The sequence below is a fragment of the Amycolatopsis sp. cg9 genome (assembly GCF_041346945.1).
In the GTDB taxonomy this organism is placed as follows: Bacteria; Actinomycetota; Actinomycetes; order Mycobacteriales; family Pseudonocardiaceae; genus Amycolatopsis.
Window position 1 is genome coordinate 6637740 of the sequence record NZ_CP166850.1, and the last position, 56521, is coordinate 6694260.

General features: G+C 72.1%; 51 protein-coding genes (2 of these 51 only partly in view). 28 read left to right on the forward strand and 23 right to left on the reverse strand.

All coding sequences use genetic code 11. From position 1 onward, the window contains the following. A protein-coding gene (locus tag AB5J73_RS30835; protein WP_370962177.1) for an RICIN domain-containing protein crosses the window boundary here: on the forward strand, positions 1-1499 show its 3' portion. 370 nt of this gene lie to the left of the window's left edge; 1499 of the gene's 1869 nt are visible here — the last part of the coding sequence; its start codon lies beyond the left edge, outside the window; it ends in the stop codon at positions 1497-1499. A 1-nt stretch (position 1500) separates the two neighbouring features. Here the strand turns inward: AB5J73_RS30835 and AB5J73_RS30840 are convergent, their stop codons facing one another. After that, entirely contained in the window at positions 1501-2532 is a 1032-nt protein-coding gene (locus tag AB5J73_RS30840; RefSeq protein ID WP_370962178.1) for a LacI family DNA-binding transcriptional regulator, read from the reverse strand. A 178-nt stretch (positions 2533-2710) separates the two neighbouring features. On the opposite strand from AB5J73_RS30840, the gene AB5J73_RS30845 reads away from it, so the two are divergent. Genes AB5J73_RS30845 through AB5J73_RS30865 form a run of 5 tightly spaced genes read left to right on the forward strand, consistent with a single transcriptional unit; the run spans position 2711 to position 9326 of the window. Beyond that, a complete protein-coding gene (locus AB5J73_RS30845; RefSeq protein ID WP_370962179.1) occupies positions 2711-4003 on the forward strand; it encodes a sugar ABC transporter substrate-binding protein in 1293 nt (430 codons plus the stop codon). Between the two features lie 2 nt (positions 4004-4005). Further along, complete coding sequence (locus AB5J73_RS30850; RefSeq protein ID WP_370962180.1) at positions 4006-4932, forward strand: carbohydrate ABC transporter permease; 927 nt, start codon at positions 4006-4008, stop codon at positions 4930-4932. Then, on the forward strand, positions 4929-5726 hold the full coding sequence (locus tag AB5J73_RS30855; RefSeq protein WP_370962181.1) for a carbohydrate ABC transporter permease: 798 nt from the start codon (positions 4929-4931) through the stop codon (positions 5724-5726). The genes AB5J73_RS30850 and AB5J73_RS30855 overlap by 4 nt, the downstream gene beginning before the upstream one ends. A gap of 14 nt (positions 5727-5740) precedes the next feature. Beyond that, a complete protein-coding gene (locus AB5J73_RS30860; protein WP_370962182.1) occupies positions 5741-7621 on the forward strand; it encodes a glycoside hydrolase family 127 protein in 1881 nt (626 codons plus the stop codon). 25 nt (positions 7622-7646) lie between these two features. Further along, positions 7647-9326 (forward strand): carbohydrate-binding protein, encoded by a 1680-nt coding sequence (locus AB5J73_RS30865; RefSeq protein ID WP_370962183.1) that lies wholly within the window; start codon positions 7647-7649, stop codon positions 9324-9326. Between the two features lie 137 nt (positions 9327-9463). On the opposite strand, the gene AB5J73_RS30870 is transcribed toward AB5J73_RS30865, so the two are convergent. Together AB5J73_RS30870 and AB5J73_RS30875 are read right to left on the reverse strand one after the other, a co-directional pair. After that, on the reverse strand, positions 9464-10531 hold the full coding sequence (locus tag AB5J73_RS30870) for a P1 family peptidase (protein ID WP_370962184.1): 1068 nt from the start codon (positions 10529-10531) through the stop codon (positions 9464-9466). Further along, positions 10528-11136 carry a TetR/AcrR family transcriptional regulator gene (locus tag AB5J73_RS30875; protein WP_370962185.1) on the reverse strand — a complete coding sequence of 203 codons (609 nt, stop codon included), beginning with the start codon at positions 11134-11136 and terminating at the stop codon, positions 10528-10530. Before AB5J73_RS30875 ends, AB5J73_RS30870 begins: the two co-directional genes overlap by 4 nt. 120 nt (positions 11137-11256) lie before the next feature. On the opposite strand from AB5J73_RS30875, the gene AB5J73_RS30880 reads away from it, so the two are divergent. Then, a complete protein-coding gene (locus AB5J73_RS30880; RefSeq protein ID WP_370962186.1) occupies positions 11257-12639 on the forward strand; it encodes an APC family permease in 1383 nt (460 codons plus the stop codon). Positions 12640-12739: 100 nt separating this feature from the next. Next, on the forward strand, positions 12740-14422 hold the full coding sequence (locus tag AB5J73_RS30885; protein ID WP_370962187.1) for an SIR2 family protein: 1683 nt from the start codon (positions 12740-12742) through the stop codon (positions 14420-14422). Positions 14423-14428: 6 nt separating this feature from the next. Here AB5J73_RS30885 and AB5J73_RS30890 read toward each other — a convergent pair whose 3' ends face one another. Both AB5J73_RS30890 and mftR read right to left on the reverse strand, forming a co-directional pair. Further along, positions 14429-14587 (reverse strand): hypothetical protein, encoded by a 159-nt coding sequence (locus tag AB5J73_RS30890; protein WP_370962188.1) that lies wholly within the window; start codon positions 14585-14587, stop codon positions 14429-14431. A gap of 345 nt (positions 14588-14932) precedes the next feature. Then, complete coding sequence (gene mftR / locus AB5J73_RS30895) at positions 14933-15553, reverse strand: mycofactocin system transcriptional regulator (protein WP_370962189.1); 621 nt, start codon at positions 15551-15553, stop codon at positions 14933-14935. Positions 15554-15663: 110 nt separating this feature from the next. On the opposite strand from mftR, the gene mftA reads away from it, so the two are divergent. From mftA to mftD, 7 genes are all read left to right on the forward strand, one after another. Beyond that, complete coding sequence (gene mftA / locus AB5J73_RS30900) at positions 15664-15765, forward strand: mycofactocin precursor MftA (protein WP_370962190.1); 102 nt, start codon at positions 15664-15666, stop codon at positions 15763-15765. Next, positions 15755-16036 (forward strand): mycofactocin biosynthesis chaperone MftB, encoded by a 282-nt coding sequence (mftB, locus tag AB5J73_RS30905; RefSeq protein ID WP_370962191.1) that lies wholly within the window; start codon positions 15755-15757, stop codon positions 16034-16036. Before mftA ends, mftB begins: the two co-directional genes overlap by 11 nt. Beyond that, positions 16036-17178, forward strand: coding sequence for a mycofactocin radical SAM maturase (gene mftC / locus AB5J73_RS30910; RefSeq protein ID WP_370962192.1), 1143 nt, complete (start codon positions 16036-16038; stop codon positions 17176-17178). Before mftB ends, mftC begins: the two co-directional genes overlap by 1 nt. Beyond that, the gene (gene mftE / locus AB5J73_RS30915; protein ID WP_370962193.1) at positions 17178-17861 is read left to right on the forward strand and encodes a mycofactocin biosynthesis peptidyl-dipeptidase MftE; all 684 of its coding nucleotides are present in this window, start codon (positions 17178-17180) and stop codon (positions 17859-17861) included. Before mftC ends, mftE begins: the two co-directional genes overlap by 1 nt. 361 nt (positions 17862-18222) lie before the next feature. Next, the gene (locus AB5J73_RS30920; protein ID WP_370962194.1) at positions 18223-19008 is read left to right on the forward strand and encodes a mycofactocin-coupled SDR family oxidoreductase; all 786 of its coding nucleotides are present in this window, start codon (positions 18223-18225) and stop codon (positions 19006-19008) included. After that, complete coding sequence (gene mftF, locus AB5J73_RS30925; RefSeq protein WP_370962195.1) at positions 19005-20414, forward strand: mycofactocin biosynthesis glycosyltransferase MftF; 1410 nt, start codon at positions 19005-19007, stop codon at positions 20412-20414. The genes AB5J73_RS30920 and mftF overlap by 4 nt, the downstream gene beginning before the upstream one ends. Then, positions 20411-21631, forward strand: a complete 1221-nt coding sequence (gene mftD / locus AB5J73_RS30930; protein ID WP_370962196.1) for a pre-mycofactocin synthase MftD — start codon at positions 20411-20413, stop codon at positions 21629-21631. The genes mftF and mftD overlap by 4 nt, the downstream gene beginning before the upstream one ends. Here mftD and AB5J73_RS30935 read toward each other — a convergent pair. From AB5J73_RS30935 to AB5J73_RS30945, 3 genes are all read right to left on the reverse strand, one after another. Continuing rightward, positions 21625-22179 (reverse strand): snapalysin family zinc-dependent metalloprotease, encoded by a 555-nt coding sequence (locus AB5J73_RS30935; RefSeq protein ID WP_370962197.1) that lies wholly within the window; start codon positions 22177-22179, stop codon positions 21625-21627. The genes mftD and AB5J73_RS30935 overlap by 7 nt on opposite strands. A 179-nt stretch (positions 22180-22358) precedes the next feature. Then, the gene (locus AB5J73_RS30940) at positions 22359-22916 is read right to left on the reverse strand and encodes a TetR/AcrR family transcriptional regulator (protein WP_370962198.1); all 558 of its coding nucleotides are present in this window, start codon (positions 22914-22916) and stop codon (positions 22359-22361) included. Positions 22917-22918: 2 nt separating this feature from the next. After that, positions 22919-24403, reverse strand: coding sequence for an MFS transporter (locus AB5J73_RS30945; RefSeq protein ID WP_370962199.1), 1485 nt, complete (start codon positions 24401-24403; stop codon positions 22919-22921). Between the two features lie 92 nt (positions 24404-24495). Here AB5J73_RS30945 and AB5J73_RS30950 point away from each other — a divergent pair, with 92 nt between their 5' ends. Next, entirely contained in the window at positions 24496-24726 is a 231-nt protein-coding gene (locus AB5J73_RS30950) for a hypothetical protein (protein ID WP_370962200.1), read from the forward strand. A 370-nt stretch (positions 24727-25096) separates the two neighbouring features. On the opposite strand, the gene AB5J73_RS30955 is transcribed toward AB5J73_RS30950, so the two are convergent. After that, positions 25097-26266 carry an ROK family protein gene (locus AB5J73_RS30955; RefSeq protein WP_370973397.1) on the reverse strand — a complete coding sequence of 390 codons (1170 nt, stop codon included), beginning with the start codon at positions 26264-26266 and terminating at the stop codon, positions 25097-25099. A gap of 138 nt (positions 26267-26404) precedes the next feature. Here AB5J73_RS30955 and AB5J73_RS30960 point away from each other — a divergent pair, with 138 nt between their 5' ends. From AB5J73_RS30960 to AB5J73_RS30975, 4 genes are all read left to right on the forward strand, one after another. Continuing rightward, a complete protein-coding gene (locus tag AB5J73_RS30960; RefSeq protein WP_370962201.1) occupies positions 26405-27832 on the forward strand; it encodes an APC family permease in 1428 nt (475 codons plus the stop codon). After that, positions 27829-30639 carry a beta-mannosidase gene (locus AB5J73_RS30965; protein WP_370962202.1) on the forward strand — a complete coding sequence of 937 codons (2811 nt, stop codon included), beginning with the start codon at positions 27829-27831 and terminating at the stop codon, positions 30637-30639. Before AB5J73_RS30960 ends, AB5J73_RS30965 begins: the two co-directional genes overlap by 4 nt. After that, positions 30636-31526: an ROK family protein gene (locus tag AB5J73_RS30970; RefSeq protein ID WP_370962203.1), complete on the forward strand. Its 891-nt coding sequence runs from the start codon at positions 30636-30638 to the stop codon at positions 31524-31526. Before AB5J73_RS30965 ends, AB5J73_RS30970 begins: the two co-directional genes overlap by 4 nt. Before the next feature lie 107 nt (positions 31527-31633). Continuing rightward, entirely contained in the window at positions 31634-32371 is a 738-nt protein-coding gene (locus tag AB5J73_RS30975) for a hypothetical protein (protein ID WP_370962204.1), read from the forward strand. Here the strand turns inward: AB5J73_RS30975 and AB5J73_RS30980 are convergent. Next, on the reverse strand, positions 32338-33576 hold the full coding sequence (locus AB5J73_RS30980; RefSeq protein WP_370962205.1) for an MFS transporter: 1239 nt from the start codon (positions 33574-33576) through the stop codon (positions 32338-32340). The two genes, AB5J73_RS30975 and AB5J73_RS30980, sit on opposite strands and share 34 nt — an antisense overlap. Before the next feature lie 116 nt (positions 33577-33692). Between AB5J73_RS30980 and AB5J73_RS30985 the strand changes: the two genes are divergently transcribed. Together AB5J73_RS30985 and AB5J73_RS30990 are read left to right on the forward strand one after the other, a co-directional pair. Then, positions 33693-34031 carry a hypothetical protein gene (locus AB5J73_RS30985; RefSeq protein ID WP_370962206.1) on the forward strand — a complete coding sequence of 113 codons (339 nt, stop codon included), beginning with the start codon at positions 33693-33695 and terminating at the stop codon, positions 34029-34031. Beyond that, positions 34024-36642, forward strand: coding sequence for a caspase family protein (locus AB5J73_RS30990; protein WP_370962207.1), 2619 nt, complete (start codon positions 34024-34026; stop codon positions 36640-36642). The genes AB5J73_RS30985 and AB5J73_RS30990 overlap by 8 nt, the downstream gene beginning before the upstream one ends. 1 nt (position 36643) lies before the next feature. On the opposite strand, the gene AB5J73_RS30995 is transcribed toward AB5J73_RS30990, so the two are convergent. From AB5J73_RS30995 to AB5J73_RS31005, 3 genes are all read right to left on the reverse strand, one after another. After that, positions 36644-37909 carry a cation:proton antiporter gene (locus AB5J73_RS30995; RefSeq protein ID WP_370962208.1) on the reverse strand — a complete coding sequence of 422 codons (1266 nt, stop codon included), beginning with the start codon at positions 37907-37909 and terminating at the stop codon, positions 36644-36646. A gap of 70 nt (positions 37910-37979) precedes the next feature. Next, the gene (locus tag AB5J73_RS31000; RefSeq protein ID WP_370962209.1) at positions 37980-38453 is read right to left on the reverse strand and encodes a universal stress protein; all 474 of its coding nucleotides are present in this window, start codon (positions 38451-38453) and stop codon (positions 37980-37982) included. An 8-nt stretch (positions 38454-38461) separates the two neighbouring features. After that, positions 38462-40030 (reverse strand): MDR family MFS transporter, encoded by a 1569-nt coding sequence (locus AB5J73_RS31005; RefSeq protein ID WP_370962210.1) that lies wholly within the window; start codon positions 40028-40030, stop codon positions 38462-38464. Between the two features lie 87 nt (positions 40031-40117). Between AB5J73_RS31005 and AB5J73_RS31010 the strand changes: the two genes are divergently transcribed. Then, positions 40118-40699, forward strand: a complete 582-nt coding sequence (locus AB5J73_RS31010; RefSeq protein ID WP_370962211.1) for a TetR/AcrR family transcriptional regulator — start codon at positions 40118-40120, stop codon at positions 40697-40699. Positions 40700-40741: 42 nt separating this feature from the next. Here AB5J73_RS31010 and AB5J73_RS31015 read toward each other — a convergent pair whose 3' ends face one another. Then, a complete protein-coding gene (locus AB5J73_RS31015) occupies positions 40742-41806 on the reverse strand; it encodes a hypothetical protein (protein ID WP_370962212.1) in 1065 nt (354 codons plus the stop codon). Between the two features lie 250 nt (positions 41807-42056). Here AB5J73_RS31015 and AB5J73_RS31020 point away from each other — a divergent pair, with 250 nt between their 5' ends. Together AB5J73_RS31020 and AB5J73_RS31025 are read left to right on the forward strand one after the other, a co-directional pair. Beyond that, positions 42057-43121, forward strand: coding sequence for a serine hydrolase domain-containing protein (locus AB5J73_RS31020; RefSeq protein ID WP_370962213.1), 1065 nt, complete (start codon positions 42057-42059; stop codon positions 43119-43121). 108 nt (positions 43122-43229) lie between these two features. Further along, positions 43230-43475 carry an ATP F0F1 synthase subunit C gene (locus AB5J73_RS31025; protein ID WP_370962214.1) on the forward strand — a complete coding sequence of 82 codons (246 nt, stop codon included), beginning with the start codon at positions 43230-43232 and terminating at the stop codon, positions 43473-43475. Here AB5J73_RS31025 and AB5J73_RS31030 read toward each other — a convergent pair. After that, entirely contained in the window at positions 43456-46452 is a 2997-nt protein-coding gene (locus AB5J73_RS31030; protein ID WP_370962215.1) for a LuxR C-terminal-related transcriptional regulator, read from the reverse strand. The two genes, AB5J73_RS31025 and AB5J73_RS31030, sit on opposite strands and share 20 nt — an antisense overlap. Positions 46453-46566: 114 nt before the next feature. On the opposite strand from AB5J73_RS31030, the gene AB5J73_RS31035 reads away from it, so the two are divergent. Then, positions 46567-46938 (forward strand): cupin domain-containing protein, encoded by a 372-nt coding sequence (locus AB5J73_RS31035; protein ID WP_370962216.1) that lies wholly within the window; start codon positions 46567-46569, stop codon positions 46936-46938. Here AB5J73_RS31035 and AB5J73_RS31040 read toward each other — a convergent pair. Genes AB5J73_RS31040 through AB5J73_RS31070 form a run of 7 tightly spaced genes read right to left on the reverse strand, consistent with a single transcriptional unit; the run spans position 46928 to position 54663 of the window. Continuing rightward, positions 46928-47359: an SRPBCC family protein gene (locus tag AB5J73_RS31040; protein ID WP_370962217.1), complete on the reverse strand. Its 432-nt coding sequence runs from the start codon at positions 47357-47359 to the stop codon at positions 46928-46930. The two genes, AB5J73_RS31035 and AB5J73_RS31040, sit on opposite strands and share 11 nt — an antisense overlap. A gap of 59 nt (positions 47360-47418) precedes the next feature. Then, positions 47419-48288 carry a helix-turn-helix domain-containing protein gene (locus AB5J73_RS31045; protein ID WP_370962218.1) on the reverse strand — a complete coding sequence of 290 codons (870 nt, stop codon included), beginning with the start codon at positions 48286-48288 and terminating at the stop codon, positions 47419-47421. Between the two features lie 39 nt (positions 48289-48327). Then, positions 48328-49323 carry a LacI family DNA-binding transcriptional regulator gene (locus tag AB5J73_RS31050; protein ID WP_370962219.1) on the reverse strand — a complete coding sequence of 332 codons (996 nt, stop codon included), beginning with the start codon at positions 49321-49323 and terminating at the stop codon, positions 48328-48330. Between the two features lie 49 nt (positions 49324-49372). Beyond that, positions 49373-50392, reverse strand: a complete 1020-nt coding sequence (locus AB5J73_RS31055; protein ID WP_370962220.1) for a hypothetical protein — start codon at positions 50390-50392, stop codon at positions 49373-49375. Next, positions 50389-52671, reverse strand: coding sequence for a hypothetical protein (locus AB5J73_RS31060; protein ID WP_370962221.1), 2283 nt, complete (start codon positions 52669-52671; stop codon positions 50389-50391). The genes AB5J73_RS31055 and AB5J73_RS31060 overlap by 4 nt, the downstream gene beginning before the upstream one ends. After that, the gene (locus AB5J73_RS31065; RefSeq protein WP_370962222.1) at positions 52668-53927 is read right to left on the reverse strand and encodes a hypothetical protein; all 1260 of its coding nucleotides are present in this window, start codon (positions 53925-53927) and stop codon (positions 52668-52670) included. The genes AB5J73_RS31060 and AB5J73_RS31065 overlap by 4 nt, the downstream gene beginning before the upstream one ends. Positions 53928-53958: 31 nt before the next feature. Beyond that, the gene (locus AB5J73_RS31070; RefSeq protein WP_370962223.1) at positions 53959-54663 is read right to left on the reverse strand and encodes a Crp/Fnr family transcriptional regulator; all 705 of its coding nucleotides are present in this window, start codon (positions 54661-54663) and stop codon (positions 53959-53961) included. Between the two features lie 188 nt (positions 54664-54851). On the opposite strand from AB5J73_RS31070, the gene AB5J73_RS31075 reads away from it, so the two are divergent. Further along, positions 54852-55382, forward strand: coding sequence for a hypothetical protein (locus AB5J73_RS31075; RefSeq protein ID WP_370962224.1), 531 nt, complete (start codon positions 54852-54854; stop codon positions 55380-55382). A gap of 3 nt (positions 55383-55385) precedes the next feature. On the opposite strand, the gene AB5J73_RS31080 is transcribed toward AB5J73_RS31075, so the two are convergent. Beyond that, a complete protein-coding gene (locus AB5J73_RS31080) occupies positions 55386-56072 on the reverse strand; it encodes a Crp/Fnr family transcriptional regulator (RefSeq protein WP_370962225.1) in 687 nt (228 codons plus the stop codon). 143 nt (positions 56073-56215) lie between these two features. Here AB5J73_RS31080 and AB5J73_RS31085 point away from each other — a divergent pair, with 143 nt between their 5' ends. Continuing rightward, positions 56216-56521: the start of a peptide-N4-asparagine amidase gene (locus tag AB5J73_RS31085; RefSeq protein WP_370962226.1), read on the forward strand. 1356 nt of this gene lie beyond the right edge of the window; only the first 306 of its 1662 coding nucleotides appear in the window; its start codon is at positions 56216-56218; the stop codon falls past the right edge of the window.

Sequence of the window (56521 nt, forward strand, 5' to 3'; positions counted from 1 at the left end):
GCGACGGGTGCGGCTACTACTACCCGACCGGCCGCCCCGCGGCGCCCGGCTCCGGCAGCGAAGGCCACTACCTGCAGGACATGCTGCAGTTCCAGCGCTGGGGCTTCGACTTCGTCAAGGTCGACTGGTGCGGCGGCGACGCCGAAGGGCTCGACCCGGCGAGCACGTACCGGGCGATCAGCGACGCCAACCGGGCCGCGACCGCGCAGACCGGGCGGACGCTCGCGCTGTCGATCTGCGACTGGGGCAAGAAGAACCCGTGGAACTGGGGGCCCGGGACGGCTCCCATGTGGCGGACCAGCACGGACATCATCTACTACGGCCAGACCGCGACCCTGCCGCAGGCGCTCACCAACTTCGACCAGGCGCAGCACCCCGTCTCGCAGCACACCGGGTACGTCAACGACCCCGACATGCTCACCGTCGGGATGCCCGGCCTCTCCGCCGCGCAGGGGCGCACCGAGTTCGGGATGTGGGCGGTCTCCGGGGCGTCGCTGCTGGCAGGCAACAACCTCGCGACGATGAGCGCGGAAACGGCGAGCATCCTCAAGAACCGCGAAGTCATCGCCGTCGACCAGGATTCCCGTGGCCTGCAAGGGGTCAAGGTCGCCGAGGACGCCGCCGGTCTCCAGGTCTACGGCAAGGTCCTGAGCGGGACCGGCAAGCGCGCGGTCCTGCTGCTCAACCGGACGTCCTCGGCGGCGACGATGACCGCGCGCTGGGCCGATCTCGGCCTCACCCCGGCCGCCGCCCAGGTCCGGAACCTGTGGGCCGGTGCCGACAAAGGCAGCTACAGCACCGGTTACAGCGTCAGCGTGCCGGCCAATGACTCGGTATTGCTGACCGTTCAGGGCACCGACGCCGCGGCCAGGCACGGCACGACGATCACCGCGGCCGCCACCGGGCTGGCCGTCGCGACCTTCACCTACAGCGCGACCGCCCCGCAGGCCGCGACCCTCGCGGTGAACGGCCAGCAGCCGACCGCCCTCGCCTTCCCGGCGACCGGGGGAGCGGCCGAGACCGTCTCGGCGGTGGTGTCGCTGGGCAAGGGCACGAACACCCTGAAGCTCACGGGCACGGTCACCGACGTCGCGGTCCTGCCCTTGCCCGGGAGCAACGGCGTCCAGGTGGCCGGCACGCAGTCGGGTCGGTGCCTCGATGTGAACGACAACAGCATCGCCAACGGCGTCCAGACCCAGCTGTGGGACTGCGCCGCGGGACCGAACCAGACGTGGGTCCCGGCGCGCGGCCAGCTCGTCGTCAACGGCACGAAGTGCTTGGACGCCTACAACAACGGCACCGCCAACGGGACGGCCGTGGTCATCTGGGACTGCAACGGCCAGCGCAACCAGCAATGGGCGCTCAACGCCAACGGCACCATCACCAACGCGCTGTCCGGGCTGTGCCTCGACGCGAGCGGTGCCGCCACCGCGAACGGCACCAAGATCATCCTCTGGGCGTGCGGCGGCGGGGCCAACCAGCAGTGGACGAGGCGGTGACTCAGGCGGTCGAATCCCGGACCACCAGGCGGCACGGGCGGGTGTGCCGCCCGGGGGCGGGTTCGCCGTTGATCGCCGCCAGCAGCATCTCGGCGGCGGTCCGCCCGAGCGCCTCCAGTTCCATGTCGACGCTCGTCAGCGGCGGCTGGCAGGCCGCCGCCATCACGTCCCAGTTGTCGAAGCCGACCAGCGCGACGTCACCGGGGACGCGCCGCCCGGCCGCCTGCAGCGCGTCGGCGGCACCGCGGGCGATCTGGTCGCTGCCGCAGAACACCGCGTCGAAAGGTGTCTCCGCGCCCAGCAGCATCCGGACCGCCTGCCGGCCCCACGCTTCGCTCCACTCACCGAACATCGGCGTGCCGGCGAGCTCGAGCCCGGCTTCCTCGAGCCGCTCGACGGCCGCCGAAGCGCGGACCGTGGCCGAGTGGTGGTGCTCGGGCCCGGTGATGTGGGCGACGCGGCGGCGTCCGGTGGCCAGGAGGTGCTCGACGGCCTTGCGGGCGCCGCCGGCCTCGTCGGGCACGACCGAGCAGTCCCGCGGGTCGGCGGAGCTGATGAACGCGTACACGACCGGGATCGGCAGCCCCGCGCCGATCGGCGGCCGGGCCTGGGTCCGGCGGCCGGTGACGATGATGCCGTCGACCCGCCGCGACAGCAGCGTGCGCAGGTAGTACTGCTCGCGGATCGGGTCGTCGCGGGCGTCGCAGAGGAAGACCGACATCTCGCCGGCGCCCAGCGCGTCCTCGGCGCCCATCATGAGCGGGATGCTGAACCGGCCGATGGTGTCGGTGGTGATCATGCCGACGGTGTAGGTGCGGCCGGAGTTCAGGGTGACGGCCGCGCGGTTGGGCTCGAAGCCGAGCTGCTCGGCCGCGGCCAGCACCCGCTGCCGGGTCTCCGGCCGGAGCGACCCGCGGCCGTTGAGCGCCTTCGACGCGGTACCGGCGGAGACGCCGGCCAGCAGCGCGACCTCGCTGATCGTGGCCGGCTTGGCGAGGTTTCCGGGAGTTTCCGAAAGTTTCCGCGGGGGCATGGTCGAACAGTACCCCCGGGGCTCGGTGATGACCAAAAGTAACGCCGCCGACTAGGAGTGACAAGGCCTTGACGCGCTCTCGAACGAGCGCCTAGCTTGGTTCGGCAACCGGTTTCCTAATTTTCCTCGGTTGCCTCCTCGACACCCCGCAGGCAGCGGCCTCCCGTTAGGAGAGTCGATGACTTCGCACACCCGGACCAGGGCCGCGGCCGCCGTTGCCGGCGCGCTGCTGCTCGCGGCCTGCCAGAGCGGCCCGGCCACCACGACGGCGGGGGACACCGCGAGCGTGGACGACGGCACCACCATCACCATGTGGACCCGGTCGCCGACGGCCACCTTCAGCCAGACGCTGATCGACGCCTACAACGCGAGCCACAAGAACAAGGTCAAGCTGACGGTCTTCCCGGCCGACTCCTACCAGCAGAAGGTCGGCACCGCCGCCGGCGCCCGGCAGCTGCCGGACCTCCTCGCCGCCGACGTCGTCTACGCGCCCAACTACGCGGCGAAGGGGCTGTTCCTCGACGTCACCGCCCGCGTGAACCAGCTGCCGTTCAAGGGAACCCTCGCCGCGGCGCACATGAAGGCGGCGACCTTCGGCGGCAAGCACTACGCCGTGCCGCACGACATCGACCTGTCCGCGCTGTTCTACAACAAGGTCCTCTTCACCCGCGCCGGCCTGGACCCGGCGAAGCCACCGTCCACGATGGACGAAGTCGTCGCGGCCGCCCGCAAGGTCGCCGCGCTCGGCGGTGACGTCAAGGGGTACTTCTTCGGCGGCGCCTGCCCGGGCTGCCAGCTGTTCACCAGCTGGCCGATGATCTGGGCCTCCGGCGGCACGGTGCTCAACGAGCAGGGCACGGCCGCCACGCTCGACAACCCCCAGGCGGCCCGGGTTTACGCGCTGCTGCGGCAGCTGTACACCGAGGGGATCGTGCCGCCGTCGGCGAAGAACGAGTCCGGGCCGACGTGGACGCAGCCGTTCCTCGACGGCAGGATCGGCATCCAGCCGATGGGCGCCACCGCGCTGCAGGGCATCAAGGAAGGACCGGACCTGCAGGTCGGCGTCGCCCCGATCCCCGGGCTGACGGGCGGCAGCTCGTCGTTCGTCGGCGGGGACGTGCTCGGCATCGGCGGGAACAGCGCGCACGCCGCGGCCGCGTGGGACTTCATCGCCTGGACGCTGTCGGAGCAGGCCCAGGTCGACGTCGTCGCGAAGAGCAAGAACATCACCGTCCGCACCGACCTCGCGGACAACACCTACGCCAAGCAGGACCCCCGGCTCGGCGTGTTCAACCGGCTCGCGGGCCAGGGCCAGACGCCGATCTCGGTCAACTTCGGCAAGACGTTCAACGACACCAACGGACCCTGGACGGCGACGGTGATCGACGCGGTGTTCGGCGGCGGCGACGTCGGGTCGATCCTGAAGCAGCACAACGCGGCCGTCACCGAATCCCTCGCCGGCGGGGGCTGACGATGGTGTCGGTGCTCTCGTCCCGGGTTTCGGCGCCGGAAGCCACGGCGCCGGAACCCCGCCGCCGCGGCTCGATCGCCCGGGGCCGCCGCCGGCTGGGGATCGCCTACGCCACGCCGATGGCCGTGCTGGTCGCCGTCTTCTTCGTCGTCCCGCTCGGGCTGATGCTGTGGATGTCGGTCAACCACTGGCCGCTGGTCGGCGCGTCCGCGCCCAACGGCGTCGAGAACTTCGCCGCGCTGAGCGACCCGCTGTTCCTGCGCGCGGTGGGGTTCACGCTGAAGTACACCGCGGTGACCACGGTGGTGCTCGGGCTGGTCGCGTTCGGGCTGGCGCTGCTGGTGCAGCACGACCGGCCGGGCACCGGGTTCGTCCGCACCGTGTTCTTCCTGCCCAGCGCGGTCGGGCTCGCGTCGACGAGCCTGCTGTTCTACGGCCTCTTCACCACCGATTCCTCCGCGCTCAACCAGGTCGCCGGCTTCCTCGGCCTCGGCCGGGTCGACTGGCTCGGCTCGGAGGGCAGCTCGCTCGGCTCGACGGTCGGGATGATCACCTGGCGGTTCGCCGGGTTCTACATGCTCATCCTGATGACCGGCCTGCAGGCCATCGACCCGGAGCTGTACGAGGCCGCCCGGATCGACGGGGCGAACCGGCGGCAGATCCTGTGGCGGGTGACGCTGCCGCTGCTGCGCCCGACCCTCGCGCTCGCGATGGTGCTGTCGCTGACCGGGTCGCTGCTCGCGTTCGACCAGTTCTTCATCCTCACCGGCGGCCGGCACGACACCGCCACCGTCGTCATCGACATCTACCGCGAAGCGTTCCTGTCCCAGGACCTCGGCCGGGCGGCCGCGGTTTCGGTGGCGACGCTGGCCGTGCTGATCGTGCTGAACTTCGCGCAGCTGCGCCTGATCCGCCGGGAGGGCCGGTGATCCGGGGCGCGGGCCGGCACGTCACGAGCGCGGCACTGGCCGTGCTGTTCCTGCTGCCGCTGCTGTGGACGCTCTACTCGTCGCTCACCGGCCGGCAGGCCGGGGAGTCCGGGACCGGCAACTACCGGCGGCTGGCGGACTACGGCAGCGGGCTCGGCACCTACCTGCTCAACACGACGGTCGTCGCCCTGGTCGCGGTGAGCGTGACCGTCGTGACGACCACGCTCGGCGGCTACGCGATGGCCCGGCTCGCGTTCCCCGGGCGCAACCTGCTCTTCCTGGTCACCCTCGCCATCCTGATGGTGCCGTACACGACGATCCTGGTCCCGCTGTACCTCCTGCTCGGCTGGCTCGGCCTGCAGAACTCGCTGATCGGGCTCGGGCTGGTGCTCGCCGTGCTCCAGCTGCCGTTCGGGCTGTTCATGATGCGCAACTCCTTCGAAGCGCTGCCGATCGAGCTCGAAGAGGCGGCGCTGATCGACGGCTGCTCGGCCGGCGGCGCGCTGTGGCGGGTGCTGCTGCGCGGGGTGCTCCCCGGCATCGTCACCATCGCGCTGTTCTCGTTCCTGGCGGCGTGGAACGAGTTCGTCGCGCCGCTGATCTTCCTCACCGACGGCGAGAAGTTCACGCTGCCGGTCGCGCTGTTCAACCTCCAGTCCGGCAGCCTCGGCTCGGTCGACTTCGGGGCCCTGCAAGCGGGAGTCGTGGTTTCCGCGCTGCCGTGCGTCGCGGTCTTCCTCGTCCTGCAGCGGTACTACGTCCGCGGCTTCACCTCGGGAGCCCTCAAGGGCTGAGACAGGAGCACTCGATGACCGAACGCATCCTCGGGCCCGTCCACCCCACGTCCGCCGCGACGGCCACCGTGGCGCCGCTCTTCCTCGGCGCCGCCACCTTTTCGCCCGGCAGCCTGCTCGGCGACTGGCAGGAGCGCAACGCCGCGCGGAGCCTGCCGCACTGCGTCGAGCAGCTCGAGGCCGCGGGCGCGCTCGACAACTTCCGGCGCGTCACCGGCGAAGCCGACGGCGAGTACCGGAACATGTGGTTCGCCGACACCGACGTCTACAAGACGCTGGAAGCCGCGGCCTGGCAGCTGGGGCGGAACCCGGACGACGCCGAGCTGCGCGCGTTCCTCGACACCACCGCCGCGCTGGTGGCCAAGGCGCAGGGGGACGACGGCTACCTGAACTCCTATTTCACCGTCGTCAAGCCCGGGCTGCGGTGGCGGGAGCTGCACTGGAGCCACGAGCTGTACTGCGCGGGCCACCTGATCCAGGCCGCCGTCGCCGCCGCGCGGGCCGGGGTGGGCGCGCAGCTGGTCACCGTCGCCCGCCGGTTCGCCGACCTCATCGTGGAGCGGTTCTCCCGGGTCGACGACATCGACGGGCACCCGGAGATCGAGACGGCGCTGGTCGAGCTGTACCGGGTGACCGGGCACCGGCCGTACCTCGACCTCGCGAAACGCTTCCTCGACCTGCGCGGCCACGGGCTGCTCGACGGCGACCGGTTCGGCTCGCGGTACCTGCAGGACCACGAGCCCGTCCGGACGGCGGGCGAGGTCGCCGGGCACGTCGTGCGCCAGCTCTACCTGCTCGCCGGGGTCGTGGACGTCGCCGTCGAGACCCGCGACGACGAGCTGCTCGACGCCGCCCGGCGGCTCTGGGCCGACGCGTTCGGCGCCAAGACCTACCTCACCGGTGCCCAGGGTTCCCGCCACCGCGACGAGGCGTTCGGCGACCCGTACGAGCTGCCGGCGGACCGCGCGTACGGCGAGACGTGCGCGGCGATCGCGAGCTTCCACTGGAACTGGCGGCTGCTGCTGGCCACCGGCGAGGGGAAGTACGCCGACGAGATGGACCGCGTGCTGTACAACGCGATCGCGGGGTCGACCGCGCTCGACGGCACGCACTTCTTCTACGCCAACCCGCTGCACCTGCGAACCGGCCACGACGGCTCGCACGAGGACGCGCCTTCGCGGCGCCTGCCGTGGTACTCGTGCGCCTGCTGCCCGCCGAACCTCGCCCGGCTGGTCGCGTCGCTGTCCGGCTACGTCGCCACCACCGACCCCGGCGGCCTCCAGCTGCACCTCTACGCCGACGGCGTGCTCCGGACCACTGTGGACGGTGTGGACGTCCGGGTCGGCACCCGCACCGGGTACCCGTGGGACGGCCGGGTCGAGGTCACCGTCACCACGGACGCCGCGCTCACGCTGAGCCTGCGCGTCCCGGGCTGGGCGGACGGGGCACTGATCGACGGCGTGCCCGCCGTGGTCCGCGACGGCTACACCGCGGTGCGGCGGGACTGGTCGGCGGGGGCCACGGTGGTCCTCGACCTGCCGATGGGCGCCCGGCTCGTCCGGCCGCACCCCCGGATCGACGCCGTGCGCGGCTGCGTCGCCGTGACGCGTGGGCCGCTCGTCTACTGCCTCGAGCAGGCCGACCTGCCGGCCGGGGTGACGCTGGAGGACGTCCGGCTCGACGTCTCCGCGCCGCTGTCCGCCGGGCGGCTGCCGGACGTGCCGGTGACCCTCGCGGCGCGAGGGCGGGTCGAGGTCCCGGCATCGGACGAGCTGTACCCCACCGGGGCCGAGGCGGCGCCCGGCGAACCGATCGAGCTGACCGCCATCCCGTATTTCCTGTGGGGCAACCGGGAACCCGGCCCGATGCGGGTCTGGCTCCCGGTCGCCCGGTGACCCCGTCAAGGATCGAGGTTCCCCGATGAAACGCACTCCCGTGCTCGCCGCGGCGGTCGTCGTCCTGGCCGCCCTCGCGGTGGCCCCGGCGCACGCCGCGGGGCACACCCTCGTGGTCGACGCCGCGGCGCCGTTCCGGCCGGTCACGCACGCCGCCGCGGGTGGCCTGTACGCCCTGGCCGAAAACGACCGTCCGGCCGACTCGACGTTGCTGCCGCTCAAGCTGAACACCCTCACCCAGCCGCCGCCGGGTGTCGGGCAGAAGCCCAACGGCCAGCCGCCCGGCGGGGACGCGCTGAAGATCGCGCCCCAGGCCGACCGCGTCGGCGCCGCCCAGGTGATCCGGCTGCCGGACATCTACCCGAATTTCCCCTACCAGTGGGTGAGCTGGGACGACTGGCTGGCCAAAGTGGACACGATGGTCTCGAAGCGGCTGGCGGCGACGTCGGTGAGCAACGTGGCCGCGTGGGAGATCTGGAACGAGCCCGACGGCACCTGGAACACCGCCGCCGCGGGTGACTTCAACGCCGGGTGGGCGCGGACGGTCCAGCGGATCCGGACCCGCGACACCGTCACCCCGGTCGCCGGCCCCGGCTACGCGAGCTGGAACACCGACCGGATGCGGGCGTTCCTGGCCGCCGCGAAGAGCACGAACACCGTGCCGGACGTCGTCGTCTGGCACGAACTGGGCCACAGCAGCGGTGCCATCGCCGCGGACGTCGCGGCCTACCGCGCCCTGGAGGCGTCGCTCGGCATCGGCGCGCGGCCGATCTTCATCAACGAGTACGCCTGGACCGACGAGGTCGACGTGCCCGGGCGCGTGGCGAACTACGTGTCGAAGCTGGAACGCGCCGGGGTGGCGGGCGCCGACCGGGCGTTCTGGTACGAGTACGGGACCGTGAACGGGCTGGTCGTGAACAACAGCCAGCCGACCGGGACGTGGTGGCTGTACAAGTGGTACGGCGACATGGCGGGCTCGATGGTGACCACGACCCCGCCCGCGCAGTCCGGTTTGGACGGCTTCGCTTCCTACGACCCGACCCGCAAGCGCGTCGACGTCGTCTTCGGCGACGAGTCGGGCAGCAACTCGGTACAGGTCGGCGGACTCAGTGGCACGGTCCGCGTCACCTTGGAGTCGACGCCGTCCTCGGGCCGGTTCACCGCGGTGGCCGCGCCGACCGTGCTCTCGACGTCGACCTACACCGTCTCGAATGGACAGATCACGGTGCCGGTGCCGAACATGTCCGCCACGAGCGCGTACCACCTGGTGGTGGAACCGGCCGGCGGGGTGCCTGCCTACCAGCAGCGGTACGAAGCGGAGAACGCGTCGGTCTTCCGCGCGCAGCGGCTGTCGAGTACCACGGCATCCAACGGCGGTTACGTCGGCCGCATCGACAATTCCGGTGACCCGCGCAACGACAGCTACGTCGACTTCGTCGTCAACGTGCCGAGTGCGCGCGCGTACACGATGACCATCGGCTACGCGAACGGCACCGGCACGAACTCGACCCAGGGCCTGGCGTACAACGGCGGTGCCTGGTCGACGGTGAGCTACCCGCCGACCGCCGGCTGGGGCCGGTTCGGCACGGTCTCGACGTCGGTGAACCTGCGCGCGGGCCACAACGTGATCCGGCTGGCCAAGGGGTCCCCGTTCTTCGCCGGCGGCACCGGGTACGCCGAACTCGACTACCTGCAGCTCACCTGACCCCGGCGACGGCGCACGGGAGCCGACTGCCGAAGAAAGCGCTCAGCACCCTTGCGCGCGGGCAGCCGGAGCGGCGTGTCGGCCGTGGCGGTGGGGACCGCGGTTAGGAGGAGAGCGCGGACATCGGAACGACCCCGTCAGGGACCCCTCCAGTGCGCGGCCGGCAGCGCGGGAACCCGGTGCCCGCGGTGGCCGGTCATCTCCCGGTTGGCCACCAGCGCGTTGAGCACGGCCTCCTCGACCGCCTGCACGACCGCTTCGAAGAACGGGTCGATCCGGCCCCACGGCACGAACCGGAGGTGCTCGTACTCGGCCTCGGTGGTGCGCGGGAAGGCGCTCGTCAGCGCGCCGGGGTTCGCCGTGCTGAAGGCGAGGAACAGGTCGCCCGAGAAGTGCGAGCCGGTCGTGCCGGTGCGGGCCAGGCCGAGGGGGACGCGGCGGGCCAGCGCCGTGCACTGCCCCGGCAGCAGGGGCGCGTCCGTGCCGACGACGACGATCACCGAACCCGCGCCGGGCGGCGCCGGGGCCCACTCGGCCATCGGGTCGTCCGCCGCCAGGAGCGGGCCCACGGCCTCCCCGGCGACCGTCAGCTCGCGGCGGCTGCCGAAGTTCGCCTGCGCCAGCACGCCCACGGTGTACTCGTCGGAGCCGTACTCGACGAGCCGGGACGCCGTGCCGGTGCCGCCCTTGAAGCCGTAGCACGTCATCCCCGTGCCGCCGCCGACGGAACCCTCGTCGAGCGCGCCGCCGCGGGCGGCGTCGAGGGCCGCGATCGCGTGTCCACTGTGGATCGCCGGGGCGTTGATGTCGTTGAGGTAGCCGTCCCAGGTCTCGGCGACGACCGGCAGCAGCCACTCCGCCGCGACGTCGGGCCGCTCGCGCACCACCCAGTCGATCACGCCGCGGTGGCACGGCCCGACGGCGTGGGTGTTGGTGATCAGCACCGGCAGGGCCAGCGAACCGGTCTCGGCGAGCCAGGCGGTGCCGGTCATTTCGCCGTTGCCGTTCAAGGAAAACGTCCCGGCCGCGCACGGCACCGGGAAGTCCGCGCGGCCGCGGGGGAGGATCGCGGTGACGCCGGTGCGCACCGAGTCGCCTTCGACGAGCGTCGTGTAGCCGACTTCGACGCCCGGGACGTCGGTGAGCGCGTTGTGCGTGCCGGGCCGTCCGGGCAGCGGGATGCCCAGGTCGCGGGCGCGGGTCATGACGGGTCCTCCAGGCTGCGGGTGGTCGCGATGCGGGCGAAGGAAAGCAGCATCGCTTCGGCGGTGGCCCGGTCCACGGTGGGCACGGCCTGGGTGAGGTGCAGGCCGTAGCCGTCCTCGAGCGCGACGAGGTTGCGCGCGATCGCGACCGGTTCGGCGGTCAGTGCGAATTCGCCGGTCGCCGCCCCGGCTTCGAGGATGCCGGTGTAGATCCGCACCTGCCGCTCGAACAGCGCGACGTGCCGGGCGGCGTAGGCGGGGTCTCGGCGGGCGATCGTGCCGAGTTCGTAGAGCAGCACGCACAGCTCGTCGGACGGCCCGCTGGGCAGGCCGCTGCGGATCGTGGCGAGCAGCCGTTCCCGCGGCGTCCCGCTCCGGGCGGCGTCCTCCCGCTGGGTGCAGAAGCGCTCGACGGCTTCCTGCTGCACCTCCCGCAGGAGGTCGGTCAGGGTGGGGAAGTAGTAGAGCACCGAGCCCGAGGAGAGGCCCGCGCCGTCGGCGATGTCCCGCAGCCGCAGGTTGAGGACCCCGCGCTCGACGACGGCGCGGCGCGCCACCGCGATCAGCTCGGCCCGCCGTTCGGGGGCCCTGCTCGGTCGTGCCATGCGCCTCATTGTTCGAACGATCTTTGAAAAAAGCAAGGGCTTGACGAGCTGGCTTCGAACGCCTTTGATGCGTGGTCACTCGGTTTTTCGAAGGAGCTTCAGAGAACTGGAGGCCCGCTCGTGACCACCCCCGCCCTGCGCCGCGGCCTGCGCACCCTCGGCACCCTGCTCATCACGCTCTCGGCGATCAGCCCCGCGTCGTCGGTGTTCATCATCGCGCCGGGGGTGCTCACCGGCGCCGGGACCGGCGCGTTCTTCAGCTTCGCGGCCGCGGCGGTGGTCGGCGTGTTCATGGCGTTCGTCTACGCCGAGCTCGCGTCGGCGTTCCCCGTGGCCGGCGGCGAATACGCGATCGTGGCCCGCACGCTGGGCCGGCTGCCCGGCTTCGCCGTGCTGGGGCTGATGATCGTCACGCAGGTGCTGATCGTCGCGGTGATCGCGCTCGGCGTCGGGACGTACCTGGGGGTGCTGTTCCCCGGCCTGCCCGGGCCGGCGGTCGCGGCCGTGACGTGCGTGCTGGCCGCCGTCGTCGGGGTGTTCGACATCAAGCTGAACGCGTGGGTGACCGGCGTCTTCCTGGCCATCGAGATCCTCGCGCTGGTGGTGGTCGCCGCGCTCGGCCTGCTCCACCCGGCCCGCCCGTTCACCGACCTGCTCGCCCACCCGGTGGCGGCCGACGGCGGCCCGGCGACGATCGGCGCCATCGCGATCGCGACGTCGGTGGCGATGTTCGCCTACAACGGCTACGGCTCGGCGGTGTACTTCGGCGAGGAGACCCAGGACGCCTCCCGCGGCATCGCCCGCGCGATCCTCCTGGCGCTGGCGATCACGGTGGTCGCCGAGCTGGTCCCGGTCACGGCGGTCCTGCTGGGCGCGCCCGACCTCGGCGCGCTGTTCGGCTCGGAGAACATGCTGTCGGCGTTCATCAGCGCCCGCGGCGGCAGCACGCTCGACACGGTGCTCAGCCTGGCGGTGGCGCTGGCGATCGTGAACGCGGTCCTGGCGATCGTCCTGATCAGCTCCCGCCTGGTCTTCAGCAGCGGCCGCGACCGCGCCTGGCCCGGCGCGGTGAACCGGGCCCTGGCGGCGGTCCACCCCCGCTTCGGCACCCCGTGGGTGGCGACGGCCGGCACCGGAATCGTGGCCGCGGCGCTGTGTTTCGTGGACCCGCAGCTGCTCCTGGTGGTGACGAGCACGTCGATCGTGGCGGTCTACGCGGCCCTCTGCCTGGGCGCGATCATCGGCCGCCGCACGGGTTCGACGGCCCACGCGCGGTACCGCATGCCGTGGTTCCCGGTCGCGCCGGTGCTGGCCTTGGCGGTGCTGGTGTTCGTGGTGTACCAGAACGTCCTGGACCCGGCGGTCGGCCGGCCGAGCCTCCTGGTGACGGCGGGGATCGTGGTGCTGGCGGTGGGGTACTACGCACTGGTGCTGCGCCGCCGCGGCGGGTGGGAGCTGGCCGAGCCGGTGGCGGAAACTCCTCGTTCCCGGACAAATAGGTGACAAATCGTGGGTGACGGGATCCTGTAACAGGCCCAGTGCGTTGCACGACTAGCGGAGGCGATATCCGGGAAACAAAACGCACGACGCACCGAGGTTGCGCATGGACGAAGGTTCCCCGTCGAGAATGCTCGACCCCGACCTGTTCGACCGGGGCGACATCTTCTGCTTCGACACGCAACCGTACCTGGGAGAACTGTTCGAAACCGTCCGGGCGCGCAAGAAGCCGCTGACCGTCGTCGTCGGTGCCGGGGTGTCGATGAACTCCAGCCTGCCGTCTTGGCGGGAACTCATCGACCGGATGACGAACGAGATCGAGAACTCGAGCACGAAGATGATCGCGTTGCGCGACAGTTCCGATCTGATGCGGAAAGCCGAGATCGTCCTGCAGATCTTGAAAGACGGCGGTGGTGATCTCGAAGACCACGAGTTCATCCGGCGGGCGCTCTATTCCGATTCGCACGTCACGCCGGGAGTGCTGGCGGAGTCGATCGCGCGGCTGGTCTGCGCGAACCGGAAGTACGCCCGCAAGCGGGCCCGGCTGCTGACGACGAACTTCGACGAGATCCTCGAAGCGGCATTGAGCGCGTACTTCGCCGAAGACGAGGTGAAGTCGTTCTCGCTCGAACTGGGCGGCAGTTCCGCGTGGACGGACTGGGATCGATTCCTCCGCCGGATCGGCGTGATGCACTTGCACGGCCTGGTCCGCCAGCAGGGCGACCCCGGCGAGCCGATCGTCCTCACCGAGTCCCAGTTCCTGAAGTACGGTGCGCAGGTGCGGGAAGTCATCTCGAACGCGCTCGAGGGTGCCTGCACGATCTTCATCGGGCTGGGCATGTCGGACCCGAACCTCGTCGGCCCGCTCTACGCGACCGCAGAGGAGAGGCCGCCGCGCTTCTCCCTGGTGGTGCCGCCCGGCGTCGACGGGGTCACCACGACCGAGGCCGCTCGCTACGCCATCAACTCGGCTCGCTACCTCGAGGACAAACTGGGCCTCAGGCCGATCTTCCTGAAGTCCTACTCGCAGCTGAACCAGGTCATCTCGGATCTCGCGCTCGCCGTGGTGGAACCGCGGCGGTACCGGCCCGACGTGCAGAGCGACGCCTCACTCGTCTACCGCCGGCGGCTCACCCGGGCGCTGGACGACTGCTATGCGGGTGTCGGCTGCGAGAAAACCGTGGAGATCCCCACCGGTCAAGCCGCCGAAGAACTCACGACCCGGTTGCACCGGGCGCTCGAAATCGAGAACGGTCCGCTTCCCGTCTTGCGGGAACTCGCGCTGCGGTACGGTCATCCGCTCGGCGGCGCGGGCGAGAACTTCGGCCTGTTCCTGTGGCTGCGCAGCCGGGAGCTCGAAGACCGGCGGCACCGCTACATCCTCAACCTCGTCGGGACGTCGGTGTACGCGCACCGCGAAGACTGGTCGCTGCGCCACCACGTGAAAATCAGCCGGGAAACGGAGTTCGCCGCCGCGCAAGCGGTCTTCACGGGCATCGTGCAGGCGACGAACCTCACGCCGACCCCGATCGCCCAGATCTGGCGGGGGATTTTCGCGATGCCCATCCTCATGTCCGGGATCGGCAGTGACCGGATGATCGGCGCCGGCCCCGCCGACGTCTTGACGGTGGGTGCCATCACGCTCAACTCGACGTTCGTCATCACGACCAACGGCGAGCCGGTGCCGCCCGGGGATCTGTCGTTGATCAGCAAGCTGGACTCGGTGGACAAGAACCTGCTGCTCGAGAGCCTGGACAAGGCCGCGCAGTACGCGATCCACCCGAGCTGACGCGGGTCAGTCCTTTTTGGCGCGCTTGGCCTTGATGACCGGCACCCGGCCGGGCACGGACACGTAGACCGAGTTGCCGACTTTCCGCTTGGGGGACTGGCCGATGACCGGCTCGCCGCGTCCGCCGGGGGTTTCCCGTTCGCGCGCCGCCGCGTCTGTGCTCATGGCGTCAACCCTTCGCGTCGGACGACCTCTGCGCGGAGAATCCCACAGCGGCCTGGAGAAGTGATCGAAGAACACTTTCCGCTACCCACATTACGCCGATCGGGGGTCAAAGTCGCTGCTTGCTTGAACGAGGCATGCATGCGATCACCCTCCGCATCCAGTCGGCCGATCAGATCACTTCGGGATACCAACGCCGGACCTGCGTGAATCTGGCAGATCGCAGTGAATATGTTACGGGCGGTAGTATCAGTGGGCAATCTGGTTGCTACCGAAGTCGCCGGCCCCGGCCGAACTGTTACCGCGTGAACCCGGATCGGGGCGGGCCGATTTTTCACCGGCCCTCCGTCAGATCCCGGGCTCGATGACCCCCGGGTCGGCGAACCCGCTCGCCAGCGCCCGCAGCGCCGCGTCCAAGTACACCGTCAAGTCCGCGTCCGCACGAGCCGACCAGCGCTCGTACGCCGCGCGGCACGTCGCCAGGACCGCGCGGCCGACCGCCAGCGGGTACAGCGCGTCCGCCGGCTGGCCGGTGCGCGTGCCGACGTACGCGCTGACCGCTCGCTCCCACGCGTCGTAGTGGCGGGTCGCGCTGGCCGCCAGTTCCGGCACCGAGCTGAGCAGGTGCATCCGCAGCCGGAGTTCCGGGACGTCCTCGGCGCGGTAGTGGTTGGCCGCGATGACCGCTTCGCGGACCGCGTCCAGGATCGGCAGGCCGGCGTCCGCCGCGGCGAGGTGCTTGGCGATCGCGCCGACCTCGGCGTCGAACTCGTTCCACAGGACGTCGGACTTGGCGTCGTAGTAGCGGAAGAACGTGCGGCGGCTGACGCCCGCGGTCGCGGCGATCTCGTCGACCGTCGTCTCGTGGAAGCCGCGCTCGGTGAACAGGCGCAGCGCGATGACCTCCAGTTCGCGGGCGCTCGTGCCGGGTGGCCTGCCGCGGCGGGCCGCGGGGGTGCGCTGGGTCATCCGGGTGCCGTTCCCTTTCCGGGGGTTGTTTCCGACACTGCGTGACATTACTCTGCTCGATATTCGTCACAGTGTGCCGAAAAGGAAGTCCCCGTGCCGAAGGAGTCACGATGACCGACAAGATCGCCGAAGAGCCCGTCGAGGAGACCCCGGTCGCCGAAGACCTGCTGGTCGAGGAGGTCTCGATCGACGGGATGTGCGGTGTCTACTGAGCCGTTCGACCTGGACGCGGCCTGGCGGCTCGACAGCCGGGTCGCGATCCGGCCGGAACGGTTCGGGGCGCTGCTGTACCACTTCGGCACCCGCCGCCTGTCCTTCCTGAAGAGCCCGGCCCTGCTGACCGTCGTCCGTTCCCTGGACGCGCACCCGAGCGCCCGCGCCGCCTGCGCCGGGGCCGGGGTGGGCCCGCCCGAGCTGCCGAGCTACCGCGCCGCGCTGGCCGCGCTGGCCGCATCGCGGATGATCCAGCCGAGGAGTGCCTGATGTCCCTTGTGGACGAATTCCAGTACGGGCTCGACGCGCCCATCTGCCTCACCTGGGAACTCACCTACGCCTGCAACCTTTCCTGCGTGCACTGCCTTTCCTCCTCCGGGCGGCGGGACCCGCGCGAACTGTCCACAGCGGAGTGCACGGCGCTGATCGACGAGTTCGAGCGCATGCAGGTCTTCTACGTCAACATCGGCGGCGGCGAGCCGACCGTCCGCCCGGACTTCTGGGAGCTCGTCGACTACGCGACCGAGCACCACGTCGGCGTCAAGTTCTCCACCAACGGCGTCAAGATCACCCCGGAGGTGGCGCGCCGGCTGGCCGCGAGCGACTACGTCGACGTCCAGATCTCCCTGGACGGCGCCACCGCCGAGGTCAACGACCACGTCCGCGGCCCCGGCTCGTACGACACCGCGATCCGCGCCATGCGGAACCTGGCCGACGCGGGCTTCGAGAACTTCAAGATCTCCGTGGTGATGACCCGGCACAACGTAAGCCAGCTCGACGCGTTCAAGGCGATCGCCGACCGCTACGGCGCCCAGTTGCGGATCACGCGGCTGCGCCCGTCCGGCCGCGGCGCCGACACCTGGAACGAGCTGCACCCGACCGCCGCCCAGCAGCGTTCGCTGTACGACTGGCTGGTGGCGAAGGGCGAGAACGTCCTCACCGGCGACTCGTTCTTCCACCTGGCCGGCTACGGCGGCGGCGGGCTGCCGGGCCTGAATCTGTGCGGCGCCGGGCGGGTGGTGTGCCTGGTCGACCCGGTCGGCGACGTCTACGCCTGCCCGTTCGCCATCCACGACACCTTCCTGGCCGGCAACACCCGGTCCGAGGGCGGCTTCGCGCGCGTCTGGCGGGAATCCGAGCTGTTCACCTCGTTGCGCAGCCCGCAGAGCGCGGGCGCGTGCACGTCGTGCTCGGCCTTCGACGCCTGCCGCGGCGGCTGCATGGCCGCGAAGTTCTTCACCGGCCTGCCGCTGGACGGCCCGGACCCGGAATGCGTGCGCGGCCACGGCGAACTCGCGCTGGCGGGCGTCACCAGCGTCCCGAAGCCGTCGCTGGACCACTCCCACCGGCGGCGCCCGGTCCCGGTCACCATCGGGATGCGCCGCCCCTGCGACGAGAACCCGCTGGCCTGATGGTGCGCCTCGCGGACCTGTCCTGGCCGGACGCCGCCGCCCGCGCGGCGGCGGGCGCGATCCTGGCGGTCCCGGTCGGCGCGACCGAGCAGCACGGCCCGCACCTGCCGCTGACGACGGACACCGACATCGCCCTCGCGCTGTGCGACCGGCTCGCCGAAGCCCGCCCGGACGTCGTGGTGGCCCCGGCGGTGCCGTACGGCTCGAGCGGCGAGCACGCGGGGTTCGCGGGGACGCTTTCGATCGGCCAGGAGGCGACGGAGGTCTTGCTGGTGGAACTGGGCCGCTCGGCGGCGGAGACGTTCGGGCGGCTGCTGTTCGTCTCCGCGCACGGCGGCAACACCGGCCCGGTGACCCGCGCGGCGGCCCGGCTGCGTGCGGAGTCGCGGGACGTCTCGGTGTTCCGGCCGCACTGGCCGGGGGAGCCGCACGCGGGCCGGGCGGAGACGGCACTGCAGCTGGCCATGCGCCCGCGCAGCGTCCGGATGGACCGCGCGGTCGCGGGCGACCGCCGCCCGATCGGCGAGCTGCTGCCGCTGTTGCGGGAGGGCGGAGTGCGCGCGGTGACGGCAACCGGCGTACTCGGCGACCCGGCTCCGGCGACCGCCGCCGAGGGGGCGCAGTTGCTGAGCGAGCTGACGGCGGCCCTGGTGTCGCATGTGGACGGATGGGGACGGGGATGACGACGCGGAGCGAGCCCGGCGCGGCCCCGGCACCGCCCGCGACACGCGCCCGGGCGGCTGCGATGTGTGCTCGGGCGAGGTCGTGGGCGGCTGGGATGGGGCCGCGGGCGAGGTCTCGAATGACTCATTCGGGACCACTGGCGTCGCGGATGAGTCATTGGGGACTGCTGGTGTCGCGGATGAGTCATGGGGGACCGCGGACGTCTCGAATGAGTCATTGGGGACTGCTGGTGTCGCGGATGAGTCATGGGGGACCGCCGGCGTCTCGAATGAGTCATTCGGGACCGCGGACGTCTCGAATGACTCATTCGCGACCTCCCAAGCCGCCGATGACTCAGGCGCGACACCCGCGGAGGCCGCGATGACCGCCCGGGTCGCGCTCGTCACCGGCGCCGCGCGGGGGATCGGGGCCGCCACCGTCCTTCGCCTGGCGCAGCAGGGCTACGCTGTCCTCGCCGTCGACCTCGCCGCCGACGATCCCGCCCTGCCCTACCCCCTGGGCACCGAAGCCGAACTCGCCGCCGTCGTCGAAACGGCGGGCGGGAAAACCGCCGCCTTCGTCGCCGACGTCCGGGACCCCGCGGCCATGCGAGCCGCCGTCGAAGAAGCCGAACAGCGCTGGGGCGGGCTCGACGTCGCCGTCGCCGCGGCCGGGGTCGTCGCCGGGGGCGTGCCGCTCTGGGAGGTGCCGCAAGACCAGGAACGGGCCGTGCTGGAGGTCGACCTCCACGGGGTCGTCCACCTCGCCCGCGCCGCCGTGCCCGCGCTGCTGCGGCGGCCGCGGCCCCGGTCGGGCCGGTTCCTCGCCGTCGCTTCGGCCGCCGCCACCCGGGGGCTGCCCATGCTCGCCGCCTACTGCGCCGCGAAAGCCGGGGTGGCCGGGCTCGTCCGGGCGCTCGGGGCCGAGCTGGGGGAGACCGGCGTGACCGCCAACGCCGTCAGCCCGGGCTCCACCGACACCCCCATCCTCGCCGAAAGCGCCCGGCTCTACGACCTCCCCGACGCGACCGCTTTCGCCGCGCAGCAACCCGTGCACCGCCTGCTCGACCCCGGCGAAGTCGCCGCCGTGCTGGCGTTCCTCGCCGGGCCGGACAGCGGGGCCGTGACCGGCGCCGTCGTGCCCGTGGACGGGGGGCTGGCCCTGTGACGCCGTTGCCGGCGGGGTTCCGCATCGCACTCGACCGCGACACCAAGCAGCTGACCGCTGACCTCCTCTTCGGCGGCTCCCCGGCCCGGGTGGTGCGGCTGACGGCCGCCGGGCAGGCCGCGCTGCGGGACCTCGCCGACGCCCCGGTCGCCGCCACGGCCGCCGGCACGCTCGCCCGGCACCTCACCGACGCCGGGCTCGCCCACCCGCTGCCGCCCGAGCCGGACCACCCCGCGGACCTCACCGTCGTCGTCCCGGTCCTCGGCCGGCCCGGGCCGCTGGCCCGCTGCCTCGCCGGGCTCGGGGACCGCCACCCCGTCCTCGTCGTCGACGACGGCTCGGCCGACCCCGCCGCCATCGCCGAGGTGGCCGCGGCGCACGGGGCGGAACTCGTGCGCCGGGACGTCAACGGCGGTCCCGGCGCCGCCCGGAACACCGCGCTGGACCACGTTTCCACCGAGCTGGTGGCCTTTGTGGACAGTGACTGCGTGCCCGCGCCCGGCTGGGTGGACCCGCTGGCCGCCCACTTCGCCGACCCGCTCGTCGCCGCGGTCGCGCCCCGCGTGCGGGCCCTCGCCGCGGACACCGCCGCCGGCCGGTACACGCGGGCCGCCTCCAGCCTCGACCTCGGGGACCGGCCGGCGCGGGTCGCACCCGGCACCCGGACGTCGTACGTGCCGACCGCCGCGCTCGTCGTCCGCCGGAGCGCGATCACCGGCATCGGCGCCTTCGACCCCGCGCTGCGCGTCGGCGAGGACGTCGACCTGGTCTGGCGGCTGCACGCGGCCGGGTTCCGGGTCCGGTACGCCCCGGACGTCACCGTCGCCCACCACGAACCCGAAACCTGGCGCGCCCTCTTGGGCCGGCGCGCCCGCTACGGCACCTCCGCCGCGCCGCTGGCGAAGCGGCACCCGGGCGCGCTCGCGCCACTGGCGCTGCACCCGTGGCCCGCCTTGACCGTCGGCGCGCTGCTGGCCGGCCGGCCGCTGCTCGCCGCGGGCGGGTTCGCCGGCGCGGTGGCCGGCATGGTCCGCACCGTGCGCGCCCACGACGTCCCGGCCGACGGCGTCGTCCGGGCGATGGCCACCGCCGTCCACCAGACGTGGCTCGGCTGCGGCCGCTACGGCACCCAGTTCGCGGCGCCGCTGCTGGCCGCCCTGCTGGTCCCGCGGGGGTGGCAGCGCCGCGCCGCCGTGGCGTCGCTGCTGTTCGGCCCGCCGCTGACCGCGTGGGCGAAGACCAGGCCCGGACTCGATCCCGTCCGCTACACCGCGGCCGCGATCGCGGACGACGTCGCGTACGGCGGCGGCGTCTGGGCCGGCTGCCTGGCCCACCGCACCCTCGAGCCGGTGCGCCCGGCGCTCGTCCGCCGCCCGGTGCGCTTCACCACGAAGGGAACCCGATGACCACCTGGTTCGAATCCATCGCCGAGGCCCAGCGCCGCGCGAAGAAACGGCTGCCCGCGTCGGTCTATTCCGCGCTGATCGCCGGCTCGGAGAAGGGCCTCACCCTGGCCGACAACCTCGGCGCGTTCGACGAGCTGCGGTTCGCACCGCGGACGGCGGGCCACCACGCGCAACGAGACCTGGCGACACACGTGCTCGGCCGCGACATCGCCCTCCCGGTGCTGATCTCCCCGACCGGGGTGCAGGCCGTGCACCCCGACGGCGAGGTCGCGGTGGCCAGGGCGGCCGCCGCGCGCGGGACGTCGATCGGGCTGTCCTCCTTCGGCAGCAAGCCGATCGAGGAGGTGGTCGCCGCGAACCCGAACACCTACTTCCAGGTCTACTGGACCGGTACGCGCGACGACATCGTGCGGCGGCTGGAGCGCGCCCGCGCCGCCGGGGCCGCCGGCATCATCCTCACCCTCGACTGGTCGTTCTCGCACAGCCGCGACTGGGGCAGCCCGCACATCCCCGAGCGGCTGACCCCGCGCGAACTGCTGCGCTTCGCCCCGGAAGGCCTGACCCGCCCGCGCTGGCTCCTGGACTACGTCAAGACGCGGCGGCTGCCCGACTTGAGCGTGCCGAACATGGCGTCACCGGGCGAAGCGGCGCCGACGTTCTTCGGCGCGTACGGCCAGTGGATGCAGACGCCGCCGCCGTCGTGGGAGGACGTGGCCTGGCTGCGCGCGCAGTGGGACGGGCCGTTCCTGCTCAAGGGCGTGATCCGGGTCGACGAGGCCCGCCGCGCGGTCGACGCCGGCGTCAGCGCGCTCTCGGTGTCCAACCACGGTGGCAACAACCTCGACGGCACCCCGGCCACGATCCGCGCGCTGCCCGCGATCGCGGACGCCGTCGGCTCGGAGGTGGAAGTCCTGCTGGACGGCGGGATCCGCCGCGGCAGCGACGTGGTGAAAGCGCTGGCGCTGGGGGCCAAGGCGGTCCTGATCGGCCGCGCGTACCTGTGGGGCCTGGCCGCCGGCGGGCAGGCCGGGGTGGAGAACGTCCTCGACGTGCTGCGCACCGGGATCGACTCGACCGTGCTGGCGCTGGGCAAGAAGAGCGTCCACGAACTCACCCGGGACGACGTGCTGGCGCCGGACGGCTTCGCGGTCGAACTCGGCACCGCGCACGAAGGTGGCCCGGACCGGAGCCCGGGCCACCTTCAGCGAACTCAGTAGCCGTACACGGTTTCGTAGACCCGCTCCTGCGCGTTCGTCGCCACGAGGCCGTTGGCCCACAGCGAGTTCACGCGGCTGCGCTCGGCGGAGTTCGGCACCGCGTTGGTGCAGGACGGGCCGGGGCCGCCACCCGACATCAGCTCCGAGCACGGGCCCGAGTAGTGGTCGGGCAGCCCGAGGGCGTGGCCGGTCTCGTGGGCCGCGATGCGGGTCGGGTTGTACTGGCGGGCCTGGGTGTAGTCGATGAAGATGGTGCCGCTGCCGTGCCCGTTGGTCGAGGCGTAGGAGCCGCGGGGGTCGTTGCCCTCGGTGTAGCGCAGGCTCGCGCCGGAGTTGCGCTCGACCAGTCTGACGTTGGTCACGCTGCGGTTCCAGTTGGCGGCACCGGCGTTGATCACCGAGCGGAACGTCGGTGCGCTGGCGGTGCTGTAGTACACCGTGGTGACCGCGGCTTCCTGCTCGGTGGCGGCCGACGCGGTCCCCGCGGCGAGCGGGGTCATGGTCAGGGCGAGCGCGACAGCGCCGGCCAGGGCGAACTTCCTCGACATCGGAAGACTCCTCGTGGGGGACGGGGATTTGCCGGATTTGCGCGCGCTGTCGAAAATTTACCGGGTGTTTGCCCAATCCGGAGCCGACTTCCGTAGGGCGGTGCGAATGGTGATTTACCAGTACTGACTGCGGGTTGACAAACACCGGCGGACGCGCTCGCGGCCGGGCGCCGCCGCGGTCAGGCGTCCAGCGTCAGCGCGATGAGCTGCTGCTCCAGCTTCCGCGCGGCCGCCACCTCGAGGCCGACCCCCCACAGCGGCGCGGTGCTGGCGCCGTCGGCCGCCGCGACGACCAGGGTGACCACGTGGTCGGGCAGGCCGTCCGCGCGCAGTTCCCCGTTCCACCGCTCGGCGTCCGCGCGGGCGAGCTCGGCGATCTCGGGGATCGAGATCAGCTGGGCGACGAGCGCGATGTTCTCGCGGACGGCGATCTCGTCGTAGGAGGTGTCCAGCGACGCCCGGACGTACGCGCGGGTCAGCCGCCCCGGTGCGGTGTCCTCGGGGTCGAGCGCCGCCTGCACCTCGGCGCGGTAGGTGTCCAGGATGTCCTGCGCGAGCGCGCGCACCAGGGCGTCCTTGGCCGGGAAGTGGTACAGCAGCCCGCCTTTCGACACCCCGGCCGCCTTGGCGATGTCGTCGAGGGACGCCGAGATCCCCCGGGTGCGGATGACCGACCCGGCGGCGTCGAGCAGCGCCCGGCGCGTTTCTTCCGGGCTCCGCCCGGCTTTGCGAGGCATGCTCAGTCCTTTCCGGACGGAATGGTGCGCCAGGCGATCACCGCCGCGATCGCGGTGACGGCGGCGGCCGCGACGGACGTTACCTGCATGGCGCCGGTGAAGGCTTCGCGGGCGGCCTGCGCCGGCCCGGACGCCGGGTCGAGCACGGCCACCGCGCCGGCGAGGGAGTCCCGGGCCGCCGCGGGGGCGTCCTCGGGCAGGAACGCGCGGTAGACCACGGTGACCAAGGAGCCGAGGAGCGCGATGCCGAGCGCGGCGCCGAGTTCGTACGCGGTTTCCGAGATCGCCGACGCCGAGCCGGCCTTGTCCCGGGGCACGGCGGACAGCACCGAGTCGACGGTCAGCGTCAAGGCCAGCCCGACGCCGAGCCCGACCGGCAGCAGTGCCAGCGCGAGCCAGCCGTAGTGCGACGCGCGTTCCGCCACGGAAACCAGCGCCAGCCCGAGCGCGGCGACGCCGAGGCCCGCCGCGACCGCGCGGCCCCGGCCGAGCCGGGCGACGACCACGCCCACCGCGGCGACGACGACGATCGACGCCAGCGTCGCCGGCATCTCCGCCAGCCCCGCCGCCAGCGGGCCGAAGCCGCGGACGAGCTGCAGGTACTGGGAGAAGAAGAACAGCAGCCCGGTCAGCGCGAAGACCGAGACGAAGTCCGCGAGGACCGCCCCGCTGAAGGCGCGGTTGCGGAACAGCGCGACGTCGATCAGCGGATCGGCCACCCGCCGCTGCCGCCGGACGAACGCCGTCCCCGCGGCCAGGCCGATCCCGGCCGCGAGCGCCACCTGAACGTCGACGCCCGAGCCGACGGCGTGCTTCACGGCGTAGACGAGCGGGACGATCGCGGCCATCGAGAGGCCCGCGGAGAGCAGGTCGAAGCGTCCCGGCCGGGGGTTCTTCGACTCGGGCAGCAGCACGGCGCCGGCGATCAGGAAGACGGCGACGATCGGCACGTTGATCAGGAACACCGAGCCCCACCAGAAGTGCTCCAGGAGCGCCCCGCCGACGAGCGGGCCGAGCGCGATGCCGCCGCCGGAACCGGCCGACCAGATCGCGATGGCGCGGGTGCGCTCGCGCGGGTCGGTGAACAGGCCGCGGATGAGCGAGAGCATCGACGGCATGATCGTCGCGGCGGCGATCCCGAGCAGCAGCCGGGCGGCGATGAGCACGCCGGCGGTGGGGGAGAAGGCGGCCAGCGCGGAGGCCAGCCCGAACGCGGCGGTCCCGAGCAGCAGGACCTTTTTGCGGCCGAAGCGGTCGGCGAGGTTGCCCGCGGTGACCAGCAGGCCGGCCAGCGCGAGCGAGTAGACGTCGCCGATCCAGAGGATCTCGGTGGCCGTCGGCGCGAGCTCCCGCGTGAGCGACGGCACGGCCAGGTAGAGCACGGTCCCGTCGACGGCGAGCAGGAGCACGGCACCGACGAGCACGCCCAGTGCCGCCCAGCGGCGCCGGTGGCTCAACGGCTCGATGGCCGGGGTCAGGGTCGTCATGCGATTTACTATACCGTCTGGACGGTACAGTAAAGTGGCGAGACGGGTCACAGTGGCGGGCGACGCGCCTAGAATGGCGGGAGGAGGTGGACATGACGTCGGAAGAGCTGATGATCGAGTTCGCCTTGACGCGCCTGGACCACCCGGACCTGGACCTCGAGGACCTGGCGGCACTCATGGTGCGGCGGGGCGGGCCCGAGCGGGTGCTGGAGTTCGCTTCGGAGAACCTGGCGGAGCGGGGCGAGCTGCGGGCGGCCCCGTTCCCGGCAGCGGTCGAGCACGTGCTGCGGGTGGTGCTGACGTTGCGCGGCCCTTCGGACTAGCCCCCGCCGGCGGCAGCCGGGGCGCGTGCCGCGGCGGTGGGGTCGGTGCACTTGGGTGGTGCCGGTGGTGTGCGGTCCTTCGGATCAGGCCTCGCTGGCGGTGCGGGTGCAACCGCGGTGGTCGAGCACGTGCTGCGGATGGCGCTGCGCGGTCTTTCGGATCAAGCCCCGCCCGCCACCCGGCGCAACCCGCGCCGGTCGAACAGGTGCTGCGCGGTCCTCGGGAGCAGGCCTCACTGGCGGTGCGGGCGCACCTCGCGTCAGTTGAAGGCGTGCTGGGGATGGGTGCTGCGCGGTCCTTCCGGCCAGCCCCCGCCAGCCGCGCCACGCAACCCGCGCCGGCTGAGCCGGTGCTCCGCGGTCCTGCGGATCAAGCTCCGCCCGCCACCCGGCGCAACCCGCGCCGGTCGAACACCAGCTCCCGGGCCGTCCCCAGGGCCGTTGCGATGGCGCCCGCCAGGACCGCGTCCTCGCCCAGCTGGCCCGCCACGATCTCCGGGACCACCGGCACCGTCGCGGCCAGTGCCGTCCGCATCGGTGGGGCCAGCAAGTCCGCGTTGCCCCCGATCCCGCCGCCGAGCACGATGAGCCGGGGGTCGAGTACCGCGGTGACCGCCGCGACCACGTACGCCAGCTTCTCCGCTTCCTCCTCGACCACCCGGAGGGCCCGCGAGTCGCCGTCCCGGGCCAGCCGGAACACGTCCTTCGCCGATCGCGCCGCCAAGCCCAGCGACCGGGCCGCCGAGACGACCGCCTGGCCCGCGGCCGCCGTCTCCACCGGGCCCGGCCGCCGTGGGCCCGTTCCCGCCGGGAGCGGGCCGAACGGCAGGTCCGCGATCTCGCCCGCCGCGCCGTGGGCGCCCCGGAACAGGCGGCCCTCCACCAGCAGTCCCATGCCGATCCCCGTGCCGACCGTCAGGCACACCAGCACGTCGACACCCAGCGCCGCCCCGAGGGCGTGCTCGCCCACCGCGCACAGGTTCGCGTCGTTCTCCACCACGACGTCCGAGCCCGCGCCGGCCAGTGCCGCGACGAGCTCGTGCAGCAGCCCGCGCCGCTCCCAGCCCGGGAGGTTCGGCGCGCGGTGGACCGTGCCGGACGCCGGGTCGGGGACGCCCGGGGTGCCGACCACCGTCGCGACGACGTCGTGCGGGGCCAGCCCGGCCGAAGCCGCCGCGCGGTCGACGGACTCGCTCACCGTGCGCACCAGAGCGCTCGCCGAGCGGCACCGGTTCGGCTCGTCGAGGCGCGCGACGATGCTGCCTTCCAGGTCGGCCACGGCGATCCGGATCGCGCGCCGCCCGATGTCGACGCCGACGACGTGCCCGGCGTCCGGCGCGGCCCGGTAGACGACGGCCGCGCGGCCCGGCCCGGCCAGGCTGCGCCCAGTGGTCCGGACCAGTCCGTGCTGCTCGAGGTCGAGCAGCGCCTGTCCCACCGTGGGTTTCGAAAGCCCGGTTTCCGCCGCGATCTGCGGCCGCGTCGCCTCGCCGTGCACGCGCAGCCGGTCCAGGACCAGGCGCTGGTTCAGTGCCCGCATGTTCGCCGGGGTTCCCACCTGCGGCCCGTTTTGCCCCACGCCATCCTCCTGTGTTGCCGCAAGTTTATCCACGGAACTCTTTCGGCTCCGCGCGTTCTATGTTAAGAAACTTTACTAACTACTAGCCGGAGGCACGCCGTGAGTTCACCCACCCGTTCAGGGGCGCCGCAGCCGGCCCTTGAGCGCCAGATCGGCCCCCTGCAGGCCACCGCGATCAACATGACCCAGATGTGCGGTATCGGCCCGTTCGTCACGATCCCCGCCATGGTCGCCACCATGGGCGGGCCGCAGGCGATGTTCGGCTGGATCATCGGGGCGATCGTCGCGCTGGCCGACGGGCTCATCTGGGCCGAACTCGGCGCCGCCATGCCGGGTGCCGGCGGCACCTACCTCTACCTGCGCGAAGCGTTCCAGTACCGCACCGGCCGGCTGATGCCGTTCCTGTTCGTGTGGAGCGCGGTGCTGTTCATCCCGCTGATCATGTCGACCGGCATCATCGGCCTCGTCCAGTACCTCGGCTACCTGATCCCCGGCGTCACCGACGACGCGGGCACCACGCCGCTGGGCAAGATCATCGGCGTCGGCATCACGCTCGTCATCGTCGCCGCGCTGTTCCGCAAGATCGGCCAGATCGGCAAGCTCACGACGGTGCTGTTCGTGGTCATGCTGATCGCGGTGCTCACCACCGTCGCCGCCGCCTTCACGCACTTCAGCGGCGCGCAAGCGTTCGCCTTCACGCCGGGCGCGTTCAGCTCGGCCGGCCCCGGCACGTTCTGGGGCGGCCTCGGCGCCGGCCTGATCATCGCCATCTACGACTACCTCGGCTACAACACCAGCGCCTACCTCGGCGGCGAGGTGCGCGACCCGGGCCGGACGCTCCCGCGGTCGATCCTCTTCTCCATCGTCGGCATCATGAGCCTGTACTTCCTGCTGCAGGTCGGCGTCCTCGGCTCGGTCCCGCTCGAGGAGCTGAAGACCGCCACCTCGGTCGCGTCCACCGTGCTCGAACAGGCGTGGGGCACCGTAACGGCGAAGATCGTCACCGTCTTCATCGTCGTCGCGGCCGTCGGCTCGGTGTTCGCCGGCCTGCTCGGCGGTTCGCGCGTGCCGTTCGAAGCCGCGCGCGACAAGGTGTTCCTGCCGATGTTCGGCAAGCTGCACCCGAAGCTGAACCTGCCGACCGCGGGCGTGCTCACGATGGGCGCCATCACGATCATCGGCTCGCTGTTCACGCTGACCGACGTCATCAACGCCGCCGTCGCGACCCTCGTCATCATCCAGTCGCTGGCCCAGGTCGTGGCCATCGCGACGCTGCGCCGCCGCCAGCCGGACCTGAAGCGGCCGTACCGGCAGTGGCTGTACCCGGTGCCGACACTGCTCGCGCTGGTCGGCTGGGTCTACATCTACGTTTCCGCGACGCCGCTGTCCATCGGGCTTTCGCTGGGCTGGATCGTCCTCGGCGCGCTGGCGTACCTCGTCTACGCCAAGGCCGAACGCACCTGGCCGTTCGGTCCCAAGGAGATCAACGAGGCTTTCGCCGCCGACCCGGAAGGGGCCCAGGCATGACCCGGAAACTCGCGGCGGTGGCCGCGCTCCTGCTCGTCCCCGGCGTCCTCGCCGTCGCCGGGCCCGCCGCCGCGCAAGACACGCAGGCACCGGCGAAACCGCACGGGCTCACCACCATCGGCACGCAGGGCTGGCAGGTGCTGACCACGGCGGACGTCAAGGACGGCGGAGACAAGGTCTCCACCCCGGGGTACGCCACCCGCGGCTGGCTGCCGGTGAAGCCGGACGACGCCGGCGCGCCCGGCACCGAGATCACCGCGCTGGTGCAGAACGGCAAGTGCCCGAACGTCTTCTACTCCGACAACCTGCGCAAGTGCTTCGGGTACGTCGACAAGCTCGGCCCGGTCGTCACGAAGCCGTTCTCGGACCCGTGGTGGTACCGCACCGACTTCACCCCGGACATGCGGGCGGGTCAACACGCGAAGCTGACCATCCCGGGCATCGTCGGCGAAGGCGACGTCTGGGTGAACGGGAAGCTGGTCGCCACCAAGGACATCGTGAGCGGCGCGTTCGCCGGGCACACCTTCGACGTCACGAAGCTGGTGAAGCCGGGTAAGAACACCCTGGCGATCAAGGTCTACCCGAACGACCCGCTGAAGATGTACACCCTCGACCAGGTCGACTGGGGCCAGATCCCGCCGGACAACAACACCGGCATCCAGTTCCCGCCGACGCTGCAGGTGTCCGACGCGCTCGCCGGCGACAACGCCCACGTCGTCCAGGACAACGCCGCCGACCTGTCCAGCTCGAAGCTGACGGTGAAGGTCGACGTCACCAACGACGCGGCCGCGCCGCGGACCGGGGACGTGGCCGCGACGATCACCCCGCCGTCAGGCGCGCCGATCGTCGTCCGGCAGCGGGTGACGATTCCCGCGAACACCAAGCGGACGGTGTCGTTCGCGCCGGTGGAGATCGCGCACCCGCGCGTGTGGTGGCCGTACTCGATGGGGGACCAGCCGCTGTACACCCTGACCACCGCGGTCTCGCAGGGCGGCGCGCTGTCGACGTCGTCGAAGAGCACGTTCGGCATCCGCACGGTGACCTCGCGCCTGGTCGGGAAGTCCACGGCGCTGCCGGAGGGCGCGCGGCAGTTCACGATCAACGGCCGGGACTTCGTGTTCCGCGGCGGCGGTTTCGCGCCGGACCTGTTCCTGCGCTACGACTCCGCCGACACCGCGCACCAGATCGCGCTGATCAAGAACCTGGGCCTGTCCGGCGTCCGGCTCGAGGGCCACGACATGCCGCAGGACTTCTACGACCAGGCCGACCGCGCCGGGCTGCTGGTGATCGGCGGGTTCCTGTGCTGTGACGCCTGGCAGCCCGAGGACGCCTCGAAGCTGACCGAGCGCGACTACCGGATCATGCACGACTCGGCGTACACCATCGCGCAGCTGGAGCGGAACCACCCGAGCGTCTTCAACTACGGCTGGAGCGACAACGAGCCGGTGCCGCGCCAGGAGTCGGAGACACTGAAGGCGTTCAAGGAAGCCGACTTCCAGGTGCCGGTCATCGCGTCGGCGGAGTACAAGAGCACGCCGGCACTCGGCCAGTCCGGGGAGAAGGAGGGCCCGTACGACTGGGTCCCGCCGACCTACTGGTACGACAGCTCGCACTTCGACGCCGAGGACTCCTCCCGCACCAACGCCGGTGGCGCCTGGGGCTTCGCGAGCGAGCAGAGCGCCGGGCACACCGTGCCGACGCTGGACTCGATCAAGCGGTTCCTCTCGCCCGCGGAACAGGCGAAGCTCTGGCAGGACCCGGCATACAACCAGTACCACGCGAACTTCGAGCCGGGGCACGGCGGTTACGCGTTCGGCACGCTGTACACGCTCGACCAGTCGATCCGGCAGCGGTACGGGAAGTGGAGCTCGCTCAAGTCCTATGTGGACCTGGCGAACATCGCGAACTACGAGAACACCCGCTCGCAGTTCGAGGCGTTCCTGCACCACTCGACGGACAAGAACAGCCCGTCGACCGGCGTCGTCTACTGGCAGCTGAACAAGGGCTGGCCGACGCTGCTGTGGTCGCTCTACAACGACGACGGCGACCAGGCGGGTGCGTTCTTCGGTGCCAAGAAGGCGAACAAGCCGCTGCACGCGCTCTACGGCTACGACAACGGTTCCGTGACGCTCGACAACCTCGGCGCGGGCACGCAGTCCGGGCTTTCGGTGCAGGCACGGGTGTTCGACACCGCGGGCAAGGTCCTCGACGACCAGACGGCCGCGGGGATCTCGCTCGCTTCGCAGGGTGTGCGCACCGGCGTGCTGAAGCCGAAGGTGCCCGCCGAGACGAAGGCGCCGGCGAAGGCGCAGGTGTACTTCGTCGAGCTGCAGGTCAAGCAGGGCGGGACGGTCGTCGACCGGAACGTCTACTGGCTCTCGACGCAGAAGGACGTCGTCGACTGGGGCAAGACGCTGGGCAACCCGCAGGCGACGCTGGCGCAGTACAGCAACCTGCAAGCCCTGCAGGACCTGCCGAAGTCGCAGGTCGCCGCGGTGGCGTCGACGCGGCGGAACGGCGGCGACCTGGTCACCACGGTGACGGTGACCAACACGGCGAAGAACCCGGGCGCGGCGTTCTTCCTGCGGGCCGACGTCCGCCGCGGGACGCCGGACGGCCGCGAGGCCGCGGGGGACAACCAGCTCGCGAACGCGACCTGGGACGACAACGACATCACGCTGTGGCCGGGCCAGTCGCAGACGCTGACGGTGACGTACCGGGCGGCCGACCTGCGGGGCGCGGCGCCGGTGATCAGCGTCGACGGGCTGAACACGGGCCGGATCGTGGTGCGGGGGAGCGGCGCGTGAGCGGGGACCGGATTCTCGGGATCGACTTCGGCGGCACGAAGGTGGCGCTGGGGCTGGCCGACCGCGACGGGACGCTGCTGGCCACGCGCCGGCTGGACACCGACGCGCAGGCGGGGGCCGAGCAGGTGGTGGCGCGGGCGCTCGCCGGGGCCCGGGCGCTCCTGGCCGAGTCGGGTGCCGGGCCGGCCGCCGTCGGCGTCGTCAGCCCGGGGATCGTGCTACCGGACCGGATCCTGCTCGCGCCGAACGTGCCGGGCTGGGAGCAGCTGCGCCTGGCGGAGCTGGTGGCCGCGGAGTTCCCGGCCACGCCGATCTCGGTCGGCACGGACGCGAAGGCGGCGGCACTGGCGGAATGGCGCTGGGGCGCACTGGCCGGCGCCGACCCGGCGGTGTTCCTGTCCCTGGGCACCGGCATCGCGGCGGCGGTGCTGGTCGGCGGCCGGGTGCTGACCGGCGCCAACGGAGCTGCCGGCGAGATCGGGTACAACCTGCTCTCGCCGCAGGACACCGAGGGTTTCGCGAGCGGAGCGGCGCCGCTCGAGGAAGCCGTCGGTGGGCGTGGGCTGGGCGGCCGGGCGAGCGAACTGCTCGGCCGCCCGGTCACCGCCGGCGAGCTGTTCGCACTGGCCAAGGAGAACGTCGAGGCCAAGGAACTGGTGACGGCGGCGCTCGACGAGCTGTCGATGCACGTGGCCAACCTGGCGATTTCCCTGGACCCCCAACGCATCGCGGTCGGCGGCGGCCTGGTCCGCTCGGCGGACGTCCTCCTGCCGGCGCTGGCCGACCGGCTGGCACACGCGGTCCCGTTCCCCCCGGAGCTGGTGTCGGCCCGGTTCGACCAGGACGCATCCCTGCTGGGCGCGGTGGCACTGGCCCTGGGCGAGTAACCGTCCGGGCGGCGCGCCGGTGCCCCGACCCGGCGCGCCGCTCGGTACCACGTAACAGCGGCCGGAGTTCCCGCGACCTTCCCGGGCAGGACAGCCCGAGGGGAACCATGGACGCGATCAACGACTTCATCGAGCAGTACCTGAAAGGCCCGGACGACCTGATCGAGGTGGTCCTCGGGTGGTCGCTGTTCCCCGGCATCGTGCTGACCCTGTTCCTCCTGCACGGGTTCGTCACGTCGTGGCTCGACGTCGGCAAGAAGACGATCAAGGCGGCGCGCGCGGCGAAGGAGATCGGCGGCCGGATCACCGGCACCCCGCGCGGACGGCTGGGTGCGGCGCTCGTGACGACCGCGCTCGTGCTCGTCCTGGAAGCGGCGTGGACCTTCGCCGCCGTCGTGATGGGCAACATCCTCTACTACGCCTACTACAAGGCGCCCGCGGAGTTCCCGGGCCCGAGGCAGAACCTGTTCAGCCTGCCGCCGCACGAGCTGTTCTACCGGGTCGACTGGCTCGGGTACAGCTTCTTCAGCTCGATCTACGTGCCGTTGCTGCTGGTGCTGCTCGTCCTCACGGTGGTGCGGCCGGCCTGGATCGGCAACCTCGGCGTGTGGATCGCGAACCTGCCGATGGTCGTGCTGGTCGTCACCACCGTGTTCGTGGTCTTCGTCGAGCTGGTTCTCGATGTCTGGTTCGGCGGGGCACCGATCGCGAAGTACCCCGAACTGGCGTGGCAGGGGAGTTTCCTCGGGATCGCCGCCGCCTTCGCCCTCGCCTCGCTCGCCGCCTTCTCGGCCGCCGCGCGGGTCCGGGGTCAGTGGGCGGTGCTGCTCGGCCGGCCGGCGTAGGCCTCGGAAGCGGCCAGTTCCTCGGTCCGCCGGAACGCCGCGGGCGAAAGCTGGAACCACACGAGGACCGCGCTCAGCGCCTGCACCGCGGCCACCACCACCCACACGCCGCGCAGGCTCCAGTGCGCCGCCACCAACCCGCCGGTCAGCGCGCCCAGCGGGGTCAGTCCCCAGGCCAGGGCCCGGTGGCTGGTCAGCACCCGGCCCAGGAGCGGGGCCGGGGTGAAGCGCTGGCGGCTGGACTGCGAGCAGACGTTCCAGACCAGCACCGTCGAGGTCAGGAACACCAGCACCACGCCGATCAGCGGCGGCCACGGCGGCAGCACGGCCAGCAGCAGCGGGGCCACCGCGCCCAGGCTCTGCGCCAGCCGCATCGACCACGAATAGCCGAGGCGGTCGACGATCCGCTGCACCACGAACGACGACACCACCCAGCCGACGGCCAGGCACGCCAGCAGCAAGCCGTAGCCGACCGAGCCGACGTGCAGGATCTGGGTCGCGTACAGCACGAACATCGAGTTGCCGGCGCTGGCCGCGAACGAGCCCAGCGCGACGTTCAGGGTGATCGACCGCAGCAGCGGCGTCCGCACCAGGTGGGTGAGCCCGGCCGAGAGGTCCCGCAGCGGGTGGGTGCGCGCGGCGACCACGGCCGTCGACGGGATGCGCCGGGTCAGCAGCAGCGCGAGCAGCGCGAACGCGGCCGCGAGCCACGCGGGCGCGCCGGCGCCGACGGCGACCAGGAAGCCGGTCAGCGGGGGCACGACGAACTGCACCACGCCCCGGTCGATCACCGTCAGCCGCGCGTTGGCGTGGGCCAGGCGGTCCGGCTCGACGAGTTCGGGTACGAGCGCCCCGCTGGCCCCGTCGCCGAGCACCTGCGCCGAGGTGACGACGAAGGCGACGACGAGCAGCACGGGCAGGCTCAGCGCCCCGGCCGACGCGACGGCCCCGAGCACGAGCGCGGCCCCGACCTGCACGGCGTAGGCCCAAGCGAGCACGGCGGTCCGCCGCACGCGGTCGATGAGCACCCCGGCGAACAGCGACAGCAGCAGCCACGGCGCCTGCCCGGCGACGTTGACGAGCGAAATCTCCCGCGGGTCGGTGGTGACGGACACGGCGAGCAGGGGCAGCGCGGCCAGCATCAGCCCTTCGGCGGACGAACCGGACACCGCTACGGCCTGCAACCGGACCCATCTGCTCGCCATGATCACCACCCTGCCGAAGCCGGCCCCGCGACCCAAGCGATTTACGGCCGCCGACTGTTACGCGACCGGCCTCGCCGACGACAGGGTGGGGTGAATCCCCTTCGAGTGGAGGTCGAGTGGAGCTCACCATCAGCGCAGGCAGCGACGAACAGGCACTCGAGCAGTTTTACGACTGGCTCCGAGAAGACGTCGACGTCGTGCGTTCGGCGTCGATCAGCACCGCCGGTGGCGCGGACTCGGGGCGCATGGGCGCGTTCGAGGTCATCTGCATGTCCATCAGCTCGCTGACCGGCCTGGCCAGCCTCAGTGTCGCGTGGGCGAGCTTCCGGCGGTCCAGGAACGCCACGCCCCCGGTGACGTTCACGATCGCGAGCCCGCTGACCGACGAACAGCTCGCCTTCTTGAAGAGCCTCGACCTGCCTTGGGAGTCGGACGCCGCGGGCGAGGATGAGTGAATTGACTGGACTGCCTGATCCCGGCGCCTCCCGGGCGGTGCTCGTGGGGGTGTCGGACTACGCCCCGCTCGAGAAACTGCCTGCGGTCAGGAACAACCTCAAGACGTTGCGCGAGGTGTTCACCGACCCCGAGCTGTGGGGACTGCCGGCCGCGCACTGCGTGTCGCTGCCCGATCCCACCTCCGTCGACGAAGTACTCGAAGCGGTGCACGCGGCCGCGGCGGAGGCCACCGACGCCTTGGTGTTCTACTTCGCGGGGCACGGTCTGCTCGACGAGCGGTCCGACCTCTACCTCGCCCTGCCCGACGCGGCGAAAGACCGGCTCCACCGCGCGGTGCGCTACGACGACATCCGGCGTGAAATCGTCGGTACCGCCCGCGCCTGCTATAGCAAGGTGGCGATCCTGGACTGCTGCTACAGCGGCCGCGCGCTTCAGGGCGGGATGGGCGGGTCAGTCGAGCTGGCCGACCACGCCCGGGTGGACGGTACCTACCTGATGACCGCTTCGGCGGAGACGAGCGTGGCGCTGGCACCGCCCGGCGAGCACTACACCGCGTTCACCGGCGCCTTGATCGACAAGCTCGTGCGCGGGGTGCCGGACGCGCCCGAGGTGCTCGAGATGGACAAACTGTTCTACAGCGTGCGGATGGATCTGCAGGCCAAGAACTTCCCCGTGCCGCAGCAGCGGACGCGCAACGACGGAAAGGCGATCGCGCTGGTCCGCAACCGGCACCGCATCGGTCCGCGCACCGCCGCGGAACCGGCGCCTGCTGTTGTTCGCGCGCTGCCGCGGCCCCCGGCCGGACTGGAAGCCGTGCTCTGGCGCCGGCCCGCGGACCTGTATGCCGAGGTACAGGCGCTCCGGGCGCACGGGCAGGCGGAACTGGGCGAGCAGCTGCTGGCCGCCTCGGCCGCACTGCGCGCAGACCAGGAGGCCGCGTCGGTCATCGCGCTGCTCGGCCGCCAGGGGACGGGAGAGGATCTCCGGACCGCGCTGACGGCCGCGGCCCTGCGTCCGCCGGAGGAGGTGCTCCGCATCGTCGACGCGTTGTACGACTGGGATTCGCCCGAAACGGCTAGCAGGCTCGTGCGGGCCGCCGGGTCGGCCGGCTCCGCCGACGCCGCGCAGCTGGCCAGCCTCCTCCAGCGCCGCGGGCGTGCCGAGGAGCTGGTGGAACTGCTGAACGCCGCGTTCGGTGCCGCGCGGGCCGGCGGGTCGTTGATCGAAATGGTCAACGCGTTGTGGCTGGCCGGCCTGCGCGGCGAAGTGGATCGGCTGATCGTCGACGCCTCGCGCGACCTGCCCGGCGCGGACATCGCCGCGCTGGCCGACGAACTCCGTGACGTCGGCCGGGAAGAAGTCGCGTTCGGCCTCTACGCCCGCTCCGCCGACGCCGTGGCCACGCGGTCGCCGATGGCCGTCGCGCAGCTCTGCAAGGCGATGGCCGAGGCCGGCCGCGCCGCGGACAGCGCGCCGATCGCCCAGGCCTTCGTCGAGCGCGCTCGTGATGTCGGCTCGCTCCTCGATACGGCGACGACCTTCTGGGACACCGGGCAGGAGCCGCTCGCCGACCTGGTGCTGACCCAGGCGGCGGAAGTGCTGCCGACCCCCGGCGTCACCGCTTTCGCCACCGCGCTTCGCCGCCGGGGTCGCGAAGACGCGGCCTACCGGGTCTGCGTGCGGGCCGCCGGGGCCCGGCCCGCCGGTTCGGTCCTGGAAATCACCGGCGCGCTGCGCGACGAGGGACGGCCGGTCGACGCGCGGAAGGTGGTGGAGGAGGTCGCCACGCGGGCCACCGCCGAGACGGTCGCCGGGCTGCTCTCCGGCTGCGAAGCGGGGGACCGGCGGCGGATCTTCCGGGCGGCGGCCGGGCGCGGGGAGGAGTTCTGCGCCGAGCTGCTGGCTGTCCTCGGACCCGCGCGGCCGGCGCTGGCCCGCGAGTTCACCGATCTGCTCGCGGGATCCGTCACCACCCATCCCGAGCTGATCGCCGTCGTCAGCGATCGGCTCGGTCTGGCGGCGAAGGAGCAGATGTTCGGCAGCCTCGTCGAAGCCGACGAGACCCAGGCGCTGATCGGCCTGCTCGCGGTCCTGCCTCCCGAGGACGCCCGGACCTTGCTGTTCCTCGCGGTCCGCGCGGGAAAGCCCACGCTGGCGGAGATTCTCGGCGCCGTGCCGGACGACGGCTCGGCGCGCGACTACCTTTCCGGCCAGCCGGTGGAACGGCTGGGCACGCTCGTGGGCGGACTGCGTGCCCGGTTCCCGGCCCGTGCCGACGCGGTGCTGTCGGAGGCCGCGGCACGCGAACGCGGGGAGCGCGCGATAGCTGCCGACGTCGCGTTCCTGTTCCGTTCCGGCGACGCCGGGGTCGGCCGCGCTCTGCTGCACCAGGCGCTGGAGGGGCGTTCGAGCACCGAGCTGAAGAGCATCGTCGCCACGCTGCGCGAGCATGACCAGCCCGAGGTCCTGGCGGCCATGGCCGAGTGGGTGCGGGAGTTCTACGCCTGGATGGGCTCGAACGGGGACGACGTCCTTCGCCAACTGGGTCTCCGCGACCACACGGCCCGCCGGACCTGGTTGTCCCGGCGGCGCCCGCGAGACGACGGCTGATTTACGGTTGACGCCGACGCCCTCGCCCGAGGCGGTTCGCGAGCGGAGCCGACCCGATCCCGTGCAGCACCACGCTGCCCAGGACGCAGACCACGGTGATCGTCAGCACCACGTCCTCGTCGCCGGTGGCGAGGCCGTTGACCGCGAGCAGCCCGAACACGATCGACGTCGTCCCGCGGGGGCCGAGCGCGCCGATCAGGAACCGGTCGCGCCCGGACAGGTCCGTGCGGAGCAGCGACAGCAGGACCGGGCCGATGCGCAGGACGGTCAGCGCGGCGAGGCAGAACACCGCGATCTGCCAGCTCAGCCCGAACTGGACGACCAGCACGCTGATCGCGCCGACCACGAACCACATGCCCATGGTCAGCAGGCCGGTGACCTCCTCCAGCAGCTGCAGCTCGGCCGTCGGGCCGGTCAGGAAGTCGCGGGCCCGGTCCGGCACCTTGCGGATGTAGGAGGCGGCGCTGCCGCGGAAGACGTACCGGAACGCGATCCCGCACACGAACGAGGCCACGAACCCGTTGCCGTCGACGGCGACCGTCGCCGCGTAGGCCAGCAGCGGTGTCGTCAGCACGGCGACCCGGCGGCCCTGCGCGGACGTCCAGCCCGCCCGGGCGGCGAGGAACAGCAGGATCCCGATCAGCGCGCCGACGGCGGCCCCCACGACGACCGCCTTGATGGCGAACGGCAGCGCGGTCGCCAGCGCGTCTTCCGCGGTGTTCTGCTGGTTGTCGGTCCGCGCCAGGATCAGCGCGAACAGGAACACCGGCGAGACCAGCCCGTCGTTGTAGCCGCTTTCGATGTTGAGCACGCCGCGCACCGGCGCCGGCAGGGAGCGGTCGCGGACCACGCGCTCGGCCGCGGCGAAGTCGCTCGGGATCACGATGCACGCGATCAGCAGGAGCAGCGGCCACGACAGGTCCGGCAGCAGCACGGCACCGAGCAGCACCGCCAGCGCGATGCTCAGCGGCATGGCGACGAGCAGGACGCGCGCGACGAGGCCGGGGGAGCGGCCCCACAGCCGGCCGCCGCGGACCTCGGTGGCGTCGACGAACAGCAGCATCGCGAGGATCAGCTCGGCGACGTGCTGGGCGATCTCGGTGTTGAACACCTCGACCAGCGCGTCCGGCGCCACGGTCAGCGCGGCCGCGGCCCCGCACGCCACCATGAGCACCGGCGCGGCGATGTTCCACCGGTCCAGCCGCGCCGCCAGGAGCGAGCGGAGCAGGAACGCGGCCGAGAGCACCAGGAGTGCGGGGATGAACATCGGGCTCCACGGCTCGGTCTCGGCTTGGGTCGCCGCCGAGCCTACCGTCCGATGTGGAGGGAGACGTGGCTCACGGGACCACGAGGACCGGCCAATGACCCGCCCGGATGAGCTTCGTCGCGACCGAACCCGCGAACCGGTGCCCGGCCTTCTGGGACGCGCCGACCACCACCGTGTCGGCCTGGCAGCGGTCCGCCGTGTCCCGGAGCGTCGCGTACGGGTCGCCGAACGACGTCACGAACGTGGCCGGCACCCCCAGTTCCTCGGCCGCTTCGCGCATCTGGCCGCGCAGCTCCGCCGAGAGGTGGGTGGCCGTGTCGTGGTCGATCAGCGTCGCGACGGCCGGCCGCAGCGGCAGCAGCGGGGCGTGGCAGGCGACGAAGGCGACGACCAGCCGGCTGCCTTGGCGCCGCGCCATGCCGAACGCGAAGGCCGCCGCCCGCATGGCCGTGTCGGAGCCGTCCACCCCGGCGAGGATGGCCCGCGCCGCCGGGTCGCGGCGCGGGCCGAAGTGCTCCACAGTGGATTGGAACGCCCCCTCCATCGGGCCCCCTACCGCGCGGCCGGTTCCGGCGCCGCGGGCTCGCCGGTCTTGTCCAGGTCGATCGTCGTGCGCAGGGTGATCGGCTTCAGCAGCAGCACCGCGAGGACGCCGACGACCGCGACGGCCGCCGAAATCAGGAAGATGTGCGCGGTCGCGTCGCCGTACACCGTGTGCACGACCGCCTGGACCTGCGGCGGCAGCGCCTTGAGGTTCAGCGCGCTGACCCCGCCCGTCGCCGCCTGCCCCGCCGGCACGTGCAGGGCGGCGGCCAGGTCGGCGGAGACGCGGTTGGCGAGGACGGCGCCGAGCACCGAGACGCCGATGGTGCCGCCGAGGGACCGGAAGAACGTCACCGACGCGCTCGCCGCGCCCAGCTCGCGCAGCGGGACGTCGTTCTGCACGGCCAGCACGAGGTTCTGCATGGTCATGCCCACGCCGACGCCGACCACGGCCATCGCGATCCCGACGAGCCACAGCGGCGTGGCGTGGTCGACCGCGCCCAGCCCGAGGAAGCCGAGGACCAGGACGATCGTGCCGGCCACGAGGTACGGCTTGATCTTGCCGGTGCGGCTGATCAGGCGTCCGGAGACGGTCGAGGACACGAGCACGCCCGCCATCAGCGGCATGGTCAGCAGGCCGGCTTCGGTGGGCGTGTAGCCGCGGCCGATCTGGAAGTACTGGCCGAGGAACACCGCGCCGCCGAACATCGCCATGCCGACCGCGAGGCTCGCGACGATCGCCAGCGCCGGCGTGCGCCGGACGACGATCTTCAGCGGCACGACCGGTTCGCGCACCTTCGTCTCCACCAGCACGGCGAGCGCGAGGAGCACGAGCCCGCCCGCGACCATGACAGCGGTCGGCCAGGAGAGCCAGTCGAACGAGTTGCCGACGAACGAGACCCAGATCAGCAGCACGCTCACGCCGGCCGCGATCAGCGCGGCGCCGAGGTAGTCGACCTGCACGTCGTCGCGGCGTACGGTCTCCAGCTTGAGGGTGCGCTGCAGCACGACGAAGGCGAGCACCGCGATCGGGACGCCGACGAAGAAGCACCAGCGCCAGCCCAGCCACGGCACGTCGACGATCAGGCCGCCCAGCAGCGGCCCGCCGACCGTGGCGACCGCCATCACGGCGCCGAGGTAGCCGTTGTACCGGCCGCGTTCGCGCGGCGGGATGATCGCCGCGATCACCACCTGGACCAGCGCCTGCAGGCCGCCGACGCCGATCCCCTGGAACGCGCGCGCGGCGATCAGCTGCCCGGTGTCCTGGCTGAACCCGCTGATCATCGAGCCGGCCACGAAGATCACGATCGCGACCTGGACCAGCGTCTTCTTGTTGAACAGGTCGGCGAGCTTGCCCCAGATCGGGGTGGTGGCCGTCGCCGCGAGCAGCGTGGCCGTGACGACCCACGTGTACTGCGTCTGGGTGCCGTTCAGCGAGCCGATGATCAGCGGCAGCGACGTCGAGACGACGGTCGAGCTGATCATGGCCACGAACAGGGCCAGCAGCAGGCCGGACAGCGATTCGAGCACTTCGCGGTGCCGCATCGCCCCGGACGGGTCGGTGGTTTCGGACTTCATGGCATCCCTTCGCACGATCCGGGCAAGTATTGCTCATTGGGCAAACTTGCACAATGAGCAACTTAGTCCCGTCGCTAGGCTGCCCGCATGGACATCCCCGGCTCGCTGCGCGACCGCAAGAAGGCGGCGACGCGGCAGTCGCTGCACGAGGCCGCGCTGCGCCTGGCGATGGAGCACGGGCTCGACGGCGTGACGGTCGAGGACATCGCCGACGCCGTGGGCGTGTCGCGGAGGACGTTCTCCAACTACTTCGCGAACAAGGAGGACGCGGTCCTGCACGCCGACCGCGAGCGCACCCGCGAGCTGGTCTCCCTGGTGGCGGGCCGGCCGGCCGGTGAGGGGCCGTGGCCGGCGCTGCGCGCGGCGAGCCGCGACCTGAACCGCGCGGGTGCCGCGCCCGACCGCGAGTGGGTGGCGCAGCTGCGCTTGCTGCGGCGGCACCCGTCGCTGCTGGCCCGGCAGGCGGGCGACCAGATCACCCTGGAGCGGGACCTGGCGGCCGTGCTGGTGGCGCGGGGGCACGAGCTGGCGGAGGGGACGGCCCGCTTGATGGCGGCGACGTTCCTCGCCGCGCTGCGGACCGGGGCCGTGCTGTGGCTGGAAAGCGCGGACGAACGCCCGCTGCCGGAGCTGGTGGACGACCTGCTGGGCCGCGTGCGCTTCGAGTGACGGCTTGAGCCCGGCCCCTGATGCCCGGGGGCCGGGCGTGGCTCAGGGCAGCGGCAGGGGCGGGTAGATCCGCAGCCGCTGGACCGGCATGTCGTAGGTGCCGGGGCCGGCGATCGGGGGCACGAGCACGGCCTCGCCGCGGAGGGGGACCTCGACGGCGGTGCCGGGATCGGCTTCGAGGGTGGCGGCCGCCTTGTCCTCCCAGGCCTGCCCCGGCGCGGTGGACGGCAGCCGGTACCCGGTCACCTTGCGCAGCTCCGAGGCCGGCGGGTCGGCGTAACCGTCGTTGCGGAGGACGTATCCGCCGGGGCGGGCGGCGACCGATTCCGGGTTGAGGGGCATGCCACCCGCGGTGAGCACGTGCAGCGCCGGCCCACCGCGCTTCCACGAGTCGGCGACGTCGGCCTGGCGGTCGGCGAGGGTCTGCTTGAGGACCTTCAGCCGGTGGTCGAGGCAGATTTCGAGGCCGAAGGTCGCGTTCCCGTCGATTTCGAACAGCCGCTCCCGCAGGAACGCCGCTTCGGTGTAGGCCTTTTTCATCAGCGGTTCGCTGACGTTCCCGACCGCGTACCGGGTCGGCACCCCGTCCATGGACGAGGCCAGTTTCTTTTCGATGCGCCCGGCCTCGCCGCCGCCGACACCGCCGCGCACGTACAGCACGCTGTTGTAGTAGATCGGCTGGTTCTCACCCAGCATCTTCGAATGCCACAGCACCGAGCCCGGCACGATCAGCCAGTGCTTGAGCCGCGCGGTCCGGAACATCCGTTCCAGGACGTCCCAGAGGGGCGGGAACTGCTCTTCCGGGTAGGTGTGGTCCGTCTGCGGGGTGGCCGGCCGGAGGTAGAACTCCGGTGCCACGAACACCTTCAGCGTGTCGGCGTCGTCGGCGCTGCCCACGTTCGCGTGCGCGATGTTGACCACCGCGGCCAGCCGCCGGAGCCGGATGAACCAGTCGGTGCTTTCGGGTGCCTTCGGTACCGCGATGTCGGGCACCGGGTCGCACAGCTTGCCGGGTGGCAATCCCGCCAGCGTCGGCCCCGGCACGTCGAGGCGGCGGGTGGCGGTCGGGACTTCGTAGGCGATGAAGCGGAAACGGGTGTACGGCACGGTCCGGCCTTCCCCTCAGTGGTGGAACGGCGGCCGACGTTACCCCGGTTCCGGTGTCCCGGCTTTCGGCCGAACGGGTAAGCGCTATTCCGGGTGGTGCCACCGGAGGAATTGCGCTGGACCGGAAGGTCGAGCAGATCTTTTCCGTCGTTCGTGGTTTTCCCGGTTCCGGGTTTCCGGTGATCTTTCGCCGGGGTGGTGCGCGGAAAATGATTCGTGCGCCCGCGTCCGGCCGGGCTACCTTGCTGCCGTGGCCGACATCGAAGGTAACTGTGACCGGAAGTTCGAGAAGGTCGGCGAGGCGCTGGCCGCCTCGCTGGCGGCCGACGACGTGGGCGCTTCGGTCGCCGTCGTGGTGGACGGGGAGCCGGTGGTCGACCTGTGGGGCGGCCACCTCGACGCGGCGCGCACCACCGCGTGGGAACGCGACACCATCACGAACGTCTGGTCCACCACCAAGACGATGACCGCGTTGTGCGCGCTGGTCCTGGCCGACCGCGGCGAGCTGGACCTGGACGCGCCGGTCGCGGTGTACTGGCCCGAATTCGCCGCCGCCGGCAAGGAAACCGTGCTGGTGCGGCACTTGCTCGGGCACACCGCGGGCCTGCCGGACTTCGAGGGACCGATCGCCGTCGAAGACCTCTACGACTGGCCGGCCGTGACGGCGCGGCTGGCCGCGCAGGCTCCGCAGTGGGCGCCGGGCGCCGCGGCCGGGTACCACTCCGTCACGTTCGGGTTCCTGGTCGGCGAGGTCGTCCGCCGCGTCACCGGGCGCACCCTCGGCACCTTCTTCGCCGAAGAGGTCGCCGGTCCGGTGGGCGCCGACTTCCACATCGGGCTGGGCGCCGAGCACGACCACCGGGTCGCGCCGCTGCTCGCCGATCCGCGCGGCGACAAGCCGCCGGGTTTCCTGATCGGGGTGTCGGATTCCCACCCGGTCGCCTGGCGGCGCGCGGAACTGCCCGCTGTCAACGGTTACGGCAACGCGCGGTCGGTGGCCGCCGTGCAGTCGGCACTGGCGTGCGGGGGAGTGGCCGGCGGCGTCCGGCTGCTCTCGGCGGCCGGCAGCGAACGCGTTTTCGAGGAGCAGTTCCACGGCGTGGACCGCGTCATCGGCGCCTCGATCCGCTACGGCCTCGGCTACCGCCTGGACGGCCGCACGTGCTCGTGGGGCGGCTGGGGCGGTTCGGTGGTGCTCGTCGACGCCGACCTCCGCATGGCGGTGGCGTACGTGATGAACCAGGTCCTCTGGGAGGACGGGTACGCCCGCGGCCTCGGTGTCGTGATGGCCGCCTACGACGCGGTCATGGCTTGATCGAGACCCGGAATTCGGTTTTCTGCTACTCTTGAGGTGTCCGGACCGTTCGGTTCTCGAATTCCCAGCCCTTCGATTCTTCTACCTGTCGATGTGAAGGGGAATGCCATGAGTGACTTCGTCCTGGCCCAGACAGTCAACCTCAACCCCGGCCTGGCCGCCATCGGGTACGGACTCGGTGCGATCGGCCCCGGAATCGGAGTCGGCCTCATTTTCGCGGCCGTCATCAACGGTACCGCCCGGCAGCCGGAAGCGCGGGGAAAACTGCAGACGATCGCCTATTCGACGTTCGTGCTCACCGAAGTGCTCGCGTTGATCGGCATCGTCGTCTACTTCATCGCGTCCACGAAGTGAGTTCGAGCGTCGTCGATTCCGCTTCGAAGCCCGCGCCGATTCCGGCGAACCGGTTCGCGGCGTCTTCGAGCAGTCCGGCGTCGCGCTGAAGGCGGGCCCGGGCGCGGGTGACGGCCGCGGCCGTCCACCGGTTGTGCCCGGCGTGCCTTGCGGCGCGCCGGAGGTGGTGCTCGGCGTCGGGGACGTCGAGCACCACCGCCAGCTCGGCGGCCACGCCGGCGGCGTACCCGTCGAACCGCCCGGGCGAGAAGTCCCCCGCGGCGGCGGCGAAAGCGTCGGCGAGTCCGATGCCGGTGCACAGCGCCACCCGCCCCCGGACGAACGCGTCCAGCGGCGCGAGGTTCGGCGACCCGGCGGGCGTGGCCACGCCCGCGACGGCGGCCGCGCGGGTCCGCCACCGGGCCATGGCCCGCTCGTCACCGGAGAGGCCGGCGGCCAGCGCGGCCGCCAGCAGCGGAACCCCGAGGGTGGCATTGCGCGGCGGCCCGGTTCCGGTGGTGGCGTGCCACGTCTCGTCGGACGGGCCGGTCGGTGCGGGGGTGGTGTTGTGCGGCTGGCTGGTTCCGGTGGTGGTGTGCCACATGTCGTCGGCGAGTGCGTGGGTGTCGTTGGACCGGTTGGTCGGTGCGGGGGTGGCATTGCGCGGCGGCCCGGTTTCGGTGGTGGCGTGCCACATCTCGTGCGCGAGCGCGAGGGCGTCGTCGAACCGGCCGGTCAGCGCGAGGGTGGTGACCAGCCCGCTCGCGCCCCAGTACGGGTGCCCGGCCAGCGCCGGATCGCCGGCGGCGCGCTTGCTCACCCGGACCGCCTCGGCCAGCTCCCCGGTCGCGACGGCGTAGGCGATCGCCGACCGGAACGCGTCCAGCACCTCCAGCGCGGCCCGCGGATCGGTGCGGTCCGCCGCGGTCACCAGCTCCAGGCGCTCCCGGGTCGTGCGGTGCGCCAGGTCCGGCCGCCCGGCGAGGGCTTCCGCGGTGCAACGGGCATCCAGCGCGGCGCTGAGCAGCAGCGGATCACCGGCCGCCGCGGTCACGGCGTGTGCGGCCGCCTCCGCGGTCACCGCCTGCGGACCCACCCCGGACCGCCAAGCACGGGCGACGGCGACGTGCGCGCTGTCCGAGGAGGCCGCGGCTTCGGCGAGCATCCGGTCCAGTTCGCCGTCCGGCACCGGCTGGGTGACGAACCCGGCCCCGCGGAACCGTTCGGCCAGCACGACGGCCTCGGCCAGGTACCTGCCCCGGACAGCGCGATCCCCAGCGGCCCGATCGGCGGCGACGAGCAGGAGATCGTAGTGGTCCCGCGCGTGGGTGAGCAGGTGCGCACAGCTGCCCGCCCGAGCGAGATCCACGACGGCGGCCGAAGGGGAGGGCGCCCGGTCGGCGGCGGTGCGCCAGTGGGCGGCCGCTTCGGCGAGGAACCCGCGAGCGTAGGTCAGCCGCGCCAGATCGGCGGCGAGATCGTGCTGGTCGGTGGTGGCGGCGCCCGGGGGTGCGGCCGGGTCGTGCCCGTCGGTGGTGGCGGGGCCGTGCTCGTCAGCGGCGCCCGGGGCCACGGCCGGGCCGTGCCCGTCGGTGGTGGCGGTGTGCGGCGAGGTGGCGGGGTTTCGCCGCTCGGCGGTGGTGTGCGGGGGTGCGGCCGGGCCAGGCCCTTCCGCGGTGCCCGTGCGCCGGTCTTCCCCTTCCGCGACGCACGCGCGCAGGTCGTCGGCGATCCGGTCGAACTCGTCCCGCCAGTCGCCGCCGAGGCGCGTGGTCAGGTCGTGAGCGCGGCGGGCCGCCCAGCGCCGGTACCGGGCGGTGATCTCGCTCGCCTCCGCCGAGCTCTCCAGCTGTTCGCGCGCGAACCGGGCGACGCCGTCGAAGAGGGCCCACCGGCCGGGGGTGCGGTACACCAGTGACTTGTCCACCAAGCGCCCCAGCAGGTCCGAAAGGGCGCCGATCGACAGGTCCGGGGACAGGGCCGTCGCGGCGTCGAGGTCGAAACCGTGGCGGAAGCGGGAGATGCGGGCCAGTGCCGTGCGTTCCTCGGCCGTCAGCAGGCGGTGGCTCCACTCGACCACCGAGCGCAGCGACCGGTGCCGCGGTTCGCCGCCGCGGCCGGTGGCCAGCACCCGCAGGGGGTCGTCGGCCAGTCCGGCGCGCAGGCCGCCGATTCCCAGCGACGCGACCCGCGCGGCGGCCAGCTCGATGTTCAGCGGGAAGCCGCCCAGCTCGCGGCACAGCTCGGCCACCTGCGCCGGGTCGGCTTCGAACGCCGGGTCGACCGCCTTCGCCCGCTCGGTGAACAGGGCGGCCGCCGCGGGCAGGGGACCGAGCTGCAGCACCGTCTCGCCGGGCACGCCGAGCCGTTCGCGGCTGGTCGTCAGCACGCTCAGCCGCGGATTCGCGGCGGTCAGCGCGGTGATCACGTCGGCGACGTCGTCGGCCACGTGCTCGCAGTTGTCCAGCACCAGCAGCGCGCGCCCGGCCAGCTGCGCCGCGACGGCGTCCGGCAGCGGCTGCTGCGGGCGCGGGACGACGCCGAGCCCGGCCGCGACCGACTCGAGCACCGAACCCGGCCGGCTGGGGACGAGGTTGACGAACGCCGCGCCGCCCGGGAAGGCCGCCGACGCCGCCTCGGTCGCGGCCACCGCCAGGCGGGTCTTGCCCACCCCGCCCGGGCCGAGCACCGTCGTCACCCGGCTCTCGGCGACCAGCCGCACGACGGCGTCGCGCTCGGCGTGCCGCCCGACGAAGCTGGTCACCGGCTCCGGTGCCCCGGTCACGACGCCCGCCGCCGCGGCCGTGAACTCCGGTGCCTTCGCGGCCAGCTCCCGGCGGTCGCGGGCGGCCAGTTTGCGCAGCAGCGCGGACACGTGGCTCTCGACGGTCCGCACCGACACGAAGAGCCGGTCGGCGATCTCCGCGTTGGTCAGCCGGTCCGCGAGGGCCAGCAGGACTTCGCGCTCGCGCGGCGAGATCGTCGGCGCGGGCGGCATGCCACGGAGTATGCCGCACGGGGTTCTCCGTGGCGGAATCCGTGGTCACCACGGATGCCCCGGCACCGCGGCCGGCCCGAGGATGACCACCACACCCCGAAAGGAGAACTCACCATGGTGGTCATCGCGAAGGAAGACGACCTGCGCATCGGCAGCGGGCGCACCGCCCGGTTCGAAGGCGAGGCCTACGGCTCCGGCATCTCGTTCTTCCACGTGGACAACACCGAGGGCCAAGGCCCGGACGCGCACGTCCACCCGTACTCGGAGACGTGGGTGGTGCTCGCCGGCCAGGCGCTCTTCCGCACCTCCGACGGCGAAGCCACTGCGCACCAAGGCGACGTCGTGGTCGTCGGCGCGGGCACCGCGCACGCGTTCCGCGCCGTCGGTCCCGAGCCGCTGCGGATGATGTGCGTCCACGCCTCCCCGCGCATCGAGCAGGACTTCCTCGACGACGCCCAGGCCGCCGAAGCGGGCGTCACTTTCTGAACGGACCTCCGGGGTGGGCGGCCAGCCCGGTGGCCATGTCCTGCATGAAGCGGCGGAGGTACCGCCGGAGGAACCAGCGCGTCCCCCAGCGCGCCGAATACGTGCCGTGCCACCGGATCCGGGTGCCGCCGCCGGGGAGCTCCAGCAGCTCGACCGCGGCGCGGTACTCGGTCAGCTGCGGGTTTTCCGCGCCCTCGTAGGCGAAGCGGCGTTCGGGCTCCAGCGCCGTGATCCGCTCCTTCGTGACGACCTTGCCGGTGCGGAACGCCCGGACCGCGCCGACCCCGGCCGGCTGCTCGCTTTCCAGCGCGTCGATCCGCGACCACGACGGCCAGCTGGGGGCGTCGAGCAGCAGGGCCCACACGGCCGAGGGCGGTGCGGTGGACTCGGCCGTGACGTCGTAGGACTGCGTTGCGGTCATGGGGAAACGCTAGAACGTCGGCCGGTCCGGGCTCCAGGTCCGGGATTGCCGTCCACCGCTCAGGAATTGCGGTAGGCCGACGGACGGGTGCCGGTGTGCCGGAGGAAGGCGGCCGAAAGTGGGCCGGGGCCGGCGAAGCCGCACCGCGCGGCGATCCGGTCGAGCGCGAGGTCCGTGCCGCGCAGCAGCCGCTTCGCCTCCTCGACCCGCAGCCGGGTGAGGAACCGGTGCGGCGTCTCGCCGGTCGCCGCCTTGAACACCCGGACGAGGTGGTAGACGGACAGGTGCACCTCGGCGGCGAGGTCGGCCAGGGTGACCGGTTCGGCCAGCCGCTCGCGCATGACCGCCACGGCGGTGCGCACGCGCGCGTCTTCCCGCTCGGGGGCCGGCCCGGCGCGCCGCCGCCCGTGCCGGGTGAAGAGGTGCGTGGTCAGGAAGGCGGCGGCGGACTCGGCGTAGAGCTCACCCGCCTCGCCGGGGAACCCGATCGCGCGGACCGCTTCTTCGAGCAAGGCGTCCCCGCCGGTCAGAGACGCGGCCACGGCGTCGAAGTCCACGGGACGACCGCCCAGCTGGGCCGCGACGGAGTCGACGGTGTCGCGCGGGATGTGGATCTGGACGCTCCGCATCGACGCGTCCCCGCGGTAGCGGCGCAGCGCGGGCCGGTGCGGGATCCCCAGCTGCAGCCGCCCGGGAACCCAGGGGGAGCCGGCCGCCGTCTCCGCCCGGCCGGACACCGGGAGCACCAGGTGCAGGTCGGCGATGCCCGGCAGGCGCAGGTCTTCGGCGACGGGCACGTGCTCGAACCGCTGGACGAGCAGCGACCGCCAGCCCGCGTGCTCCCAGCTGCAGAACGTCCGCCGGACGTAGCGCTCCCACGCCACGCCGGCGTAGGGCTGGAGGTCGAACCGGGCGGAGTCGAACACCATGGTCCCGAGGCTACCGGCGGGCCGGGGCGCGGTGCCCCGTCAGCGGCGCACCCGGGTCGATTCGCGGACGACCAGTTCCGGGGTGAACACCACCGCCTGGCGCTCCACCGTCGTGTCGGCCGTCTCCGCCAGCAGCAGTTCCGCCGCCGTCCGGCCGAGGCGGCGGGCCGGCTGGCGGACCGAGGTCAGCGGCACCGCCGCCGCACCGGCGAACTCGATGTCGTCGTAGCCGACGATCGCCATCTCCTCGGGGACCCGGACGCCCGCGCCCACCATGGCCTGCAGCACGCCGAGGGCGAGCAGGTCGTTCGCGCAGAAGACCGCCGTGGGCCGGGGACTCGTGCCGAGCAGGCGCGCGCCCGCGTCGCGGCCGGAGGAGACGTCCAGGCCGATCGCCTCCAGCACGGTCAGCTCCACCGCCGAACCGGCGAGCGCCGTGCGGACCCCCTGTTCGCGATCGCGGCACTGGGCGAGGATCGCCGGGCCGTTGACGAACGCGATCCGGTGGTGCCCGGTCTCCAGCAGGTGCCGGGCCGCGAGCGCACCGCCGGCGATGTCGTCCACCGCCACCGAACTCGCCTCCGACGCCGGCGCCTTGCGGTCGACGAAGACGTACGGCGTGCCGCTGCGCCGGAACGCGCGCAGGGCTTCGCCGGAGGTGGCGACCGGGCTCAGCAGCACCCCGCGGACCCGCTGTTCGGCGAACATCGCCAGGTACGACGCTTCGAGGTCGGAGCGCTGGCCGCTGTTGCAGGTGATGATGTTGAGGCCCTCGGCGTGCGCGGCCTGCTCGGCCCCGCGGGCGACGTCGACGAAGAACGGGTTCCCGAGATCGAGCACGAGCAGCCCCATGATCCGGCTGCGCCCGGCCCGCAGCTGCCGCGCCGACTCGTCCCGGACGTAGCCGAGCTCCTCGATCACCGACAGCACCCGGTTCCGCGTGGCCGTGGCGACCACGTGCGGCCGGTTGACCACATTGGACACCGTGCCGATCGAGACGCCCGCGCGCTTCGCGACGTCCTTGATGCCGACCACCGCACCCCTCTCACCGAGAAGGCGTGAGCCTACCATGATCTGAAACGTTTTAAGGGTTTGTGCCGGCCGCCGATCCGTTGTCGTGGCCGTTCACCGAACCCGGCGGAGTACCGTTGAAAGACAGCTGGCGGGCTTCGTCGGTGCCGGAGATGACCCGGTTGATCGAAACCTTGAGCCACTCCAGCGTGACGCGGACCTGGTCGTCGATCTGCCAGCGGTCCAGCGCGTCGGACGCGAGCAGGTTGGTGATGAAGTCGAACACCTGGCGGCGGTGGGTGTCCCGCTCCTTGACGAGCGCCTGGACCACCGGGGCGACCTGCTGGGGGTTCTGGGCCAGCTGGAGCGCGAACTGGTCGATGTCGCCGCCTTCGATGAGCGTCTTGAACGCCTGGACTTCAGACGCGAGCCGGAGGTTGTGCTCGGTCTGCTTGTCCATCCGCAGCCGCACGAGCACGTTCGTCCACAACCCGTGTTCCGCCGCGAGCCAGTCGGGCCCGAACCGGGCGCCTGCCGCCTTTTCCGCGGACTCGACGTGTCCCGCTTGGAGCGTGCGGGTCTCCTGCCGGAGTCCTTCGAGCAGCTGCGGCACGAGTACCCGGCGGATGTCCGTGAGGCCACCGCGCACCACCAGCTCGGGAGCCACGACCCGCCACTGCACGTCGACCGCCGCACGGAAGACGAAGACGTCCTCGGCGCTCGGCAAGGTGATCGCCAAGGTCAGGCGGCGCAGCGACATGTCCACTTCGTACTGGCTCCGGAACCCGCCCCACAGCAGCTGCGCGACGGTCGGCTGCTTCCCGTCCCGGAACGTGGTCATGGTCCCGTCCTTGTGCACGAAGACCAGGGCGATCCAGGGCCGTGCCGGCGCCCGCCGGACCAGGAAGTCCAGGCGGCCGATCCGGTACTCGCCGACGAGCGGCTTGACGTTGGACGGCTCGACGGTCCGGACTTCTTCTTCCGGAGCGGCTTCCTGCTTCGCGTCCTCCCGCCAGTTCGGCTCCGGCGCGCGAGCCGGTTCCTGCTCGGCCGGCGGTTGCGGTTTCTCGGTCGGTTTCTTCGGTTCGGTCATGCCGACGCGTACCTTTCTTCCCGGGCGCGGACCGCTTCGGTCAGCCGTGCCGCGACTTCGGGCCGGAGCGGATCGACCCAGTCCTCTCGCAGCTTCTCGATCAGGTGGTTCAACCGTCGCTCATCGCTTTCGGTTTCGATCGCGTAGGGGAGGAACCGGGCCAGGGTTTCGAGGCATTCGTCATCCCGTTCGGCCACGCGGATCCACTTGCCGATCAGCTTCTTGGCGGTGAACCCGCCGGCACGGGCGCGAAGCGACTGGCGCAGCAGGTCGGCGATCGGCTCGGTGAGCTCCGGCTGTTGCCACTGCAGCGTCAGCAGCAGCGGCCACTTCTCCGCCGCCGCGGGCAGTTCGGGCCGCTCGCCGGTCACCGAAATGGCCAGGTAGTCGAGCTCGAACCCGTAGAGATCGGTCAGCTGGTCGATCGCGGACAGTGCGAGGCGGCGAAGGCTGGTGCGCTCGTTCCGGATCCACCGGCCCAGGCAGTCGAGAACCGGGCGGATCTCGCCGAACGCCAAGAGCTTCGCGATGCTGAACCCGGCGACGACGACGAGCGCGTCGTCCGGGCCGGTGGTCGGCGGGCGCTCCGCCGGCGTCCCGAGGATGCGCAGCTCGTTCAACGCTTCGGTGGCGTAGCGCCGGCCCAGGGTGAACCCGTGCGCCGACGCCGTGGTCCAGCGCGCCGCGTAGCTCCCGGTGCGGCACCAGCGGCGCAGCCGCGCCCGGATCGCCGGCCGGAGGTCTTCGTCCTGGGCGGCCTGGTCCAGCGCGATGGCCGCGGCCATCCGGCGCCGGACCGAGCTAGGCTTGCCGGGGGCGGCCAAGGCGCCGGGCGCGATCATCGTCCCGAAGCCGTAGATGAAGTCGAGCCCGCACAGGTACCCGGTCGCTTGCGCGGCGCGAACCCACACCAGGGCGCGGAGGTCCTTGCTCAGCTTGGTCAGCCACCAGGCGATGGCGTCGCGCATGCGGTGGTGGTTCTCCCAGACGTACTTGAGCACGGCGCTCGGGTACCGCTCGTCGTGGAAGAACAGCAGCGGCATGGGCACCAGCTCTTGACCGAACGTGGCGTACCCGTCGACCACCTTGGCGCGCAGGGCCGGCAGCCGGTGGTCCTGGTCGTCCGAGAACAGCGAGGTGCGCCTGGTCCCGGTCGGCCCGGTCGCGGCGATGAGCCGCTTGGCCAGCCGGCCGGCCGCGTCCGCGACGATGTGGTAAGGGGATTCGTTGAGGACGGCCAGCGCGATCCGGAAGGCGGCCAGGCGCAAGGCTTCGTCGCGTTCCTCGCCCGTCGGCATCGCCTGCAGTCCGGCGAACCACTCGGTGATCTGGAAGTACACCGCCTGCGCGGCTTCGCGTTCGACGTCGACCCGGGTGAGCTCGTCCCTCGCGTGCTGGGCGAGCAACGCGGCCATCCGCACGGATTCGAGGGGACGCGGGCAGGGCCCGAGTGCCTTGGCCACCCAGTCCGCCGCCAGCAGGCCGGACATCCGGTCGTCGAAGTCCTCCGCGTCGCGGAGGACGGCTTCGTGTGAAGCGTGCTTCTCCAGGAGCGCCGCGGCATCGGGGGCGGAGTAGTCGTGGGCGTATCCCCCGAAGACGTCGGACGGCCGGGGATCGGTTTCGCTGACCAGTACGCAATAGGACTCGCTGTCCTTGCACAACCCGTGCAGCTTCTCCAGGTGGGTTTCGGTGAGCGAGCTCGCGACGCGCCGGGGGACCTCGGCGACGTACCCGGCCTTGCGTTCGGGCAGCCCGGCCTCGGTCAGCGACTTCACGGTTTCGCCGCTGTCCAAGCGGAAGACCCGCTCTCGCGTGAGGTGGTCGAGCAGGTGCAGGGCGGTGGTCACCCGGCCGGTGCCCGGGTGGCCGCGCAGGAGCAGGACCCGGTTGGCCCGCAGGGCCTCGAGCATTTCCGCGTAGCCGGGCACTTCGAGGTACCGTTCGCGGATCCACGTCAGTACCTCTTCGCGGACCGGGCCGGAGGTGCGGGAAACGGTGTGCCCGATGAAGATCTGGGTCCGGTCGCCGACCTGCAGTTCCTTGATGTCGCCCCGGCCGATCGACACGGCCCGGCCGTACTGGTTGATCTCGGGGGACAGGAAGTGCTGCCCCTGCCGGAACGTCTTGCTGAAACTGCGTTTCTCTTCGCCGAGGAGGGTGTCACCGGCCTTCTCGCCGGCGTCCGGTGCCGCCGCGGAATCCGGTTTGGCGCCGGCCGCCGGGCCGGCGGCGTCGGGCGCTCCCGCCGCCGGCGGCGGGCTCGGTGGTGCGGTCATCGATCCCTCCCGTGCTGGTGCAAGTCGCCCATGATGAACGGGGCGGTGAACGTGCCGTGGCCGATGGCCGTGGAGTGGTCTCCGTGGGTGGTGGCGGTGATGGCCGGTGGCGAGCCGGCCCCGGCGGCCGGCGGGTCCTGGGGCGGCCCGGCTTCCGGTGGTATCGAGTGGCCCAGCACTCTGAGCCGGCACCCCGCCGCGGCTTCCGGGCACCGGTAGGACTCGGGGAACACGAACCGCCCGCCCCGGCTCACGACCGTGTCGTAGACCTGTTCGGACACGACGATGACGAAACGTCCCCCGGCCGCGGTGGCCAGCAGCCGGCCGGCCGGCTCCGAACCGGCGAGTCCGGCTGCTTCGGCACCGGCCGCCGCGGGGTCCGGGTCCCGCGCGATCCCCACCGCCAGCCGGACGCCGCGGAAGTGCGCATCGGCCTTCTCCCGCAGGTGCTCGAGCCAGACCCCGGTCAGCACGGTTCCGGAGAGGCCGGCGGGCACGCGGAACGAAAGAACCTCGCCGGAGCTTTCCGCACCTTCCGGCGCCGGCATGCCGACGGCTTCGAAAGACGGGCCCACGACCTGCTCGAAGAACCCGGGCGGCGGGGCGGCCGCGCCGGCGAAGCGCAGGCCCACAGCCCAGGCGCCGAGCTGGGAAACGACCCGGTGACCGGGCGCCCCTGGCACGTGCACCCAAGCCGTGGCGAAGAACTCCTTCGCCGGCTCGGCCACCTCGGCCCGGGTGAAGTCCCGCACGGACAACGACGTGTGGCGCGGGCGGACCGAGCCCTCGAAGATCGCTTCGGAAACGACGAAGACGAGATTCGCCTCGGGAAAGACCTCGAGCAATTCGCGGACGGCGCGGGCGTCCCGCAGCCGGCAGACGTGGACCGGCGCGGCTCCGGCGTGGCCCAGGTCCGCCGGGATCGCGACGCCGTGGTGGACCGCCACCCGCAGCCGCAGCCGGGCCTGGGGCCGGAGGTCGTGGTTGTACCGGCCGAGCCAGTCGTCGAGCTCCCGGACGAAGGAGCCGATCACCTGGGGCTCGGCGCTCCCGTCCGTGATCACCGACAGCAGCCCGTCGCCGGCGTCTTGCCGCTGCCACCGCTCCGGGTCGAGGCCGCCGCGCGTCGCCGACTCGCGCACGGCGGTCGCGAGCGCCCGCTGCAAGTCTCGTTGCTGCAGGTCGTCCCGCGTCCCGTAGCGCCAGGCGTCCACCGCGAGCAGCAGCGTCCGGGAGAACTGGCCGTCATCCGCCACGGTGACCTCCGGTGATCGATTTCGCGTTGTCCTAACTCTGAGCCACATCCCTCCCGCCGACCCCGTACTGATACGGGTTCTGCCCGGCGAGCTTGCTGAAACGGAGCAGAGCACCCAGGTCGCCGACCACGATGCGTCGATATTCGCTCCGGAGGACACCCAGCCGGTGGAGCCGCTGGGTCGTCTTTTCGAAGGTGCTCAACGCGACACCGGTGAGCGACGCGAGCTCGGCTTGGGTGAGCGACAGATCGAGCACCCAGCCGTCGCCGGTGTGGCGGCCGTGGCGCTGGACGACGTCGGCCAGCACCCGGCCGACGCGCAGGGGAGCCGGGCACGTGAGGAGTTCCGCGCGGCGGCCGTTCGCCCAGTGGAGCCGGGCGCTCAGCGAGCTGGCCACGGCCCGCCACACGTCGGGGTGGCGGTCGAGGAACTCGTTCAGCTGGGCCTTGCCGACGAGCTTGGCCTGGACCGGGGTGCAGGTCTGCACGTTCGCCGAGCGCCGCCGTCCCTCGAAGACGGACATCTCGCCGAGGATGTCGCCCGGCCCGCGCAGCGCGAGCAGGATCGGGCGGCCGAACTCGGTGTCGACCACGACCTTCAGCGTGCCGGACAGCGGGATCACGACGTGGTGGCTCTGTTCCCCCTGCCGGATCACGGTTTGCCGCGGACCGTAGGCCACCGTGGTCCCGAAGCTCAGCAGGGCGTTCCTGGTGCGGGTGCTCAGGAGACCGAGCACCGAGTCCGCGGGCCACTCTCGTCTTTGGTTCAGCGCAACTCCCGAGGTCCGAGTGCTCGTGTCGCGACGCGTGCGTGGGCTGTTACGGCATGGAACGCGTCTTCGGCGCCGGTGAACCCGTCGTCTGATGGGGTGTGGGAATCGGGGGCGCGCGAAGCTGGTGGCCGGGAGAAAGAACGGAGACGTACGTGGGCCTCAGGACGATGAAGTGCGCCGCGGCACCGGGTACCGGACTGGAGCGTGAGCTGGGCACGGCGTTGAGCACGGTGACGTCGTTCCAAGGTGCGGTCCAGCACGCGGACGAAAAGGTGCGCACCGTGGTCGCGGTGCAGAGCACGATCACGGCACTGATCGCCGCCCAGCTGGCGTTCCTCCCGGCAGCCCGGCCGGCACCCGGGCTGCGCGTCACCGTTTTCGCGATCCTGGTGTTCTTCGTCGTGGGTTACGTGTATTCGGCCTACGAGCTGGTCCAAGCCCTCCGGCCGCGTACGGAACGCCTCGCCGTTCCGAACCGGTTCGCCTTTCCGACCGTGGCGGGCGCCTCCCGGGCGAGTCTTCCCGTGTCGCTGCGTCAGCAGTGCACCGAGGCACAGCAGCTCTCCAAGCTGCTCGCGGAGCTGGCGATGGTCAAACACCGCCACGTCCGGCGGGCCCTGGCCGGCACCGGAGTCCTGTTCCTCTGCGGTCCGCTCCTGCTCCTGGTCACCGGGCTCGCGTAGGACTCATCCCTCCGCGACGGTCTCCAGCCGGGCGCGGTCGACGACGACGATCCGCCGGTAGCCGGTGCCGACGAGGCCGGCGTGCCGGAACCCGGCGAGCGCGCGGTGGACGGTCGGCTCGGCGGCGCCGACCAACCCGGCCAGCTCGGGCTGGGTGAGGTCCACCCCGATCTCGACACCGGTCGACTCGGCCGTGCCGTACGCCGTGGCCAGCTCGAGCAGCACCCGCGCGAGCCGGATCCGCACCTCACGGCTGCCGAAGTCGACCCGCCGGCGAGTGGCCCAGCGGAGCTTGCCGCCCACACTGCTCCCGACCGCCAGCGCCACTTCCGGATGCCCCCCGAGGAAGTGGTGGAACTCGGGCTGGGTGACGAGCCTGGCTCGCACCCGGCCGGCGCAGGTGACCGTCGCCACCCGGGGCTGCCCGTCCATGCTCGCGAGTTCGCCGATCAGTTCACCGGCGGCGCGGATCGCGAGCAGTGCCACGTTCCCTTCCGGCGTCGCGGCCGTCACCTTGACGAAGCCGGTCACGATCACGAAGACGTGCGAAGTACTTTCGCCTTCCCTGAGCAGGACCTTGCCCGGCGAGTACTCGCGCGGGACACCCAGGCCGAGCAGGCCTGTTTTCGATGCCTCCGGCAGCTTGGCCAGGAAGCTGCCGGAGGGAAAGTCCCCGGTCAGGCTGCTCAAGGCTGTCCTCCCTCGCCGCCGAGCATGGTACGGACCGCCGCCGGCGGACCCAAGTGCGCCGAGCCGGGTGGCCGGGTTTTGTCGCGTCAGTGTCCAGCCGTTCGTCGGGGGACCGCGGGGGCGCGGCGGACTAGGGTGATCGGGTGCGGATCTTCACGATCGTCCTGTCATTGGTCCTGACGTGGGTGCTCTCCGGGGCCGTCGCCTCCGCCTCGCCCGTCGTGGAAGGGGACACCGACGATCCGGTGATCGCCGCGCCCGCGGTGACGCGGCCCGGTACCGCGCACTGCAGTGTCACCCTCGCCGATGCCTTCCGGTCCAACGCCGGCGATGGGACGCCGCGGTTCTACGAGGGGACGCTCGCGCCGCCCGCGGCTTGTCCGGGGCCGTGGGCGAAGGTCGTCATGGATCAGACCGTCACCGTGAGCGGGCGGCAGTACGACCGGATC

What these genes read in the sequence shown, in the direction of transcription:
- AB5J73_RS31030 (WP_370962215.1), bottom strand. Translation starts at nt 46,452, where the DNA reads ATGCCGCCCGCGCCGACGATCTCGCCGCGCGAGCGCGAAGTCCTGCTG.
- AB5J73_RS30840 (WP_370962178.1), bottom strand. Translation starts at nt 2,532, where the DNA reads ATGCCCCCGCGGAAACTTTCGGAAACTCCCGGAAACCTCGCCAAGCCG.
- mftD (WP_370962196.1), top strand. Translation starts at nt 20,411, where the DNA reads ATGACCACCTGGTTCGAATCCATCGCCGAGGCCCAGCGCCGCGCGAAG.
- AB5J73_RS30845 (WP_370962179.1), top strand. Translation starts at nt 2,711, where the DNA reads ATGACTTCGCACACCCGGACCAGGGCCGCGGCCGCCGTTGCCGGCGCG.
- AB5J73_RS30945 (WP_370962199.1), bottom strand. Translation starts at nt 24,403, where the DNA reads ATGACGACCCTGACCCCGGCCATCGAGCCGTTGAGCCACCGGCGCCGC.
- AB5J73_RS30890 (WP_370962188.1), bottom strand. Translation starts at nt 14,587, where the DNA reads ATGAGCACAGACGCGGCGGCGCGCGAACGGGAAACCCCCGGCGGACGC.
- AB5J73_RS31045 (WP_370962218.1), bottom strand. Translation starts at nt 48,288, where the DNA reads ATGGTGTTCGACTCCGCCCGGTTCGACCTCCAGCCCTACGCCGGCGTG.
- AB5J73_RS31005 (WP_370962210.1), bottom strand. Translation starts at nt 40,030, where the DNA reads ATGAAGTCCGAAACCACCGACCCGTCCGGGGCGATGCGGCACCGCGAA.
- AB5J73_RS31055 (WP_370962220.1), bottom strand. Translation starts at nt 50,392, where the DNA reads ATGACCGAACCGAAGAAACCGACCGAGAAACCGCAACCGCCGGCCGAG.
- AB5J73_RS30865 (WP_370962183.1), top strand. Translation starts at nt 7,647, where the DNA reads ATGAAACGCACTCCCGTGCTCGCCGCGGCGGTCGTCGTCCTGGCCGCC.
- AB5J73_RS31010 (WP_370962211.1), top strand. Translation starts at nt 40,118, where the DNA reads ATGGACATCCCCGGCTCGCTGCGCGACCGCAAGAAGGCGGCGACGCGG.
- AB5J73_RS30860 (WP_370962182.1), top strand. Translation starts at nt 5,741, where the DNA reads ATGACCGAACGCATCCTCGGGCCCGTCCACCCCACGTCCGCCGCGACG.
- AB5J73_RS30965 (WP_370962202.1), top strand. Translation starts at nt 27,829, where the DNA reads ATGACCCGGAAACTCGCGGCGGTGGCCGCGCTCCTGCTCGTCCCCGGC.
- AB5J73_RS30885 (WP_370962187.1), top strand. Translation starts at nt 12,740, where the DNA reads ATGGACGAAGGTTCCCCGTCGAGAATGCTCGACCCCGACCTGTTCGAC.
- AB5J73_RS30975 (WP_370962204.1), top strand. Translation starts at nt 31,634, where the DNA reads ATGGACGCGATCAACGACTTCATCGAGCAGTACCTGAAAGGCCCGGAC.
- AB5J73_RS30995 (WP_370962208.1), bottom strand. Translation starts at nt 37,909, where the DNA reads ATGTTCATCCCCGCACTCCTGGTGCTCTCGGCCGCGTTCCTGCTCCGC.
- AB5J73_RS30990 (WP_370962207.1), top strand. Translation starts at nt 34,024, where the DNA reads ATGAGTGAATTGACTGGACTGCCTGATCCCGGCGCCTCCCGGGCGGTG.
- AB5J73_RS30920 (WP_370962194.1), top strand. Translation starts at nt 18,223, where the DNA reads ATGACCGCCCGGGTCGCGCTCGTCACCGGCGCCGCGCGGGGGATCGGG.
- AB5J73_RS30950 (WP_370962200.1), top strand. Translation starts at nt 24,496, where the DNA reads ATGACGTCGGAAGAGCTGATGATCGAGTTCGCCTTGACGCGCCTGGAC.
- AB5J73_RS31040 (WP_370962217.1), bottom strand. Translation starts at nt 47,359, where the DNA reads ATGACCGCAACGCAGTCCTACGACGTCACGGCCGAGTCCACCGCACCG.
- AB5J73_RS31060 (WP_370962221.1), bottom strand. Translation starts at nt 52,671, where the DNA reads ATGACCGCACCACCGAGCCCGCCGCCGGCGGCGGGAGCGCCCGACGCC.
- AB5J73_RS30955 (WP_370973397.1), bottom strand. Translation starts at nt 26,266, where the DNA reads ATGCGGGCACTGAACCAGCGCCTGGTCCTGGACCGGCTGCGCGTGCAC.
- AB5J73_RS30980 (WP_370962205.1), bottom strand. Translation starts at nt 33,576, where the DNA reads ATGGCGAGCAGATGGGTCCGGTTGCAGGCCGTAGCGGTGTCCGGTTCG.
- AB5J73_RS30875 (WP_370962185.1), bottom strand. Translation starts at nt 11,136, where the DNA reads ATGGCACGACCGAGCAGGGCCCCCGAACGGCGGGCCGAGCTGATCGCG.
- AB5J73_RS31025 (WP_370962214.1), top strand. Translation starts at nt 43,230, where the DNA reads ATGAGTGACTTCGTCCTGGCCCAGACAGTCAACCTCAACCCCGGCCTG.
- AB5J73_RS30850 (WP_370962180.1), top strand. Translation starts at nt 4,006, where the DNA reads ATGGTGTCGGTGCTCTCGTCCCGGGTTTCGGCGCCGGAAGCCACGGCG.
- AB5J73_RS30935 (WP_370962197.1), bottom strand. Translation starts at nt 22,179, where the DNA reads ATGTCGAGGAAGTTCGCCCTGGCCGGCGCTGTCGCGCTCGCCCTGACC.
- AB5J73_RS30940 (WP_370962198.1), bottom strand. Translation starts at nt 22,916, where the DNA reads ATGCCTCGCAAAGCCGGGCGGAGCCCGGAAGAAACGCGCCGGGCGCTG.
- mftC (WP_370962192.1), top strand. Translation starts at nt 16,036, where the DNA reads ATGTCCCTTGTGGACGAATTCCAGTACGGGCTCGACGCGCCCATCTGC.
- mftA (WP_370962190.1), top strand. Translation starts at nt 15,664, where the DNA reads ATGACCGACAAGATCGCCGAAGAGCCCGTCGAGGAGACCCCGGTCGCC.
- AB5J73_RS31035 (WP_370962216.1), top strand. Translation starts at nt 46,567, where the DNA reads ATGGTGGTCATCGCGAAGGAAGACGACCTGCGCATCGGCAGCGGGCGC.
- mftE (WP_370962193.1), top strand. Translation starts at nt 17,178, where the DNA reads ATGGTGCGCCTCGCGGACCTGTCCTGGCCGGACGCCGCCGCCCGCGCG.
- AB5J73_RS31000 (WP_370962209.1), bottom strand. Translation starts at nt 38,453, where the DNA reads ATGGAGGGGGCGTTCCAATCCACTGTGGAGCACTTCGGCCCGCGCCGC.
- AB5J73_RS30870 (WP_370962184.1), bottom strand. Translation starts at nt 10,531, where the DNA reads ATGACCCGCGCCCGCGACCTGGGCATCCCGCTGCCCGGACGGCCCGGC.
- mftR (WP_370962189.1), bottom strand. Translation starts at nt 15,553, where the DNA reads ATGACCCAGCGCACCCCCGCGGCCCGCCGCGGCAGGCCACCCGGCACG.